This window comes from Novosphingobium sp. (assembly GCF_020852455.1).
Taxonomy (GTDB): Bacteria; Pseudomonadota; Alphaproteobacteria; order Sphingomonadales; family Sphingomonadaceae; genus Novosphingobium.
This window is the reverse complement of record NZ_JADZAT010000023.1, coordinates 1-56,081: the sequence shown is the minus strand read 5'-3', so window position 1 is coordinate 56,081 and position 56,081 is coordinate 1. Positions and strand designations below refer to the sequence as shown.

At 64.9% G+C, this 56,081-nt stretch carries 54 protein-coding genes and 2 tRNA genes (1 of these 56 running past the window's edge); 23 read left to right on the top strand and 33 right to left on the bottom strand.

Going from position 1 to position 56,081, the window contains the following annotated elements:
- The 7 genes from IT549_RS10335 to IT549_RS10305 form a co-directional block, all read right to left on the bottom strand.
- Positions 1-530, bottom strand: partial view of an aspartate aminotransferase family protein gene (locus IT549_RS10335; protein ID WP_292972824.1) — the start only. Its footprint begins 844 nt before the window's first position; the window shows 530 of its 1,374 coding nt (coding positions 1-530); its start codon is at positions 528-530; the stop codon falls past the left edge of the window.
- Between the two features lie 110 nt (positions 531-640).
- Positions 641-1,393 carry a gamma-glutamyl-gamma-aminobutyrate hydrolase family protein gene (locus IT549_RS10330; protein ID WP_292972822.1) on the bottom strand — a complete coding sequence of 251 codons (753 nt, stop codon included), beginning with the start codon at positions 1,391-1,393 and terminating at the stop codon, positions 641-643.
- A 5-nt stretch (positions 1,394-1,398) separates the two neighbouring features.
- Positions 1,399-2,829, bottom strand: a complete 1,431-nt coding sequence (locus IT549_RS10325) for a gamma-aminobutyraldehyde dehydrogenase (RefSeq protein WP_292972820.1) — start codon at positions 2,827-2,829, stop codon at positions 1,399-1,401.
- 103 nt (positions 2,830-2,932) lie between these two features.
- Positions 2,933-4,069, bottom strand: a complete 1,137-nt coding sequence (locus IT549_RS10320) for an ABC transporter ATP-binding protein (RefSeq protein ID WP_292972819.1) — start codon at positions 4,067-4,069, stop codon at positions 2,933-2,935.
- 2 nt (positions 4,070-4,071) lie between these two features.
- Positions 4,072-4,914, bottom strand: coding sequence for an ABC transporter permease (locus IT549_RS10315; RefSeq protein ID WP_292972818.1), 843 nt, complete (start codon positions 4,912-4,914; stop codon positions 4,072-4,074).
- On the bottom strand, positions 4,914-5,819 hold the full coding sequence (locus IT549_RS10310; RefSeq protein ID WP_292972816.1) for an ABC transporter permease: 906 nt from the start codon (positions 5,817-5,819) through the stop codon (positions 4,914-4,916). Before IT549_RS10310 ends, IT549_RS10315 begins: the two co-directional genes overlap by 1 nt.
- Positions 5,820-5,837: 18 nt before the next feature.
- Positions 5,838-6,953, bottom strand: coding sequence for a spermidine/putrescine ABC transporter substrate-binding protein (locus IT549_RS10305; RefSeq protein ID WP_292972814.1), 1,116 nt, complete (start codon positions 6,951-6,953; stop codon positions 5,838-5,840).
- Positions 6,954-7,097: 144 nt separating this feature from the next.
- On the opposite strand from IT549_RS10305, the gene IT549_RS10300 reads away from it, so the two are divergent.
- Entirely contained in the window at positions 7,098-7,994 is an 897-nt protein-coding gene (locus IT549_RS10300; RefSeq protein ID WP_292972812.1) for a LysR family transcriptional regulator, read from the top strand.
- Between the two features lie 28 nt (positions 7,995-8,022).
- Here the strand turns inward: IT549_RS10300 and IT549_RS10295 are convergent, their stop codons facing one another.
- The 5 genes from IT549_RS10295 to IT549_RS10275 form a co-directional block, all read right to left on the bottom strand.
- Complete coding sequence (locus IT549_RS10295; protein WP_292972810.1) at positions 8,023-9,411, bottom strand: glutamine synthetase family protein; 1,389 nt, start codon at positions 9,409-9,411, stop codon at positions 8,023-8,025.
- Positions 9,412-9,416: 5 nt separating this feature from the next.
- On the bottom strand, positions 9,417-10,763 hold the full coding sequence (locus IT549_RS10290) for an aspartate aminotransferase family protein (RefSeq protein ID WP_292972808.1): 1,347 nt from the start codon (positions 10,761-10,763) through the stop codon (positions 9,417-9,419).
- Entirely contained in the window at positions 10,760-12,031 is a 1,272-nt protein-coding gene (locus tag IT549_RS10285; protein WP_292972806.1) for an FAD-binding oxidoreductase, read from the bottom strand. Before IT549_RS10285 ends, IT549_RS10290 begins: the two co-directional genes overlap by 4 nt.
- Before the next feature lie 2 nt (positions 12,032-12,033).
- Positions 12,034-13,383, bottom strand: a complete 1,350-nt coding sequence (locus IT549_RS10280; RefSeq protein WP_292972804.1) for a glutamine synthetase family protein — start codon at positions 13,381-13,383, stop codon at positions 12,034-12,036.
- A gap of 63 nt (positions 13,384-13,446) precedes the next feature.
- A complete protein-coding gene (locus IT549_RS10275; protein ID WP_292972802.1) occupies positions 13,447-14,193 on the bottom strand; it encodes a TorF family putative porin in 747 nt (248 codons plus the stop codon).
- Positions 14,194-14,435: 242 nt separating this feature from the next.
- On the opposite strand from IT549_RS10275, the gene IT549_RS10270 reads away from it, so the two are divergent.
- On the top strand, positions 14,436-15,749 hold the full coding sequence (locus IT549_RS10270; protein ID WP_292972800.1) for an aspartate aminotransferase family protein: 1,314 nt from the start codon (positions 14,436-14,438) through the stop codon (positions 15,747-15,749).
- Positions 15,750-15,762: 13 nt separating this feature from the next.
- The gene (gene gabT / locus IT549_RS10265) at positions 15,763-17,049 is read left to right on the top strand and encodes a 4-aminobutyrate--2-oxoglutarate transaminase (RefSeq protein WP_292972798.1); all 1,287 of its coding nucleotides are present in this window, start codon (positions 15,763-15,765) and stop codon (positions 17,047-17,049) included.
- Here the strand turns inward: gabT and IT549_RS10260 are convergent.
- The 4 genes from IT549_RS10260 to IT549_RS10245 form a co-directional block, all read right to left on the bottom strand.
- Positions 17,046-20,006: a M10 family metallopeptidase C-terminal domain-containing protein gene (locus IT549_RS10260; protein WP_292972796.1), complete on the bottom strand. Its 2,961-nt coding sequence runs from the start codon at positions 20,004-20,006 to the stop codon at positions 17,046-17,048. The genes gabT and IT549_RS10260 overlap by 4 nt on opposite strands.
- Positions 20,007-20,023: 17 nt before the next feature.
- Positions 20,024-20,455 (bottom strand): hypothetical protein, encoded by a 432-nt coding sequence (locus IT549_RS10255; RefSeq protein ID WP_292972794.1) that lies wholly within the window; start codon positions 20,453-20,455, stop codon positions 20,024-20,026.
- Positions 20,456-20,587: 132 nt separating this feature from the next.
- Positions 20,588-20,661, bottom strand: a tRNA-Cys gene (locus IT549_RS10250).
- A gap of 51 nt (positions 20,662-20,712) precedes the next feature.
- Positions 20,713-22,098, bottom strand: a complete 1,386-nt coding sequence (locus IT549_RS10245) for an RNB domain-containing ribonuclease (RefSeq protein WP_292972792.1) — start codon at positions 22,096-22,098, stop codon at positions 20,713-20,715.
- A 135-nt stretch (positions 22,099-22,233) separates the two neighbouring features.
- On the opposite strand from IT549_RS10245, the gene IT549_RS10240 reads away from it, so the two are divergent.
- The 3 genes from IT549_RS10240 to fghA are packed head-to-tail and all read left to right on the top strand — an operon-like array spanning position 22,234 to position 24,570.
- Complete coding sequence (locus IT549_RS10240; RefSeq protein ID WP_292972790.1) at positions 22,234-23,346, top strand: S-(hydroxymethyl)glutathione dehydrogenase/class III alcohol dehydrogenase; 1,113 nt, start codon at positions 22,234-22,236, stop codon at positions 23,344-23,346.
- 4 nt (positions 23,347-23,350) lie between these two features.
- Positions 23,351-23,734 (top strand): VOC family protein, encoded by a 384-nt coding sequence (locus IT549_RS10235; protein ID WP_292972788.1) that lies wholly within the window; start codon positions 23,351-23,353, stop codon positions 23,732-23,734.
- Entirely contained in the window at positions 23,734-24,570 is an 837-nt protein-coding gene (gene fghA, locus IT549_RS10230) for an S-formylglutathione hydrolase (protein ID WP_292972841.1), read from the top strand. Before IT549_RS10235 ends, fghA begins: the two co-directional genes overlap by 1 nt.
- Here fghA and IT549_RS10225 read toward each other — a convergent pair.
- The 3 genes from IT549_RS10225 to IT549_RS10215 form a co-directional block, all read right to left on the bottom strand.
- Positions 24,567-25,379, bottom strand: a complete 813-nt coding sequence (locus IT549_RS10225; protein WP_292972786.1) for a crotonase/enoyl-CoA hydratase family protein — start codon at positions 25,377-25,379, stop codon at positions 24,567-24,569. The two genes, fghA and IT549_RS10225, sit on opposite strands and share 4 nt — an antisense overlap.
- 23 nt (positions 25,380-25,402) lie before the next feature.
- Positions 25,403-26,047: a winged helix-turn-helix domain-containing protein gene (locus IT549_RS10220; protein ID WP_292972784.1), complete on the bottom strand. Its 645-nt coding sequence runs from the start codon at positions 26,045-26,047 to the stop codon at positions 25,403-25,405.
- A gap of 188 nt (positions 26,048-26,235) precedes the next feature.
- A complete protein-coding gene (locus tag IT549_RS10215; protein WP_292972782.1) occupies positions 26,236-27,435 on the bottom strand; it encodes an LL-diaminopimelate aminotransferase in 1,200 nt (399 codons plus the stop codon).
- 153 nt (positions 27,436-27,588) lie between these two features.
- Here IT549_RS10215 and phaC point away from each other — a divergent pair, with 153 nt between their 5' ends.
- From phaC to clpS, 3 genes are all read left to right on the top strand, one after another.
- Positions 27,589-29,469, top strand: coding sequence for a class I poly(R)-hydroxyalkanoic acid synthase (gene phaC, locus IT549_RS10210; protein WP_292972780.1), 1,881 nt, complete (start codon positions 27,589-27,591; stop codon positions 29,467-29,469).
- Positions 29,470-29,604: 135 nt separating this feature from the next.
- Positions 29,605-30,333, top strand: a complete 729-nt coding sequence (locus IT549_RS10205; RefSeq protein WP_292972778.1) for a phasin family protein — start codon at positions 29,605-29,607, stop codon at positions 30,331-30,333.
- Between the two features lie 150 nt (positions 30,334-30,483).
- On the top strand, positions 30,484-30,852 hold the full coding sequence (gene clpS / locus IT549_RS10200) for an ATP-dependent Clp protease adapter ClpS (protein WP_292972776.1): 369 nt from the start codon (positions 30,484-30,486) through the stop codon (positions 30,850-30,852).
- A 4-nt stretch (positions 30,853-30,856) separates the two neighbouring features.
- On the opposite strand, the gene IT549_RS10195 is transcribed toward clpS, so the two are convergent.
- A complete protein-coding gene (locus IT549_RS10195; RefSeq protein WP_292972774.1) occupies positions 30,857-31,564 on the bottom strand; it encodes a VIT family protein in 708 nt (235 codons plus the stop codon).
- Positions 31,565-31,710: 146 nt separating this feature from the next.
- Here IT549_RS10195 and lptF point away from each other — a divergent pair, with 146 nt between their 5' ends.
- From lptF to IT549_RS10180, 3 genes are read left to right on the top strand one after another with little or no spacing between them, the layout of a single operon-like run.
- Entirely contained in the window at positions 31,711-32,916 is a 1,206-nt protein-coding gene (gene lptF / locus IT549_RS10190) for an LPS export ABC transporter permease LptF (RefSeq protein WP_292972772.1), read from the top strand.
- A complete protein-coding gene (gene lptG / locus IT549_RS10185) occupies positions 32,916-34,013 on the top strand; it encodes an LPS export ABC transporter permease LptG (RefSeq protein WP_292972770.1) in 1,098 nt (365 codons plus the stop codon). Before lptF ends, lptG begins: the two co-directional genes overlap by 1 nt.
- Before the next feature lie 8 nt (positions 34,014-34,021).
- Entirely contained in the window at positions 34,022-34,240 is a 219-nt protein-coding gene (locus tag IT549_RS10180; protein ID WP_292972768.1) for a hypothetical protein, read from the top strand.
- Here the strand turns inward: IT549_RS10180 and IT549_RS10175 are convergent.
- On the bottom strand, positions 34,237-35,295 hold the full coding sequence (locus IT549_RS10175) for a fatty acid desaturase (RefSeq protein ID WP_292972766.1): 1,059 nt from the start codon (positions 35,293-35,295) through the stop codon (positions 34,237-34,239). The genes IT549_RS10180 and IT549_RS10175 overlap by 4 nt on opposite strands.
- An 81-nt stretch (positions 35,296-35,376) precedes the next feature.
- Between IT549_RS10175 and IT549_RS10170 the strand changes: the two genes are divergently transcribed.
- Positions 35,377-36,534 carry a GNAT family N-acetyltransferase gene (locus tag IT549_RS10170; protein WP_292972764.1) on the top strand — a complete coding sequence of 386 codons (1,158 nt, stop codon included), beginning with the start codon at positions 35,377-35,379 and terminating at the stop codon, positions 36,532-36,534.
- Positions 36,535-36,594: 60 nt separating this feature from the next.
- On the opposite strand, the gene IT549_RS10165 is transcribed toward IT549_RS10170, so the two are convergent.
- Entirely contained in the window at positions 36,595-37,842 is a 1,248-nt protein-coding gene (locus IT549_RS10165) for a cation:dicarboxylase symporter family transporter (protein WP_292972762.1), read from the bottom strand.
- Between the two features lie 98 nt (positions 37,843-37,940).
- On the opposite strand from IT549_RS10165, the gene glmM reads away from it, so the two are divergent.
- The 3 genes from glmM to thiD are packed head-to-tail and all read left to right on the top strand — an operon-like array spanning position 37,941 to position 40,250.
- Positions 37,941-39,284 carry a phosphoglucosamine mutase gene (gene glmM, locus IT549_RS10160; RefSeq protein WP_292972760.1) on the top strand — a complete coding sequence of 448 codons (1,344 nt, stop codon included), beginning with the start codon at positions 37,941-37,943 and terminating at the stop codon, positions 39,282-39,284.
- The gene (locus tag IT549_RS10155) at positions 39,277-39,501 is read left to right on the top strand and encodes a DUF1272 domain-containing protein (RefSeq protein ID WP_292972758.1); all 225 of its coding nucleotides are present in this window, start codon (positions 39,277-39,279) and stop codon (positions 39,499-39,501) included. The genes glmM and IT549_RS10155 overlap by 8 nt, the downstream gene beginning before the upstream one ends.
- Entirely contained in the window at positions 39,498-40,250 is a 753-nt protein-coding gene (gene thiD / locus IT549_RS10150) for a bifunctional hydroxymethylpyrimidine kinase/phosphomethylpyrimidine kinase (protein WP_292972756.1), read from the top strand. Before IT549_RS10155 ends, thiD begins: the two co-directional genes overlap by 4 nt.
- Here the strand turns inward: thiD and IT549_RS10145 are convergent.
- Together IT549_RS10145 and IT549_RS10140 are read right to left on the bottom strand one after the other, a co-directional pair.
- The gene (locus IT549_RS10145) at positions 40,247-41,119 is read right to left on the bottom strand and encodes a TIGR00730 family Rossman fold protein (protein ID WP_292972754.1); all 873 of its coding nucleotides are present in this window, start codon (positions 41,117-41,119) and stop codon (positions 40,247-40,249) included. The two genes, thiD and IT549_RS10145, sit on opposite strands and share 4 nt — an antisense overlap.
- 197 nt (positions 41,120-41,316) lie before the next feature.
- Positions 41,317-41,390 (bottom strand) — tRNA-Gln (locus IT549_RS10140).
- Between the two features lie 139 nt (positions 41,391-41,529).
- On the opposite strand from IT549_RS10140, the gene IT549_RS10135 reads away from it, so the two are divergent.
- On the top strand, positions 41,530-42,753 hold the full coding sequence (locus IT549_RS10135; protein WP_292972752.1) for a Ppx/GppA phosphatase family protein: 1,224 nt from the start codon (positions 41,530-41,532) through the stop codon (positions 42,751-42,753).
- Positions 42,750-43,406 (top strand): RlmE family RNA methyltransferase, encoded by a 657-nt coding sequence (locus tag IT549_RS10130; RefSeq protein ID WP_292972750.1) that lies wholly within the window; start codon positions 42,750-42,752, stop codon positions 43,404-43,406. The genes IT549_RS10135 and IT549_RS10130 overlap by 4 nt, the downstream gene beginning before the upstream one ends.
- Positions 43,407-43,476: 70 nt before the next feature.
- Here IT549_RS10130 and IT549_RS10125 read toward each other — a convergent pair whose 3' ends face one another.
- Positions 43,477-44,331: a c-type cytochrome gene (locus IT549_RS10125; protein ID WP_292972748.1), complete on the bottom strand. Its 855-nt coding sequence runs from the start codon at positions 44,329-44,331 to the stop codon at positions 43,477-43,479.
- Positions 44,332-44,471: 140 nt separating this feature from the next.
- Here IT549_RS10125 and IT549_RS10120 point away from each other — a divergent pair, with 140 nt between their 5' ends.
- Positions 44,472-46,010 (top strand): carboxyl transferase domain-containing protein, encoded by a 1,539-nt coding sequence (locus IT549_RS10120; RefSeq protein WP_292972746.1) that lies wholly within the window; start codon positions 44,472-44,474, stop codon positions 46,008-46,010.
- Here the strand turns inward: IT549_RS10120 and IT549_RS10115 are convergent.
- Both IT549_RS10115 and IT549_RS10110 read right to left on the bottom strand, forming a co-directional pair.
- A complete protein-coding gene (locus tag IT549_RS10115) occupies positions 46,007-47,476 on the bottom strand; it encodes a glycerol-3-phosphate dehydrogenase (RefSeq protein ID WP_292972744.1) in 1,470 nt (489 codons plus the stop codon). The genes IT549_RS10120 and IT549_RS10115 overlap by 4 nt on opposite strands.
- Positions 47,473-48,726 carry a multidrug effflux MFS transporter gene (locus tag IT549_RS10110; RefSeq protein ID WP_292972742.1) on the bottom strand — a complete coding sequence of 418 codons (1,254 nt, stop codon included), beginning with the start codon at positions 48,724-48,726 and terminating at the stop codon, positions 47,473-47,475. The genes IT549_RS10115 and IT549_RS10110 overlap by 4 nt, the downstream gene beginning before the upstream one ends.
- Before the next feature lie 76 nt (positions 48,727-48,802).
- Here IT549_RS10110 and dinB point away from each other — a divergent pair, with 76 nt between their 5' ends.
- From dinB to IT549_RS10095, 3 genes are all read left to right on the top strand, one after another.
- Positions 48,803-49,933 (top strand): DNA polymerase IV, encoded by a 1,131-nt coding sequence (gene dinB / locus IT549_RS10105; RefSeq protein WP_292972740.1) that lies wholly within the window; start codon positions 48,803-48,805, stop codon positions 49,931-49,933.
- 158 nt (positions 49,934-50,091) lie between these two features.
- A complete protein-coding gene (locus IT549_RS10100; RefSeq protein WP_292972738.1) occupies positions 50,092-50,481 on the top strand; it encodes a hypothetical protein in 390 nt (129 codons plus the stop codon).
- Positions 50,482-50,518: 37 nt separating this feature from the next.
- Positions 50,519-50,917 carry a hypothetical protein gene (locus IT549_RS10095; RefSeq protein ID WP_292972736.1) on the top strand — a complete coding sequence of 133 codons (399 nt, stop codon included), beginning with the start codon at positions 50,519-50,521 and terminating at the stop codon, positions 50,915-50,917.
- A gap of 57 nt (positions 50,918-50,974) precedes the next feature.
- Here the strand turns inward: IT549_RS10095 and IT549_RS10090 are convergent, their stop codons facing one another.
- The 6 genes from IT549_RS10090 to IT549_RS10065 all read right to left on the bottom strand — a co-directional run bounded on the left by IT549_RS10090 (position 50,975) and on the right by IT549_RS10065 (position 55,228).
- Positions 50,975-51,448 (bottom strand): NUDIX domain-containing protein, encoded by a 474-nt coding sequence (locus IT549_RS10090; RefSeq protein WP_292972733.1) that lies wholly within the window; start codon positions 51,446-51,448, stop codon positions 50,975-50,977.
- A complete protein-coding gene (locus IT549_RS10085) occupies positions 51,436-52,056 on the bottom strand; it encodes a 6-phosphogluconolactonase (protein WP_292972731.1) in 621 nt (206 codons plus the stop codon). Before IT549_RS10085 ends, IT549_RS10090 begins: the two co-directional genes overlap by 13 nt.
- A 63-nt stretch (positions 52,057-52,119) precedes the next feature.
- Positions 52,120-52,578, bottom strand: coding sequence for a DNA starvation/stationary phase protection protein (locus IT549_RS10080; RefSeq protein ID WP_292972729.1), 459 nt, complete (start codon positions 52,576-52,578; stop codon positions 52,120-52,122).
- A 95-nt stretch (positions 52,579-52,673) separates the two neighbouring features.
- Positions 52,674-53,213: a hypothetical protein gene (locus tag IT549_RS10075; protein ID WP_292972726.1), complete on the bottom strand. Its 540-nt coding sequence runs from the start codon at positions 53,211-53,213 to the stop codon at positions 52,674-52,676.
- A 126-nt stretch (positions 53,214-53,339) separates the two neighbouring features.
- Complete coding sequence (locus tag IT549_RS10070) at positions 53,340-54,119, bottom strand: LytTR family DNA-binding domain-containing protein (protein ID WP_292972724.1); 780 nt, start codon at positions 54,117-54,119, stop codon at positions 53,340-53,342.
- Positions 54,119-55,228 (bottom strand): histidine kinase, encoded by a 1,110-nt coding sequence (locus IT549_RS10065; protein WP_292972722.1) that lies wholly within the window; start codon positions 55,226-55,228, stop codon positions 54,119-54,121. Before IT549_RS10065 ends, IT549_RS10070 begins: the two co-directional genes overlap by 1 nt.
- Before the next feature lie 168 nt (positions 55,229-55,396).
- Between IT549_RS10065 and IT549_RS10060 the strand changes: the two genes are divergently transcribed.
- The gene (locus IT549_RS10060; RefSeq protein ID WP_292972720.1) at positions 55,397-55,762 is read left to right on the top strand and encodes a LuxR C-terminal-related transcriptional regulator; all 366 of its coding nucleotides are present in this window, start codon (positions 55,397-55,399) and stop codon (positions 55,760-55,762) included.
- Positions 55,763-56,081: the final 319 nt, after the last annotated feature.

The following is a 56,081-nucleotide window of genomic DNA, read 5'->3' as shown; positions in this document are numbered from 1 at the left end:
GGCAGATCACCCTGTTCGTGCATGAACTTCATCCCGCCCAGGCTGACCCCGGCCACGGTCGAGCCGTGGTAAGCGTTCCAGCGGCTGATGAACACCTTGCGCTTGGGCTCACCCTTGAGCTTCCAGTAATGGCGGACCATCCGGAACACGGTGTCGTTCGCCTCGCTGCCCGAGGCATTGAAGAACACATGCTGCAGCTTGCCGCCGGTCAGGCTGGCGATCTTGGCGGCCAGCTTTACGGTGGGCGGGGTCACCGTCTTGAAGAAGGTGTTGTAGAACGGCAGCTCGAGCATCTGCTCGTAAGCGACGTCGGCCAGTTCCTTGCGGCCATAGCCGACGTTGACGCACCACAGCCCGGCCATGCCATCGAGGATGCGGTTGCCATCGCCATCGTGGATGTAGCAGCCTTCGGCGTGGGTGACGATGCGGCTGCCGCCCATGTCTTCGATCAGCTTGTAGTCCTGCTGCGCCGGCAGGTGGTGCTTGACGTCGAGGCGCTTGAGTTCGGCGATATCGTAATTGCGGGGCATCTTGGCTCTCCCAATGAATCCGGTGTTTGTGACAGGCGGAAGGGTCCGCCGGCCTCAGGGAGAAAAGCCGGTCCGGGCCAGGAAGCGATTGGTACGGGTCACGCGGGTGTTCATGCTTCGCCCCGCATAGCACGGCCCAGCAGGTGGAAGAAGGCCGCGCTGTCGGTATTGCGGTCGGCATCCCATTCGGGGTGCCACTGCACCGCGACCACCGGGGCGCCCTCGATCCGCGCCGAATAGCCTTCGACCAGCCCGTCGGGCGCCTGCGCTTCCACGGTCAGGGCATCGGCCAGCCGGCCAATCCCCTGGAAATGGACCGAATTGACCGTCAGCTCGGTCTTGCCAAAGGCCTTGGCCAGCAAACCGTCCTGCGCCAGCGTGACCGGGTGGAGATGATCGAACATCCCGGCAAAGCTGGCATCGTCAGGCGCGTGATGCGCGATCAGCTCTGCACTGGCGCTGGTATCGCGGCGCAGCGATCCGCCCAGCGCGACATTGATTTCCTGAAAACCTCTGCAGATCCCGAACACCGGGCGCTGCCGGCCGATCATCCGTTCGACCATCGCCAGCGCAATCTCGTCGCGGCCCGGATCGAACGGGCCCTCCCCCATTTCTTTGGCGCCGCCCTCGTCCTGGTAGCGATGGCTTTCCAGGTTCGACGGGCTGCCGGTCAGTAGCACGCCGTCGAGCCGCGGGGCGACTTCGGCCGCGCTCATCAGATCGGGCAGCGAGGGGATCAGCAGCGCCGCCACATCGCCGTGGTGCATCGCCGCACGAACATAGCGCTCCATCACCGCCTGCGCGGGTTCAACCCCGACAGTGCGCTGGCAGGCGATGATGCCAAGGACGGGACGGCTGCTCATCCCGGTCAATGCTTCATCATCACGTGGCGCGTGGTCATGTAATGCTCAAGGCAATAGATCGACAGGTCCGAACCATAGCCCGAGCTCTTGACCCCGCCGTGCGGCATTTCGGTGACATTGACCGAATGGGTGTTGATCCAGGTGACCCCGTATTCAAGCCGCGCGGCAAAGGCCGCAGCCTTGCCGACGTCGCGGGTCCAAACCGAACTGGCGAGGCCATATTCGCAGTCGTTGGCCCAGGCCAGCGCCTGCTCATCCTCGTCAAAGCGGGTGACCGAAACCACCGGCCCGAACACTTCCTTCTGGACGATCTCGTCGGTGTGGCGCGCGCCGGCGATCAGCGTGGGGGCATAGAAGAAGCCCGGACCTTCGGGGGCGAAGCCGCCGGTCACCACTTCGGCCGGGGTATCGGCCTGCGCGCGGGCGACGAAGCCATCGACCCGGTCGCGCTGGCGGGCAGTGATCAGCGGGCCAAGCGCCGTGCCCGGCGCCATCGGATCGCCCATCGTGATCGCCGCGATCGCTCCTTGCAGGTCGGCGACCAGCCGGTCGTGGATCGCCGCATGGGCATAGACCCGGCAGGCTGCGGTGCAATCCTGCCCGGCGTTGTAATAGCCGCCTTCGGCAATCGCTTCGACTGCGGCGGGGATATCGGCGTCGGACAGGACGATCACCGGGGCCTTGCCGCCCAGTTCAAAATGGGTCCGCTTGATCGTCGGCGCCACGGCTTCAAGGATCTTGCGCCCGGTGGCGACATCGCCGGTCAGCGAAACCATCCGCACCCGGGGGTGGGCGACCAGCCGTGCGCCAACACTGGCGCCGTTGCCGGTCACCACGTTGACCACCCCTTCGGGCAGGAATTCGGCGCAGACTTCGGCCAGTCGCAGCGCCGAAAGCGGGGTGTGTTCGCTGGGCTTGAGCACCACCGAATTGCCGGCCGCAATCACTGGGGCGATCTTCCAGCTAGCCATCATCAGCGGATAGTTCCACGGCGCGATGCCCACGCAGATGCCCAGCGGATCGCGCCGCAGCATCGAGGTGAAGCCGGGGCGGTACTCGCCTGCCGGAATGCCCGGCACGGTGCGCGCGGCACCGGCGAAGAAGCGGAACACATCGACCGTATTGCCAACATCGACCGCCTTGGCGGTACCGATCGGCTTGCCGCAATTGGTGGTCTCGATCTGCGCGAACTCGTCAGCCAGGGCCTCGATCCGGTCGGCGATCTGCAGCATCCGCAGCGAGCGTTCCTTGGGCGACATCCGCGACCAGACTGCGAAACCCGCTTCGGCCGCAGCCACCGCGCCATCGACCTGCGCGCGGCTGGCGCTGGAAATCAGCGCGATCTGCTCGCCCGTGGCCGGGTTGAAGACCGGTTCGGGAGCTTCATCGCCATCGAGGGGCCGACCGGCGATGAACTGGCCGCGGGGTTCGAACATTGTGAATTCCTGCCTTTCTGGTTGGAAGGCGAACCTAGACCCCGCCGCAAGCGGGGTGAAATACGAAAACAGAAGCGATGGCTATCGGAAGAACCGATAGGGCTCAGCTCAGCAACACCACCGGGCTATCGGCGCGCCAGTGCATCGATACGCGGTCGTCCCAGGTGAAGTCTTCCTGATCATGCCGCGACAGGTTGGGCCGTGACACGCGGATCATCGCACCCGAATCGAGCTTGATCTCGAACAGCGTGATATCGCCCAGATAGCTCATGCCCTTGATGTGGCCGCGCGCCAGGTTGTGGTCTTCCGGGGCATCCTGCGCGGCGGCGCGGATCGCCTTGCCCTCGCCCGGCACGTGCAGGTAGATCTTCTCGGGCCGCAGCGCGACCCAGACGTCCGATCCGTGCGAGCCGGTGACGCCATGGTTGAGATAGACCTTGCCCAGCCCCGGGCAATCGACCGCGGCCCGGTCGGGCTCGTCGAGCGTCAGCTTGCCTTCGAACAGGTTCACCGAACCGACGAAATCGGCGACGAAGCGGTTGGCGGGATATTCGTAGAGATCCGACGGGGTGGCCAGCTGGGCCACTTCGCCCTTGTTCATCACCGCGATCCGGCCCGCCATCGACAGCGCCTCGTCCTGGTCATGGGTGACGGTGACGAAGGTGATCCCGACTTCGTCCTGCAGGTCGCTGAGTTCGAACTGCATCTGCGCGCGCAGCTTGGCATCGAGCGCACTGAGCGGTTCGTCGAGCAGCAGCACCTTGGGCCGCATCACCAGGCTGCGGGCCAATGCGACGCGCTGGCGCTGGCCGCCCGAAAGCTGATCGGGCTTGCGCTTTTCCAGACCGTCAAGCTTGACCAGTTCCAGCGCTTCGCGCACGCGGCTGGAAATCTCGTCGCCGCCAACGCCCGCGATCCGCAGGCCATAGCCGACGTTCTGTTCGACCGACATGTGCGGGAACACCGCATAGGACTGGAACACCATGTTGACCGGCCGCTTGTTGGGCGGCACCGCGGCCATATCCTGCCCGTCGATCAGGATCGTGCCCGACGTGGGGATTTCGAACCCGGCGATCATCCTGAGCAGCGTGGTCTTGCCGCAGCCCGACGGGCCCAGCAGCACGAAGAATTCACCCGGCATGATATCCAGGCTGACATTGTCAACCGCCGCCACCGGCGCCCCTGGATAGCGTTTGGTGATGTTCTGGATCGAGATGATCGGCAGCTTGGCTTCGGTCATGGTCAATGGCTTTCGGCGATCGATTTGACGCCCTGGTATTTGAGCGCGAGGGCGGTGAGCACCACCGTCAGGATGATGAGCACGGTCGAGGCGGCATTGACCACCGGAGTGACCGAGAAGCGCACCATCGAATAGACCTTCACCGGGAAAGTGATCGTATCCGGCCCGGCGGTGAAGAAGGTGATGACAAAGTCATCAAGGCTGAGCGTGAAGGCCAGCAATGCCCCGGCGACCAGCGCCGGGCGGATATGCGGCAGCAGCACATCGCGGAATGCCTGCCATTCGCTGGCGCCCAGGTCCTTGGCCGCCTCTTCCTGTTCCTTGTTGAAACTGGCCAGGCGCGATCGGACCACCATGGTCACGAAGGGAAAACAGAAGGTGATGTGCGCAATCGTGATCGCCGACAGGTTGAACGGCCAGATCAGTCCGCTGGGCCAGTCGATCGCCGCGAAGAAGATCAGGAAGGCCACCCCCAGACAGATTTCCGGGACGATGATCGGCAGGCTCATCACCCCATCGACCGCACCCTTGAAGGGAAAGCGGAAGCGCCACAGCATGATCGCCGCGAACGTGCCCAGCACCAGGCTGAACAGCGTGGCCAGGGCGGCGATGGTCAGCGAATTGACCAGCGCTTCGACCAGCGTCGAATCGTTCCAGGCCTTGACGTAATACTTGGTCGAGAACCCGCGCCAGACGACGTTGCGCTTCGAATCATTGAAGCTGAACACCATCAGCACGATCAGCGGGGCATAGAGGAACACCATCACGGCGGTGACCCAGCCGCGCAGCCACAGCGTGCGCGAATATTCCAGCGGCGCACGCGGCGTGCGATTGAACAGCGCCATCAGTGCGTCTCCGCCGGCTTCTTGCGCAGGCCCTGCAGCGCGATCAGGATGAACATCGCATAGATCAGCATGAACGACAGCGCCGCGCCAAACGGCCAGTCGTTGGCGCGCTTGAACTGGCGTTCGATCACGTTGGCGATCATCTGGCTGTCGGTTCCGCCCATCAGATCAGGCGTCAGGTAGGCGCCCAGCGCCGGGATCAGCGTGATCATCACCCCGGCAAAGATTCCCGGCATGGCCAGCGGTACCACAATCTTCATGATCGTGCGGAAATGCCCGGCCCCCAGATCAAGGCTCGCCTCGATCAGGCTGCGATCGAGCCGGTCGAGCGCCGAATAGAGCGGCAGGACCATGAAGGGCAGGTGGACATAGACCAGCCCGAACACCACCGCGAAATTGTTGAACAGCAGTTGCACCGGTTCCCAGGTCGGCAGCGGTTCAAGCCCGATCAGCGTCTTGAGCCAGCTCGCCCCGCCCCACAGCCCGCCCAGCGCCTTGTTGGCATAGCCCTGGCTGCCCATCAGCATCATCAGCGCATAGGTGCGCACCAAGAGGTTGGTCCAGAACGGCAGCATGATTCCCAGCAAGAGCCAGGGACGCCATTTTTCCGAAGCGAAGGTGATCGCCATGGCCACCGGAAAACCCACGATCAGGCAGATCAGCGTAACCATCGCGGCCACGCCAAAGCTCTTGGCGAAGATCGAGAGATAGAGCCATTCGGTGGCGCGCTTGTAATTGTCGAGCGTGCCGACCAGGTCGATTTCGGTCAGCCCGGCATTGCGGCCAAAGCTGTAGGCCCAGACGATCCCCATCGGCACGATGAAGAACACCAGGGTCCACAGCAATGGTCCCAACGCGGACGCGAAGAAGCTGGACCGGTTCTCTTTCCAGTTCTGTTCGGCCATCGCCGCGCCGCCTTCGGCTTAGTCCGCGTTCACGCGGGTAAAGGCCTCTTCGTAAAGCGGCTGGAGCTTGGGATTGAAGGTGGCATATTCGCACTTGGCCAGGACGTCAGCCGGCGGGAAGATCACCGGGTTGTTCTTGTAGCTGTCGGGCATCAGCGCCTTGGCCGCCGCATTCGGGGTGGGATAGAGGATCGTTTCGGTGATCTTCTTGCCCACTTCGCCATCCAGCAGGTTGTTGATGAAGGCATGCGCATTCTTGGGGTGCTTGGCGCCCTTGGGGATGCACAGCGTATCCGAATTGAGCTGGCTGCCTTCCTTGGGGATCACGAAATCGATGTCCGGATCCTCGACCATCGCCTGGGCGATATCGCCATTGTATTCGAGCACCAGATCGACATCGCCCTTGAGCAGCAGGTCCTGGCCATCGTCAGTGTGGAACTTTTTGACGTGCGGCTTCTGCTTCATCATCATCGCTTCGATGGTCTTGAGGTCTTCGGGGGTCAGTGCGTTGACCGACTTGCCCAGGTACTTGCCATAGAGCCGGAACAGGTCGCCCGCCTCGCTCAACAGGGCGATGCGCTGCGAATATTCGTCGCTGTCGAACAGCACCTTCCAGCTGTCGGGCTTGGCCTTCACCTTGCTCTTGCGATAGCCGATCCCCAGCGTCAGCCAGGTGTAGGGCATCGAATACTTGCGCCCCTTGTCGAAGGCGACGTCGATAAAGGCCGGATCGACGTTCTTGAAATTCGGGATCAGCGAATGATCCAGTTCCATCAGCATCCCGGCTTCGGACATCCGCTCAACGAAATCATTCGATGGCACGATCACGTCATAGCCGGGGTTGCCGGCCTTGAACTTGGCGAACAGCACGTCGTTCGAATCGAACAGGTCCATCTTGACCGCGATCCCGCTCGACGCCTGGAAATCTTCCAGCGTGGTTTCGCCGATGTAGGTATCCCAGTTGTAGAAGTTGAGGCTCGGCTCTTCCTTGCTGCCGGGGTCGAGCTTGGCGCCGCTGTCGCTCTTCGAACAGCCCGCCAGTCCGCCGAAGCTGATCCCGATCGCAGCCACACCCAGCCCCTGCAGCAGCGAGCGGCGCCCCAGCCTGCCCTGCCCGATGATCGAATTGCTCATGCTGTCACCCCTTTTGCCCCGTGGTTGTATTCTGACCCGATGCTAACCGGGTTTGCGCGCGCTGCAAGCAGGCTGATGCAACAAATACCGCTATCGCCCGGCTGACTAGTCGATTATGCAATCCGAGAGCTATCGACAAAACCGATGAACATCACTTTCCGCCAGATCCGCTATTTCATCGCCGTGGCCGAGGCGCGCTCGGTTTCGGGCGGGTCAAGCGCGGTCGGGATCTCGCAAAGCGCGGTCACCGATGCGATCCGCACGCTTGAGCTGGAAACCGGGGTCACCCTGTTTCACCGCCATGCCAAGGGCGTGACGCTGACCCGCGAAGGGCACCAGTTCCTGCGCCACGCGCGCTCGATCATCGGCGCGATCGCCGACATGGCCGGCGGCGTCGGGCGCGATCAGGACCAGACCGAAGGCCACATCCGGATCGGCGTGACCCCGGTGGTGACCGGCTATTTCCTGTCTGACCTGCTTTCGCGCTTCCGCAAGCTGTTCCCCAAGATCGAGATCCAGCTGGTCGAGGACAAGCGCAGCTATATCGAGCATCTGCTGGTCAACGGCGAGCTCGACCTCGCGCTGTTGATCGTCTCGAACCTCGAGGAACGCAGCGCGATCGACCACGAAGTGCTGCTGCGCAGCGAGTGCCGCGCCTGGCTGGCCCCCAGCCACCCATTGTCCGACGTCGATGGGCTGGCGCTGGCCGATCTGGAAAACGAACCGGTTGTCGCGCTGCTGCTCGATGAGCTCGAAGGGCTGATCGACGGGATCTGGGGCAAATTCGACCACCCCCCACGCGTCGCCTGGCGGACCAGCAGCATGGAAGGCGTGCGCAGCCTGGTCGGCACCGGCGCGGGGATCACCCTGCTGCCCGACCTGGTCTATCGCCCGTGGAGCCTCGACGGCGACCGCATCGTCGCCAAACGCACCCGCGAAAGCCTGCCCACGGTCGATATCGGCATGGCCTGGCGGCGGTTGACCCGGCATTCCGAAGCCGCCAACCTGTTCATGGAAACCGTGCACCAGCTCAGGAAGTGAGATCCTCCCCCTTGGGGGAGGGGAGGAATTATGCGTTCCTGAGGTACCAGCTATAGTCCAGCTCGGTCACTTCGGCCATGAAGCGCGCCATTTCGACGCCCTTCACGGTCGAATAGTGCTTCACGAAGCGCTCGCCCAGATATTGCTTCATCAGTTCCGACGTCTCGAAGGCCTCGATCGCGGCGGCCCAGTGGTTGGGCAGGCGGATGTCGGCGCCTTCGGCTTCATAGCCGTTGCCGACCACTGCCGGGCCCGGATCGATCTGGTGCTTGATCCCGTGGAGCTGCGCGGCGAGCACTGCCGCCATGGCCAGATAGGGATTGGCATCGGCCCCGCAGATGCGGTGTTCGACGTGGCGTGAGGCGGGCGATCCGGCCGGAATGCGCAAGCTGACGGTGCGGTTGTTGACCCCCCAGGTCGCGGCGACCGGGGCATAGCTGTTGGCCTTGAAGCGGCGGAACGAGTTCGCATTGGGCGCGAAGATCGCCATCGATTCAGCCAGCAAGGCCTTCATGCCGCCGATCGCATGGCGCAGCAGCGGCGTGCCTTCGGGATTGTCGCTGGCGAAGGCGTTCTTGCCATCGGTGTCGTTCATCGAGATGTGCAGGTGCATGCCGCTGCCGGCGCTCTCGGCAAAAGGCTTGGCCATGAAGGTCGCTTCCAGCCCGTGGGCGACCGCGACGCCCTTGACCAGCCGCTTGTACATGATCGCATCGTCGGTGGCGCGCAGCGCATCGGCCTTGTGGCGCAGGGTGAATTCGAACTGTCCGGGGGCATATTCCGAAATTCCGCTTTCCAGCGGCAAGCCCTGTGCATCGCAGGCTTCGTAAAGATCATCGAAGAACGGCTGGAGGTCTTCCATTTCGCGCAGGCCATAGACCTGGATGTCGTTTGAGCGATGCCCGGTGACCATGCCGCGCGCCGGGACCGGCCTGCCGCCCTCAAGATCGCAGAGGTAGAATTCGAGCTCGACCGCGACCACCGGGGTCAGCCCTTCGTCCGCCAACCCATCGATCACCTTGCCCAGCACGTGGCGCGGATCGAGATCGTTGGGGGTGCCGTCCAGTTCATAAAAGCTGGTCAGGAACTGGGCATAGTGTTCCCCCAGCCAGGGCGCGCGGACCAGCGTGCCGGGGACCGGATAGACATAGCGATCGGCATCGCCATCTTCCCAGACCAGCCCGGTTTCCTCACAGTCGCGCCCGGTGATATCGACCACCAGCACCGAACCGGGCAGGAACCGCCCGCTTTCGTAAACCGCGATCACCTCGTGCTTGCGCAGCCGCTTGCCGCGCGGCACGCCGCACATGTTGGTGAAGATGATGTCGATCGCGTCGATGTCCGGGTTGGCGCGGAAGAAGTCTTCGGCCTCTTGCGCAAGCGCGCGGCGGTTCGAGCTTTGGGCAGGTGTCATCATGGCAATCATCCAATCAGCGTCTTGAGGCAGTCATCGAGCACTTCGGCCAAGCGATCAACCTGGGCCGATGTGGTCGCGGGACTGACCAGGGTCATGTTGTGGAACGGCGCGATCAGCACGCCGCGGTTGATGAGGAACAGGTGCAGGGCGTGTTCAAGCGGCCCGTGCATCTTGGCGCGGGCTTCGCTGCCGTTGCGGGCCGGAACGGGATCGCAGATGAATTCGCCGCGGCTGCCGACATGGGTGACATGCCAATTGAGCCCGCGCTGTTCGATCACGTCGCCGGTCTTGGCGGCCAGTTCCTCGGCGAGTGGCAGCATGTGGGCATAGGCGGTCGGCGTCATCACCTCGGTCAGGCAGGCGCGCATCGCGGCGAGCGCCAGGGCATTGGCCGAAAGCGTGGTGCCGATCCCGGAATGGCCCTTTTCGCCCTCCTCGCGGCAGTGCTCCATCCGCTGCGCCACTTCGGCGGTAAAGCCATAGACCGCGCAGGGCACCCCGCCGGCCACCGGTTTGCCCAGCACGAACAGATCGGGCAGCGGTCCGAAGGTGGCGGTGTGGCCGCCATAGCCGGTGGAGATCGTGTGGGTTTCGTCCCAGACCAGCAGCGTGCCGTGGCGCGTGCAAGCCGCGCGCAGCGCCTCAAGATAGCCGGGCTGCGGCATGACCATGCCAACATTGGTCATCGCCGGTTCGGCCAGCACGCAGGCGACATCGCCCCGGGCCAGCGCCGCCTCAAGCGCGGGCAGGTCGTTGAATTCGATCACCACGGTGTGTTCGCGCACATCGTAAACCTGGCCGACCAGGCTCTTGCGCAGTTCGGGCACCCCGCCGCGCAGATCGACGAACACGTCATCGACCGCGCCGTGGTAGCAGCCGTTGAAGACCAGCACCTTGTCGCGCCCGGTGATCCCCCGGCACCAGCGGATCACCGCGCGGTTGGCTTCGCTGGCCGAAGAGGTGACCTGCCAGTAGGGCAGCTTGAAGCGCCGGGCGAGTTCATCGGCGACCACCACCGCATCCTCGGTCGGCAACATGTAGGTCAGCCCCCGGCTGGCCTGGCGGGCAAGCGCCGCAGCCACCGGGGCGGGCGAATGGCCGAACATCGATCCAGTATCGCCCAGGCAGAAATCGTCATAGCAATGCCCGTCGACGTCCCACAGCCGGGCGCCTTCGGCCTTTTCGGCGAACAGCGGGAATGGCGTGCCCCAATCGAGCATCCAGTGGAACGGCACCCCGCGATGCCAATGCCGCGCGGCGTCCCTGGCCAAGGCGGCAGAGCCCGGATTGGCGGTAACGTAGCGATCCTGTTCGGCCGCGATCATCGCAGCGATGGCCTGGTCGGTAATCACAGCCGGTCCTTCAGTGCGTAATAGAGCATGCCCGCCACGTAGAGCGGATGGCGCAGCCAGCGCCCGCCCGGAAAGGCCCGGCGCGGCAGGCTGGCGAACAGGTCAAAGCGTTCGGCATGGCCGCGCATCGCCTGGGCGATCAGATCGCCCGCCAGGGTGGTCATCAGCACGCCGTGCCCCGACCAGCCGTGGGCATAGAAGCTGTTCCCGATCCGCCCGAACTGCGGCAGCCGGTTGAGCGTGACGCCCACCAGCCCGCCCCAGGCATGGTCGATCGCGACGCCTTGCAGCTGCGGGAAGACCTGTTCCAGATAAGGCCGGACGAAGCCCGCGACATCGGCTGGCGGACGCGGACTGTACTTTTCACCGCCACCGAAGATCAGCCGGTTGTCGGCGCTCAGCCGGTAGTAGTTGAGCACGAATTTGCTGTCTGCCACCGCCGCGCCCGACGGGATCAGGGACCGCGCTGCCGCATCGCCCAGCGGCGCGGTGGCGACATTGTAATTGGCGACCGGCATGGTCATCGCCGCCAGATCGGGCACCAGATCGCCCATGAAGGCATCGCAGGCCAGCACCGCATGGCTGGCGGTAACCAGCCCCTGCGCCGTGGTCACCCGCACCGGGCCGGTGTGGTCGATCGCCGTTGCGGCGCTGCCTTCGCAGATCCGCACCCCGGCCGCCTCGGCAGCTTGCGCCAGCCCCAGCGCATAGTTGAGCGGGTGGAGATGGCCGCCATTGGTATCAAGCAGTCCGCCATGGTAGATCGGGCTGGCGACCACCCGGCCAACATCGCCGGGCGCAACGATTTCCGCGCCTTCATAGGCCAGCAGATCCTGCAGCAGATCCAGTTCGCGGCGCATGGCGTCCAGATGCCCGGGCCGGGCCGCAGCCTGGAAGTGCCCGCTGCGCAAATCGCAGGCAATCCCGTGCCGCTCGATCCGCTTGCGCACCATGTACCCGGCGGTGTTGGCCAGGCCGATCAGCCGCGCGGCGCGGTCGCGGCCGAACTCGGCCACCAGATCGGGTGCGGCCCAGCGCATGCCGGCGATCATCTGCCCGCCGTTGCGCCCCGAAGCGCCCCAGCCAATCCGGTGCGCTTCGAGCAGGACCACCGAAAAGCCGGCCTCGGCCGCATGGAGCGCTGCCGACAGCCCGGTAAATCCACCGCCGATCACCACCACATCGACGTTCAGCGATCCGGCAAGCGCCGGCCGCGAAGGCCAAGGATTGGCGGTGGCCGCGTAATAGGACGGCGCGTGAGGCTCCACCTCTACACCTTGAGCAACAGGTGTTCGCGTTCCCACGACGAGATCACCGACTGGTAGGCGTAAAGCTCGGCGTCCTTGATCGCCCAGAAGATCTCGAAGAACTCTTCGCCCAGCAGGTTCTTGACCGGCTTGCACTGATAGAACCGGTCAAGCGAAGCCTCGAGCGTGCGCGGCAGGGTGCGCGCACGGTTGTAGGCGTTGCCTTCCAGCATCTTGGGCGGGATCATCCGCTCAACCATGCCGATATAGCCGCAGATCAGCGAGGCGGCGATCGCCAGGTAGGGATTGGCATCGGCCCCGGCCAGGCGGTTTTCGACCCGGCGGTCCTTGCTTTCCGAGACCGGCACGCGGAACCCGCACGAACGGTTGTCGCTGCCCCAGTGGACGTTGATCGGCGCGGCGGTATCGGGCCGCATCCGGCGGAACGAATTGACGTTGGGCGCGACCAGCGGCAGCACCTGCGGCATCAGCCGGACGAGGCCCGCGATGTGGCTGCGGAACAAAGCGGTTTCCTTGCCATTGCCCGTCGAGAAGACGTTGCGCCCGGTTTCCATGTTGAGCACCGACTGGTGGATGTGCATTGCGCTGCCGGGCTGGTCGGCCATCGGCTTGGCCATGAAAGTGGCATAGACGCCGTGTTCCAGCGCGACCTGCCGCACGATCCGCTTGAACAGCAGCACCTGGTCGGCCAGCGCCATCGGATCGCCGTGGATGAAGTTCACTTCCAGCTGTGCGGCCCCGGCCTCGTGGATCATCGTATCGATGTTCAGCTCGGCTTTTTCGCACCAGTCATAGATCTGCTCGATGATCTCTTCGTATTCGCCCAGCGCCTCCAGCCCGAAGGCCTCGCTGGCGGTTTCGGCGCGGCCCGAACGGCCCGGCGGCGGCGTGAGCGGGAAATCGGCGTCGAGGTTCTTGGACACCAGATAGAATTCGGCCTCGGGCGCGATCACCGGCTGCCAGCCCTTGGCCTCGTACAGCGACAGCACCTTCTTCAGGATCTGGCGCGGGGCGATCTCCACCGCCTTGCCCGAGGCATGATAGCCATCGCAGATCACATAAGCGGTCGGGGTCTTGAAGCCGGGAGCCTCGCGGATCGTGGTGGGATCGGGCACCAGGATCAGGTCGGGGTCGAAATCGGGCACGATGTGCTCGACGTCTTCGGGATAGCCGCCGGTCACGGTGACGATAAAGACGCTGCCGGGAATCCGCAGGGTGCGGTCCTGAAGCGATTTCAGGAACTTGCCGGCGGGCAGCACCTTGCCGCGCTGGATTCCGTTGATGTCCGGAACGATGCACTCCACCTCGGCAATGCCGCGTTCCTTGATCCAGCTGGCAATATCGGTGGTCATTGTCTGTCTCGGGTCAGGAACCGGCCAGGGCAAACCATTCGCCCCGGCCGGACCTGTATGGTGTCAGAAGCCGAACTTGAGCGAGGCGACTGCGGTCGGGCCGCCCAGGCCGGTGAAGTCATGTGCGGTATCGACATAGTCGAGCGAGGCGCTCAGCCCGCCGCCCAGATCGACGCTGGCACCCAGGATCCAGTCCTTCTTGTGCTGGGCGAAGGCGCCATGCTCATAACCGAAGGTGCCGTGGACCGAGAACGGCGACTTGCCGATCGGCATATCGCCCGAGATGTAGACGTAGGTGTTGTCCTGCCCGCCCAGGTTGTCCTGCTTGGGGGCATAGGCCACGCCCACGCGCACTTCGGCGCCGCCAACCGTGGTGCCGACCGAACCGAAGCCTTCGATGTAGTTGAAGTCGCGGTGACCAAGGTACGAATAGTAGATCGCACCAACATCGACATTGACGCTGCCGACATCCTTCGAGAAGCCGGCGGTCCAATCCATTTCCAGGTCGTCAGAGCTGCCCAGGCCCAGGCTGACGTTCGACGCCCAGACGCTGGCATAAAGGCCGGATTCGTGCTCGACCGAGATCGACGCGGTCAATTCAGGCTCACCAGCCGACAGCGACAGGCCGCGGAAGCGATAGTCGCTGAGCACCGCAACTTCGGCGGAAATATCGATCGGACCCGAAGCTTCTTCGGCTTCGCCATCCTGCGCATAGGCCACGCCCGGCATTGCGGCGAGCGGTGCCGCCATGGCCGCTGCGGCCAGAAAGCTTTTGAACTTCATGTTGTTACCCTCATGTTCTATCTGCATCTGCGACGGGGGCCTGCCCGGCAACCGAAACCGATCCTGGAAAAATCGGCAACTTGCGACCCGTAGCTGCCCCGGCAGATCCCCTTCCAGACCATCACCTTGGCCGCAATAAGACAAGAAAGCCAATGGGATTTATTGGAGCTATGGCTATCGACTTTTCCGATAGGGGAATTCCTTGCGATCCGAATGGCATCCCCGGTAGTTGATCCCTATCACCATAATCGCCGCGCAGTGGAGCCAGCATGTCCGAACCCAACGATCTTTCCGCCTTCTGGATGCCGTTCACCGACAACCGCGGTTACAAGGCCGATCCCCGGATGCTCGTGGCCTCCGAAGGGATGCATTACACTGCCCAGGCCGGGCACAAGGTGCTGGATGCTACCGGCGGGCTGTGGTGCGTCAACGCCGGGCACAACCGCCCGCGGATCGTCGAGGCAATCCGCAAATGCGCCGGCACGCTCGATTTCGCGCCGACCTTCCAGCTGGCCCACCCGCTGGTGTTCGAAGCCGCATCGCGCGTGGCGATGATCATGCCCGAAGGGCTCGACCGGATCTTCTTCACCAATTCGGGTTCGGAAAGCGTCGATACCGCGCTGAAGATCGCGCTCGCCTATCAGCGCGCGCGCGGCCAGGGCAGCCGCACCCGCCTGATCGGGCGCGAACGCGGGTATCACGGGGTTGGCTTCGGCGGAATCTCGGTGGGCGGGATCGTCAACAACCGCCGCCAGTTCGGCACCCTGCTGGCCGGGGTTGATCACATGCGCCACACCCACGACCTGGCGCGCAACGCCTTCTCGCGCGGGCTGCCGCAGCACGGCGCGGAACTGGCCGATGATCTTGAGCGGATCGTCGCGCTGCACGGGGCGGATACCATTGCCGCCGTGATCGTCGAACCGGTGGCCGGCTCAACCGGCGTGCTGATCCCGCCGCAGGGCTATCTCCAGCGGCTGCGCGAAATCTGCGACCGCCACGATATCCTGCTGATCTTCGACGAAGTGATCACCGCCTATGGCCGCGTCGGCAAGGCTACCGCCGCCGAGCGTTTCGGCGTGACGCCCGACCTGATCACCATGGCCAAGGGGCTGACCAACGCCGCGGTGCCGATGGGCGCGGTGGCGGTGCGGCGCGAGATCTATGACACCGTGGTCGGCAATGCCGGCCCGGGGATCGAACTGTTCCACGGCTATACCTATTCGGGCCACCCGCTGGCCGCCGCCGCCGCGATCGCCAGCCTGGAAACCTATGCCGAGGAAGGGCTGTTCGAAAAGGCGATCGAGCTGGAAAGCTACTGGGAAGACGCGGTCCATTCGCTGAAGGATGCCCGCCACGTGATCGATTGCCGCAATATCGGCCTGATCGGCGGGATCGAGCTGGAACCGCGCCCCGGCGCACCGACCAAGCGCGCGATGGAAGTGTTCCACCGCGCCTTCGACCAGGGCCTGCTGGTCCGCGTGACCGGCGATATCATCGCGCTGTCACCGCCGCTGATCCTTGAAAAGAACCACATCGACGAAATCTTCGGCAAGCTGGCCGAAGTGCTTGCCACCATCGAATAGGAGCATCCCCCGCATGGTCACCAACGCCGAACTCCAGGCCCGCCGCGAGGCCGCTGTCCCGCGCGGCATTTCGACCATGCACCCGCGCTTCGTGACCCGCGCGGCCAATGCCGAGCTGTGGGATGTCGAGGGCAACCGCTACATCGATTTCGCCAGCGGCATCGCCGTGCTCAACACCGGGCACAACCACCCGAAGGTGGTGGCGGCGGTGAAGCAGCAGCTTGATGCCTTCACCCACACCTCGTTCCAGGTGAATCCCTATGAAGGCTATGTCGCGCTGGCCGAACGGCTCAACGCGATCTCGCCCACCGGCCAGCCGTCGAAGACGATCTTCCTGACCACCGGGGCCGAAGCGGTTGAAAACGCGATCAAGATCGCCCGCGCCCACACCGGGCGCAAGGCGGTGGTGGCCTTCAAGGGCGGGTTCCACGGCCGGACCATGATGGGCATGGCGCTGACCGGCAAGGTCCAGCCCTACAAGGCCGGGTTCGGCCCCTTCCCCGGCGATGTCTGGCACGTCCCCTTCCCGATCGACTACCACGGGGTCTCGGTCGATCAGAGCCTCGCCGCGCTTGACAGCCTGTTCAAGGCCGATGTCGATCCCGCCGAAGTGGCAGCGATCATCATCGAGCCGGTCCAGGGTGAAGGCGGGTTCTACCAGGCCCCCACCGAACTGCTGCAACGCCTGCGCGCGATCTGCGATGCCAACGGCATCCTGCTGATCGCCGACGAAATCCAGACCGGCTTCGCCCGCACCGGGCGGATGTTCGGGATCGAGCATTCGGGCGTTCAGCCCGATCTGATGACCATTGCCAAGTCGATGGCCGGCGGCTTTGCGATTTCGGGCGTGATCGGCAAGGCCGAGATCATGGACGCGCCTGGCCCCGGCGGGCTGGGCGGCACCTATGGCGGGCCGCCGATGGCCTGCGCAGCCGGGCTGGCGGTGCTGGACGTGATTGCCGAGGAACGGCTGTGCGAACGCGCCGACGAAATCGGCCAGCTGATCAAGACCCGCCTGCTGGACCTGAAGCGCACCAATTCGCTGGCCTGCATCGGCGATGTCCGCGGGCCCGGCGCGATGGTTGCGCTCGAACTGGTCCAGCAGGGCGATGCCGACCGGCCCGACCCCGACCTGACCAAGGCACTGGTGGTCGATTGCGCCAAGGATGGCCTGATCCTGCTGGCCTGCGGGATCCGCAGCAATGTGATCCGCTTCCTGGTGCCGCTGACCGCCAGCGACGAACTGGTGGGCGAAGGGCTCGACGTGCTGGAACGCAACCTGGTGCGGCTGGCGGGTTAGCCCAGCAGCCAGCCCTGGTTTGGCGCGCTGTCCCAGTGGGCCAGACCTCCGCCAACGATCCCTTCAACGCCATAAGGCGTATCAGCCGCCAGCGGATTTGCGCTGACGAACGGCTGCGGCTCCATGGTGGGCGCAGCCTTTGCCGGTTCAGCGGTGGCGCCCAGAATGAAGTCGCTGGCTTCAAGCTGGCTCATCGTCACGTTGTGCAGCACGATCACATCGCCGTTGGTCATCTGGATCGCCCCGACATTGCCGTTCTGCACGAACAGGCCCTGCAACTGGGTGAAGGTCAGGCCATAGGATGACAGGTCAATCTTGTCCTGGCCGCGAGTGAAGTCGCCGACGATGTCGGAGCCGGTACCCTGTTCGAAGATGAAGGTGTCGCCCCCAGCTTCACCAAACAGCACGTCGTCGCCCAGCATCCCGTTGAGCGTGTCGTCGCCCAGGCCACCCAGCAGCCAGTTGGCCGAATCGCTGCCGGTCATGATGTTGTCCAAATCGTTGCCCACCCCGAACGGCGTGGTGCCCTGCAGCGTCAGCTTCTCGATGTTGGCATAGAGGTAATATCCGGCACCATCGATGTCGGCGATGACCCAGTCGATACCCTCGCCCGCCTGCTCGAAGACCAGATCTGCCGGAGTATCGACATAGTAGAGGTCATCATCCTCATTGCCGTACATCAGGTCATAGTCACCCAATCCGCTGTTTCCGTACAAGTAGTCGCTGCCGGCCCCACCAACCATGATATCGGTGTCGAAGGTGTTGCCGCCATTCAGCGTGTCACTGCCATCCTGACCATACATTTCGTCGGCACCATCACCGCCCAGAATGACGTCGTGGCCATCACCGCCAACCAGGTAATCGATTCCCGCATCGCCAGAGAGCCAATCATTTCCGGACTCGCCGAAAATCGAATCCCTGGCTCCGCCACCATAGAAGGTGTCATTGCCCAGCCCGCCGATCAGCAGGTTCTGGCCATCGTTGCCATAGATCATGTTGTCCAGATCGTTGCCGACCCCGAAAAAGTCGCCCGCACCGGTCAGCGTCAGGTTCTCGACGTTGGCATAGAGGTAGAAGCTGGAAGACGATTCAACCCTGTCGTTCCCCTCCCCGGCATTCTCGAACACCAGTTCGGTTTGCTGGTTAACGACAAAAGTATCATCGCCAGCTCCACCATACATCGAATCCACGCCGGCCCCGCCGTCGAGGCGGTTGCTGGCCGCATTGCCGATCAGCACATCGTTGCCGCTACCGCCCATGGCATTCTCGATGATCGTGCCGCGCGCGATCGACAGGTTGCCGACCCCGCCGCCGATATTCGAGAAGCTTTCCTGGTTGAGGTCGATCCGCTGGTTCGAGGCAAAGCCCGAATAGTTGAGCGTGTCGGTACCGCCGTTGTCAACGATGGTCACCGCGATCGAGGTCTGCCCGACGGCAGCCGAATAGATCTCTCGACCTGAATTGTTGTTGAAGCCATAGGTCGTATTGCCGGTACGCGTGTTGCTGGCCCCGCCGCCATACAGATTGCGCGCTGCAATGATGTCCGCCACCATCGGCGTCTGGGCATAGACCCGGCTGAAGCCCAGCCCGCCGAAATAGGTGTTCTCGGTCTGGTCGAAGTACGACATGATCGTGGTCGCCCAGGCATCGTTGAGATAGGTCGCATCCTGGCCGTAATTGGCGGTGGTATTGTAGGGGCCGCCATGCCCCAGCCCCAGTGCATGGCCGATTTCGTGGACATAAGTCTGGAACGAATAGGACCGCAGTGTGGTACCCGACTGGGTCAGCCAGGCGGTCGAGACATTGACCGTGGCCGAGGTGATGATCCCGCCCGAAGTCGAGCTGGAGGTGAAGGCCCCGTCCTGGTTGTCGTCGAACTGCATCTGCCCGCCGCTGGCAACCTCGTTGAAGGTTACGCCCAGCACGTCGCTCCACAGGTTGAGCGCCTCGCGGGCCAGGAACTGGCCATCTGCGGTCAACTGGGTCAGATTGACGGTGATCGTGCCGCCGGGCTGCACGTTGAAGTGCCGCGACGAACCGCCCCAATAGGTGTGGGTCAGCTGCGTGGCGATCTGATCGTTGGTATAGAGCGAAAGCGGCGGGGCGATCTCCGCCTGGAGCCGATAGCCCCCGCTTGCGTCATCGCCCCAGCCGCCCAGATCGATATAATAGGTGCCGCTGGTGGTGGCGGTGAAGCGGATCCGCGAATAGGTTCCGTTGCTGTCGTCGTTATAGGCCAGCAGGCTGCCGACTGCGTCGCGCAGGAACAGCGCGGTATCGATGTCACCCGCCGCCCCGGTTGCAGAGGTGGTAAACAGATAGGTCTGCCCGGCGGTCAGCGTGACGGCATACCAGTCATGGTCGCCGGTGTTTTCCAGCGTGCCGTTGACGCTGCCTCCGATAGCGACCGTCCCGGTGGTTGCGGTTGACCCGGCGACCGAATCCGCCATCGGCCGGGTGACCGAAAGATAGTAGGTGCCCGTGTCGGACTGATAGCCCGAAACGTCGAGATAGAAGTTGCCCGACGAGGTCGGCGTGTAGGTTATCTCGGACAGATAGAGGCCATTGCTGGTGTTGGCGTCGTCGTTTTGCACGATCAGCGCCCCGGTCGAGCTGCGCAGCGTCAGAATGCTGTCGCCCAGCTCCGTCGAGAACATCGTCGAAAAGGTATAGGTCTGCCCGGCAGTCAGCGTCACGACGTACCAGTCATGATCGCCGGCCGTGTCAATCGCACCTTCAACATAGCCGCCAACCGCAACTGTCGCGGTGGTGCTGGTATCGCCCGGCACAATATCGGGCGCACCCAGCACCCAGCCACCCGGCGCATGATCGCCCTCAGCAGCGGTCAGGTTGAATCGCGAACGTGCGGCAAGCTGCGGGGCCGCATACGATACCCCACCATCAAACATCCAGCTATCGCCAAAGCCAAGATCGGCATTGAGCCCGAACAGACGCATCGTAACAATTCTCCAATTCAGCCGGCGCTGTGCAGCCGTTCGGCTACTGCGCGGGAAAGCATGTCGATTTCGCGCATATCCAGCCGCTTGTCCATGACATCGATCGAGATTGGCGGATGATTTCTTACCGCCTTGCCAAGGCGCGAGGTAAACGCGGCTTCAGCCTGCGCGGGCGGTGAAAGGCGCACGGCGATGCGCACCCAGCGGCGCGCAGCCCCCTGCGGCGGACTGGCAACGCGAACCAATCTGGCCTTGATCGCAGGCTCGATCGCCGCTGCCAGCCGCGCGCAGATTGCCTCGCGGGTCAGCTGGGGTGAGCCTTTGATCTGGCCGGTTACGGTACAGTGGAAGTCGATTGCCGGCCGCGCCGCAGTGGCAGGTGCAAGGGTCCCCGCCGGGCCAAGCCCCAGCGCCACCAGTCCAGTTGCAATGATTGCGCGCGCCATCATCCGGAAAGACCCCTGCCAGCCCTGACGGACCGGTCAAGCCGCGCTAGCCCAACGGGTCTTGCCGCAAGGTGAATAAGCCCCTGCGGGGTCTGAAATGCCAAATCCGGGAATGGGCGCTGCGTCAGCGCATGGTGGAGGCCCGAGCCGGAATCGAACCGGCGTAAACGGATTTGCAGTCCGGTGCGTAGCCACTCCGCCATCGGGCCTCACTGCAAGGCCGGGCCACTAGCCGAGGCGCGGCGGGTGCGCAAGGGCCATCAGGCGATTCGGCTGAAGCCCACCAGCCGCCGTGCCGGATCGGCGGTATCGAGCCGCACGGTAATCGGATCGCCCGGGCGCACGCCGTGGGTCGATGTGCGCGCCACCACCGGCAGGTCGCACAGCTGGATGCGGGTGCCGGCCGGATCAAGATCGGTCACCACCGCGCTGAAGTGCTCGCCCTCGCGCCCGGCCAGGATCGCAGCTTCGGCCAGATCGACCACCGCACGTTCAACCTGATTGCTGCGGCCATCGGCCTTGCCCATCACCGAACCAAGCTGCTGGAACGCGGCCTCGACCTCGGCCTCGACCGGCTGACCATTGGCGACGCTCAGCGCGGCACGCAGCACATAGCGGTCGGCCAGCCGCCGCAAGGGCGCGGTCATGTGGCAATAGGTCGCGGCCATTGCGGCGTGCCACGGCTTCACCCCCGGCTGGTAGGGCACATAGCTGGCGCCGTTGCCGGCGCGGCGGATCGCCAGCATGAAGGCGGCGGCGGCAGGTTCCTGCGGATCGAGCGTCTTTTCGAACTGTGCGAGGCTTGCCTCGTGCGGCCAGTCGAGCCCGAAGGCCCGGGCGGTGTGGCGCAGCCGGGCAATCGCGCGCTCGTCGGGCCCGGCCATGACCCGGAACAGCCCAGTGCCCGCGGCATAGAGCGCATCGGCCACTGCCAGGTTGGTCGCCAGCGAGAGCGCGGCATTGCGGCGTTCGGCCATGGCCAGCGGGCGCAGCCGCAGGGTGAAATGGCCCTGCTGGTCGCGCTCAACCTCCTGTTCGGGCGGATCGACCCGCGCGGCGCCGCGCTGGTCATCGGCCGCCGCGATCCGGCGGGCCAGTTCGGCGAACTGACCGGGCAACTGGTCCGCACGCACCGTCTCATAGCCCAGCTTGGCGCGGCTGCGGATCAGGGCGCGTTCCACCCCCTGCAGCTTCACCGCGCCATCGGGCGCGACGCGGGTGGTGAACAGGATTGCCGGGCGATCCCCATCGGGCAGCAGGCTGGCCGCCGCTTCCGACAGGGCCCTGGGATAGAGCCCGGCCTTGCCATCGGGCAGATAGGTGGTCAGCCCGCGCTGCCATGCCTCCTGATCCAGCGGATCGCCCGAACGGACAAACCACGGCACGTCGGCAATCGCATAGTGCAGCAACAGGTCGCCGCCCGCCGGTTCGATTGCGAAGGCCTGGTCCAGATCGGTCGAGCTGGCCGGGTCAAGCGTGACGAAGGGCATTTGTGTGCGGTCGGTGTGACTGTCAGGTGCCTGTTGTGCCGCCTCCCGGGCAGCGCTTTCGACCGCATCGGGAAAGGTGGCGGGCACCTTGAACTGCGCCCGGATCGCGGCGAGGCCTTCGGCGAGCAGGCAATCAGGATCGTGCAAGGATTTCATAAGACTTGGCTAGCGCGGCGCATCATGCTTGCCAAGCCGATGCCTTTTGCGCATGGCGCTGGCCGAGAGATTGACGCCGGAATTGGCCGCAAGGTAAGCGCCGAACCGGACCGGAAAAGGAAGAGGATCCAGCCCATGAAGACCCGCGCCGCAGTCGCCTTTGCGCCCAAGCAGCCGCTTGAGATTGTCGAGCTTGACCTTGAAGGTCCCAAGGCGGGCGAAGTGCTGGTCGAGATCATGGCGACGGGGATCTGCCATACCGATGCCTACACGCTCGACGGGTTCGACAGCGAGGGGATCTTCCCCTCGGTGCTGGGTCACGAAGGCGCTGGAATCGTTCGCGAAGTGGGCGCGGGCGTGACCTCGGTCAAGCCGGGCGATCACGTGATCCCGCTCTACACCCCGGAATGCCGCCAGTGTAAGTCGTGCCTCTCGGGCAAGACCAACCTGTGCACCGCGATCCGCGCCACCCAGGGTCAGGGGCTGATGCCCGATGGCACCTCGCGCTTCAGCTACAAGGGCCAGACGATCTATCACTACATGGGCTGTTCGACTTTCTCGAACTTCACCGTGCTGCCCGAGATCGCGGTCGCCAAGATCCGCGAGGACGCGCCGTTCCAGACCAGTTGCTACATCGGCTGCGGGGTGACCACGGGCGTGGGCGCGGTGATCAACACCGCCAAGGTCCAGGTGGGTGACAACGTGGTGGTCTTCGGGCTTGGCGGGATCGGGCTCAACGTGATCCAGGGCGCGCGGCTGGCCGGCGCGAACAAGATCATCGGCGTCGACATCAACGAAACCCGCGAGGAATGGGGCCGCAAGTTCGGGATGACCGACTTCCTCAATTCGAAGGGCATGAGCCGCGAGGATGTGGTCGCCAAGATCGTGGCGATGACCGATGGCGGCGCAGACTATACCTTTGACGCCACCGGCAACACCGATGTGATGCGCACCGCGCTGGAAGCCTGCCACCGCGGATGGGGCACTTCGATCATCATCGGCGTGGCCGAAGCCGGCAAGGAAATCGCCACCCGCCCGTTCCAGCTGGTGACGGGCCGCAACTGGCGCGGAACCGCGTTCGGCGGGGCCAAGGGCCGCACCGACGTGCCCAAGATCGTTGACATGTACATGGCCGGCAAGATCGAGATCGACCCGATGATCACCCACGTGATGGGGCTGGAAGAAATCAACACCGCCTTCGACCTGATGCATGCCGGCAAGTCGATCCGTTCGGTCGTGGTGTTCTGATCCGATGTTCAGCCACGTCACCATCGGCGCGAACGATATCGAAGCGGCCAAGCGGTTCTACGATGCCGCCCTCGGCGCGCTGGGCGTGCCCGAAGGTGAAATCGATGTGCGCGGCCGGCTGATCTATGTCCATGCTGGCGGGCGGCTGCTGATCACCAGGCCGATCAATGGCGAGCCGACCCACGGCGGCAACGGCCATACGCTGGGGTTCCTGGCCGCCTCTCCGGCCGAGGTCAATGCCTGGCATGCCGCGGGGCTGGCGCACGGCGGCACTGCGATCGAGGATCCGCCGGGTGAACGCTGCCCACCCGATGGCCGGGTGCTCTATCTGGCCTATCTGCGCGATCCTTCGGGCAACAAGCTGTGCGGCTTTCACCGGGTGAAATGATGGAACAGCTTTCGGCCAACCGTAGCCATGGCGGCACGCAAGGGGTCTATACCCACCAGTCGAGCGCAACCGGCACGCCGATGACCTTTTCGGTCTTCGTGCCCGATCATGCCGAAGGCGCGAAGCTGCCGGTGCTGTGGTACCTGTCAGGGCTGACCTGCACCCACGCCAATGTCACCGAGAAAGGCGAATTCCGCGCTGCCTGCGCGCGGCACGGGGTGATCCTGATCGCTCCCGACACCAGTCCGCGCGGCGATGACGTGCCGGACGATGAGGGCTATGACTTCGGCAAGGGCGCGGGCTTCTATGTCGATGCCACCCAGGAACCATGGGCGGCCAATTTCCGCATGCGCAGCTACATCGAACAGGAACTGCCCGCACTGATCGCGGCGGAATTCCCCGCGGCCGACCTGGCCCGCCAGGGGATCACCGGGCATTCGATGGGCGGCCACGGCGCTTTGACCATTGCCCTGCGCAATCCCGGTCGGTTCAAGTCAGTCAGCGCCTTTGCGCCGATCGTGAGCCCGCTCAACTGCCCCTGGGGCGATAAGGCGCTGACCGGCTATATCGGCGCCGACAAGGCGGCTTGGCGCGAATACGATGCCTGCGCGCTGATCGAGGACGGCGCGCGCCTGCCCGACCTGCTGGTTGATCAGGGTGAGGCCGACAATTTCCTGCACGAACAGCTCAAGACCGGGCTCTTGGTGCTGGCCTGCCGCAAGGCCGGGATCCCGGCGACAATCCGGATGCAGCCGGGGTACGACCACTCGTACTATTTCATCTCCAGCTTCATGGCCGACCACGTGCAGTGGCATGCCGAGCGATTGAAGGCTTAGGGATCGACGAACGCGCCCTTGCGTTTTTCCATCTGGCTCATCACCGCTTCGATCTGGTTCTTGCTGCCGATCAGCGCCTGTTGTTCAACGCTTTCGGCCATCAGGATTTCAGCCTCGCTGGCGTGAAGGTAATCGCCGAACAAGCGCTTGGCCGCGCGCTGGGCGTGCGGGTTGCGGTTGGCGATTTCGGCGGCGATGGCATTGGCTCGGGCCAGCGGATTGGCATCGACCACCGTCGCAAAGCCCAGCGTCTGGGCATCGGCGCCCGAGAATTCGCGGTTGGTATAGGTCAGTTCGCGCAGCACATCGTCGCGGACCATCCCGCGCCACAGCGCATAGCCCGCCATATCGGGCACCAGCCCCCACTTCATTTCCATCACCGCCATGCGCGCGTCGGGCGCGACCACACGGATATCGGCGCCGCTGGCAATCTGCAGCCCGCCACCGAAACAGACCCCGTGCACCGCCGCGATCACCGGCACCGGCAGCTTGCGCCATTGCAGCGCCACCTGCTGGGCATGGTTGGCATTGCCATAGGTCCGCTCGGTCAGGGGCACGCGGTCATGCCGGCCGGTCTGGGCCATGCTGGTCAGGTCCAGCCCGGCGCAGAAGCTGCGCCCTTCGCCCGACAGCACCACGCAGCGCAGCCCTTTCAGGTCATAAAGCACCCGCGCCGCATCGATCAGCGCGGCAAACATGTCGGGATCGAGCGCGTTCATCTTGTCGGCGCGGATCAGCCTGACCTGGGCCACGCCATCCTGCTCGATATTGATCGCAATGCGGCCTTGCGGGTTTACGGTCAGGTCCATGGTCGCTCAGTTCCTCCAGACATTCAGGGTAAGGCCTGTTCCTTGCCCATTCGCAGCAAGCCGTCCAGCGACAATTCACTGCCAGTGGCCAACGCCGGACGCTGCATCCGGGCAACCAGGCAGTATGATCCATCGACCAGCGTTTCGACCATGCCATCGACGCCCGAAGTCCGCAGCTTGGTGCGCAGGCGGCTGACGTGGACTGCCAGGCTGTTGGTTTCTGGACGGAACGACAGCCGCCACACATCGTAGAGCAGTTCGCTGGCGCTGACCGCCTCGCCCGGGGTTTCCGCCAGCCGCCACAGCAGCGCGAATTCGCGCGGATGCAGCCCGACCGCGCGGCCCGCCACATAGGCCTCGCGCGCCAGCAGGTCGAGCTTGATCGGGCCATGGATCCGGTAACGCGGCAGCGACTGGGCCAGCTGTTCAAGCCGCAGGACGCGCGCCTCGATCTCTTCAAGCGTCGGGCCGCGCGCCAGGGCATCGCCAAAGCCCAACCGCAGCATCCGTGCACGCTCGCTCGATTCCTCGACCTCAAGCATCATCATCCACTTGCGCTGCGCCGGGTTGGCACCGGCCAGGCTCAGCCACTGGACAAGCGGCAGATCGTGCGGGCGGCCCAGCACGACATGCGCCTCAGCCGGGCCGGACGAATGCGAATCGCCCAACAGCTGCCAGCCGACCCGGCGCAAGTCATAGGCGGCAGGGATAGGCCCTGCCGAAAACCAGCGAAACAGCCGCAAGTTGCCCTCTCAAGGCCAGTGCCCGAAATCTTTCCCCGCGGCATGGCTGCACAATTCCCGCGGCCCACGCAATAGGGGAGAACCGCAGGAATTGGCCGATTTTGGGACCCTTTTCAGGCGGCCGAGGCGTTGATGCCCATCGATTGGAGGTAGCGGCGCACATTGCGCGCCGCCTGGCGCAGTCTTTGTTCGTTTTCTACCAATGCGATACGCACAAAACCTTCGCCCTCTTCGCCGTAACCGACGCCCGGGGCGACCGCGACTTCGGCATGGGTCAACAGCTGCTTGGCGAATTCAAGACTGCCCATTTCCTTTAGCGCGGGGGGCAAGGGCGCCCAGGCAAACATCGATGCCGCAGGAGCGGGAATATCCCACCCCGCGCGCCCGAAGCTTTCGATCAGCACATCGCGGCGCTTCTGGTAAAGTGCGCGGTTGGCATCGACGATATCCTGCGGGCCGTTGAGCGCGGCGACGGTTGCCGCCTGAATCGGGGTAAAGGCGCCGTAATCGAGGTAGCTCTTCACCCGCTTCAGCGCGGCAATCAGCCGCTGGTTGCCAACCGCGAAGCCAACCCGCCAGCCGGCCATCGAAAAGGTCTTCGACATCGAGGTGAATTCAACCGCGACATCCTTGGCACCCGGCACCTGCAGGATCGAAGGGGTCGGCTTGCCATCGTAATAGAGCTCGGAATAGGCCAGGTCCGACAGCACCCAGACCTTGTTCTCCTTCGCCCAGGCGACCAGCCGTTCATAAAAGGCCAGATCGACCGTTTCGGCGGTGGGGTTCGAGGGGTAGTTGACGATCAGGATCGAGGGGCGCGGCACGGTAAAGGCCATCGCCCGGTCAAGCGCGCGCCAGTAATTCTCGTCCGGCGTGGTCGGGACCGAGCGGATCGTCGCCCCGGCGATGATGAAACCGAAGGTATGGATCGGGTAGCTGGGGTTGGGTGCCAGCACCACATCGCCCGGCCCGGTGATCGCGGTGGCCAGGCTTGCCAGACCCTCTTTCGAGCCCATGGTCATCACCACTTCGCTCTCGGGATCAAGCTCCACCCCGAACCGGCGGGCATAGTAATTGGCCTGCGCCTTGCGCACCCCGGGGATGCCCGAGCTGGCCGAATAGCCGTGCGCGCTGGGCTTCTGGGCCACTTCGCACAGCTTGTCGATCACGTGCTGCGGCGGGGGCAGATCGGGATTGCCCATCCCCAGGTCGATAATGTCCTGGCCCGCGGCGCGCGCCGCTGCCCGCATGCCATTGACTTCGGCGATGACATAGGGCGGCAGTCGCTTGATGCGGTAGAATTCCTCGGACATTGGACCTTTCCGGTTGTGATCGCGCCAGGCTTGGGCGCGCGGGCCTTATCGGGGAAAGGTGCAATTTGCGCCAGTGGGTTTTGTGTGCAGGCGCACAAAGTCTCGCGAATGTCACCGCATCGGGCTATGGAGGGCTCTGAAGGAGCCTTTTCGATGAGCGATCGTTCGGCCGACGGCGAGCACCCCGACGATATCCTGGCGGCGATGATGGCGGCCCCGCAGCAGCTGTTCTCGCAGTTCATGCCGGGCGGCGAGGCCAATGGGCCGGCAGTGGGCGATCTGGCGCAATGGGGCCAGGTGGCGCAGCGGATGCAGGCGCTGTGGCAGGAATTCCAGCGCGAACAGGCTGCTGCGGCGCAGGGCAAGTTGCCGATGCTGTTCGCCGATCCGGGCAATTTTGCCGGGATCATGCAGGGCTGGCTCAAGGCGCTGCCGCTGACCCAGCCCGAAGCCCAGAAGCGGTTCTGGGAGGAAAGCCTTGAGCTGTGGCAGGGTGTGCTGGGCCAGTACGGGATCGGCCCCAAGGCGGGCGAGGCCGGCAGCGATGGCCCGAAGCTGCCGCGCAAGGACCGCCGCTTCGCCGATCCCAAATGGCGTTCGCAGCCGTTCTATGCGCTGGTCCACCAGACCTACCTGCTGCTGGCCGAACAGGTGCTGGCCATGGCCGATACGGTCGAAACCGGCGATCTCGCCCAGCGCGAACAGCTGAAGTTCGCCGCGCGCACGCTGGTCGATATGCTCAGCCCGGCCCACTTCCCGCTGACCAATCCGCTGGTGGTGGAAAAGACCCTGGCCAGCCGCGGCGAGAACCTGGTCAAGGGCATGGAGCACCTGCTGGCCGACCTCAAGGGCGGACAGCTGACCCACGTCGATCCGCAAGCCTTCAAGGTGGGCGAGAATATCGCCACCACACCCGGCAAGGTCGTGCATGAAACGCCGCTGTATCAATTGGTGCAGTACAGCCCGACCACCGAATCTGTGCTGGAAGTGCCGCTGGTGATCTTCCCGCCGTGGATCAACCGGTTCTACATCCTCGACCTTTCGCCCGAAAAAAGCTTCATCCGCTGGGCGGTGGAACAGGGGCTGACCGTCTTCGTGGTCAGCTGGAAATCGGCCGACGAAAGCATGAAGGACCTGGTCTGGGACGATTACATCCGCGCCCAGATCGACGCGATCGACCAGGTCCGCAACCGGTTGGGGGTAAAGTCAGTCCATACGATCGGCTATTGCGTGGCCGGGACCACGCTGGCCGCGACGCTGGCCGTGCTGGCGCGGCGCGGCGAGGCCGACAAGGTCAAGAGCGCGACCTTCTTCACCGCGCAGGTCGATTTCAGCGAAGCGGGCGAGCTCAAGGTGTTCATCGACGACCAGCAGCTCGATGCGCTGGAAAAGCTCTCGGCCCAGACCGGCTATCTCGACGGGCGCTACATGGCCTTCACGTTCAACCTGCTGCGCGGGAACGACCTGATCTGGAACTATGTGGTCAAGAACTACCTGCTGGGTGAAGACTATCCGGCCTTCGACCTGCTGCACTGGAACGGCGATGTCACCAACCTGCCGGCGCGCTGGCACATGGACTACCTCAAGGACCTGTACCGCGACAACAAGCTGGTCACGCCCGATGCGCTGAGCGCCGATGGCACGCCGATCGACCTGACCCGAATCAAGACCCCGGCCTATATCCAGGCCGGGCGCGAGGACCACATCGCCCCGGTCAGCAGCGTGTGGAAGATCATGGAGCACCTTGGCGGTGACAAGACCTTCCTGCTGGCGGGATCGGGCCACATCGCCGGGGTGGTCAATCCGCCCAGCGCGAAGAAGTACCAGTACTGGACCAACCCCGAAGCGGCGGGAAGCCTGGCCGAGTTCATCGCCGGAGCAAGCGAAACCCCCGGCAGCTGGTGGCCGCACTGGATCGGGTGGATCCGCGCCCGCGACCAGGCCGAAGTGCCGGCCAAGGGCAAGCGCGTACCCGGCGGCAGCGGCGATCCGGTGATCGAGGATGCCCCTGGGCGCTATGTGAAATCGCGGTAAATCACTGAAATATAGCCAGAAGTGCAGTTTATGCTGCACTGCACAAAAATCCCTTGACTTCGCAAGTGTAATAACTATTTTGTGCACTGCAACATGAGCCGGACTGTGCCGGTTCTGTCAGAAGGATTTGTGACAATGGCTAGTGCACCCGAAGCCAAGATCGATGCCGCTGCCGAAAAGGCCTATGCCGAAGCAGCCGCCAAGGTTGAAGTGAAGGCCGCGCCCAAGGCCGAAGCCAAGCCGGTCGCCAAGAAGGCGCCGGCCAAGCAGGCTGCTGCCAAGGTTGTGGCGAAGAAGGCTCCCGTGGCCAAGAAGGCCGCCGCGCCGAAGAAGACCGTCAAGAAGGCTGCCACCAAGGCGCCTGCCAAGCCGACCGCCATCAAGCCGACCACCGTCGCCCAGTTCAAGGACACCATCATGAGCAAGACCCAGACCGCCGCCGAAGATTTCACCGCCAAGGTCAAGGAAGCCGCCGCCGACGCACAGGCGCGCGCCAAGGACGCCTTCGAAAAGGGCCAGACCTATGCCGCCGAATACGGCGAATTCGCCAAGGGCAACGTCGAAGCGCTGGTCGAATCGGGCAAGGTCCTGGCCGCTGGCCTGCAGGACATGGGCAAGGACTACCTCGCCGAAGGCAAGACCGCGCTCGAAACCCTGACCGCCGACGTCAAGGAACTGGCCCAGGTCAAGTCGCCGGCCGACTTCTTCAAGCTGCAGGGTGAAATCCTGCGCCGCAACTTCGACGCCGCCGTCGCTTCGGGTTCGAAGCACTCGGAAAAGGCCGTGAAGCTGGCGAACGACGCTTTCGCGCCGATCTCGACCCGCGTCAGCCTGGCCGTCGAAAAGGTCAAGCAGGCCGCCTAAGGGCTGCCGTTCCTCGCGGGTCGGCGCTCCCTCTCCCCGCCGCTACCCGCGAGCCCAATCCGGGCCGGACAGCTCCCCGCTGTCCGGCCCGTTCGGTTTTTGGGACAAGGGCACTTGTTCTTTACCCTTGCGATGCGATATTTTGATCCGATGCACGAACCTTTCGCCCTGACCGACCTGCCAATCCGCGCTGCCGAAGACGGCGAGGGCGATTCCGGTGGACAGGGGCAGGTCGGCGTCGCCACCAAGACCCGCGCCAAGCCCAAGAAGCCAAGCCAGTTCAAGGTGCTGATGCTGAACGACGATTACACCCCGATGGAATTCGTGGTGATCGTACTCAAGCGGTTCTTCCAGATGGACATGGAACAGGCGACCCGGGTGATGCTCCACGTCCACCAGCGCGGCGTCGGCGTCTGCGGGATCTTCCCTTATGAAATCGCCGAAACCAAGGTGAACCAGGTGATGGACTTCGCCCGCCAGAACCAGCACCCGCTGCAGTGCACGCTGGAGAAGGCGTGAGCCGCTAGGCCACGCTCGTCCCGAACAGGCTCCCGATCGCGTAGGTCGCGGCCATCGCGATGGCGCCCCAGAAGGTTACCCGCAGCACACCCTTGCCGATCGGGGCGCCGCCAGCCTGCGCGCCGACCGCGCCAAGCAGCATCAGGAACAGCAGCGCGGCGAGCGACACACCCACCGCCAGCGACCCCAACGGCAGTAGCAGCGCTATGACCAGCGGCAGCGCGGCACCGACTGCGAAGGTCGCAGCCGAAGCGAGCGCGGCCTGCATAGGGCGGGCGCGGTGCATTTCGGCGAGGCCCAGCTCATCCCGGGCGTGGGTCGAGAGCGCATCGTGCGCGGTCAGCGCCGCAGCCACCTGCCTGGCCAGGTCTTCGTCCAGCCCGCGCTGGCGGTAGATATTGGTCAGTTCCTGCAGTTCGAATTCGGGCTGTTCGGCCAGTTCCTTGCGCTCACGCGCCAGATCGGCCGCCTCGGTATCGGCCTGGCTGGAGACCGAGACATATTCCCCCGCGGCCATCGACAGCGCACCGGCCACCAGTCCCGCCACCCCGGCCACCAGCACTTCCTGCTTGCCCGCAGCCGCAGCCGCCACGCCGACGATCAGGCTGGCGGTCGAAACGATCCCGTCGTTGGCGCCCAGCACCGCGGCGCGCAGCCAGCCGATCCGCTCAACCGCATGGGTTTCGGCGGGCTTTCCGGGGATTGGCGGCATCGGCATGCTCCTGTTCTGGCGACTTTTCCGACAAGAGCACAAATCGGCGCGGTGCACCATGACACAGCGCAAGGCCATTAGCGCTTTCGCCGTGGCGCGCGGGCGGTTAAGGGAACAGTTTCAGGATCCCGAGCGCAAAGCCCCACGTGAAATTCATCCCCGCCATCGATCGTTACATTTTCCGGCTGGTGCTGATGCCGATGCTGGCGGTGTTCATCATCGCCGCCTCGCTGCTGGTGCTCGACAAGATGCTCAAGCTGTTCGAGTTTGTCGGCAACGAAGGCGGGCCGATTTCGGTGGTGTTCCGGATGCTGGCCAACCTGCTGCCCGAATATGCCAGCCTGGCGATTCCGCTGGGGCTGATGCTGGGTATCCTGTTCGCCTTCCGCAAGCTTTCGACCACCAGCGAGCTCGACGTGATGCGCGCAGTGGGGCTCAGCTACACCCGTTTGCTGCGCGTGCCCTATGCGATCACGCTGGTGCTGGCGGCGGTCAATTTCGGGATTGTCGGCTATCTCCAGCCCTATGCACGCTACTGGTACGAACAGCTCGATTTCGAACTGCGTTCGGGCGCATTGGGGGCTTCGATCAAGGTCGGTGAATTCACCACGCTCGAAGACAAGATGGCGCTTCGGATCGACAAGAGCGAGGACAACGGCCGTCACCTGATCGGGATCTTCGCGCGCTTCACCTCGCCCAGCGGGCAGGTGGCAACGATCTCGGCCCGGGAAGGCACCTTCCTGGCACTGAAGGACAGCCCCGACACGATCGTGCTGCGCCTGACGCAGGGCCAGATCGTGCAGGACGAACCCGGCCACGCCCCCCGCGTGCTCAGCTTTTCGCGCCACGACCTGCCGATTGACCTGCCGGCGATCGAGAAGTTCCGCCAGCGCGGCGGCAAGGAACGTGAATACATCCTGCCCGAACTGCTGCGGATCGGCTGGAACGAGCAGGTTTCACAGGCCACCCGCAACCAGACCCGGGCCAGTTTCAACTACCGGATGGTCGAAGTGGTGATGATGCTGTTGCTGCCTCTGCTGGCGGTATCGCTGGCGGTGCCGCCCAAGCGCTCAACCTCGTCACTGGGGATGTTCCTGTCGATCGTGATGGTGGTGGCCTATCACAAGGTCAACGAATACGGCCAGGCGGCGGCGGCGCAGGGGCGGTTCGATCCGATGCTGATCCTGTGGGGACCGTTCGTGCTGTTCGCGCTGCTGATCGTCTGGATGTTCTGGCGGATCGCCTTTGTCCCCGGCGGCCAGCCGATCGGCGCGCTTGAGAAGTTCGTCGGCAACCTGGGCAAACGGGTGATGAAGCTGTTCAATCGCGGCAAGAAGGCGGAGGCGGCCTGATGCTGGGCGATCTGTTCCCTTCGCGCACCATCACGCTCTATCTGGCGCGGCTGTTCATATCCCGGATCCTGGGGATCCTGGTGATGCTGGTGCTGGTGCTGCAGATGCTCGACCTGCTCAGCGAAAGCGGCGATATCCTGGCGGTGCCCGGCAATGGCGAGGCGCAGCTGTGGTACTATGTCTCGTTGCGCACGCCGCAACTGATCGCGCGGTTCCTGCCCTATTCGGTGCTGCTGGCCACGCTGTTCACCTTCTGGCCGCTCAACCAGAACAGCGAGGTGATCGCGATGCGCGCCGCCGGGCTGTCCGCGCACCAGATCCTGGCGCCCTTGCTGCTGACCGCGGGGGTGATCTCGCTGGTCAGCTTCACTTTCAACGAAACCGTTGTGGTGGAACGCGGCGGCACGCTGAAGGCCTGGAACAAGGCCCGCTACAAGCCGCTGCCCAAGGACACCGGAATCAGGACCAACGTCTATGTTCCCGACGGCGCCAATGTGCTGACCGCGCAGACCGTCAGCGGCGAAGGCCAGGCGACCCGGCTGGAAGGCGTAACCTGGTACCGCCGCGACGCCGCCGGGATGGTGACCGAGCAATGGCGCAGCCCGCGCGCCAGCTTCGCCAATCCGGGCTGGCGGATCGAAAGTCCGATGAAGTTCGAAGTCGCTTCGACCCAGCAGACCGCGATGCCCAGCCAGGTGATCGCCACCGGCGTTACCCCGGCGCAGCTGGCGATCGGACGGGTCGATCCCGATGGGCAGAACTTCGTCGCGCTCAGCCGCTCGATCAAGGCGCTCAAGGCCTCGGGCCGCCGGGTGACCGAGCTTGAGGGCAAGTGGTGGCACAAGTTTTCCGGGCCGCTATCGGCGCTGCTTATGCCCCTGCTGGGATCGGTCGCGGCCTTTGGCCTGGCGCGTTCGGGCAACCTGTGGATCCGCGCGGTGATCGGCATGGCGCTGGGCTTTGCCTATTTCGTGGTCGATAACGCGGCGCTGGCGATGGGCAATTTCGGCGGCTACCCGCCGCTGATCGCGGCCTGGGCGCCGTTCATGTTGTTCCTGCTGGTGGGTGAGACGGTACTGGTCAAGACCGAGGAGTGAGCGTTCCGATGGCCTACAAACCCAGCGAGCAGGAACTGAACCGGGCCTACCAGAAGGGCTACGAAGACGCGCGAAGCGGTCGCTTCAACCCGCCCAAGGGTGATGCTCTGGTCGATACGATCTTTGCCCCTCTTGACCGGCTGGCGGGCAGTCCTTCAACCCGCGAACGCGCCGATGCGCTGGCAGCGGCCTATCGCGCCGGGCACGCGGCCTGGGGCCGGCGCTAACGCCTTACCATCGTGCTGCGGGCGATCCGGCCGACCAGCGGCAGCAGACCCGGATAGCTGGCCTTTTCATAAGTCGATTGCGCCCCCAGGTGCTGGCTCAGGCGCCGGTGCGCTTCACCCAGCGAGTGATAGGGCATGCTTGGCAGCAGGTGGTGCAGCGCGTGATAGCGCAGGCCGACCGGCGCCCACAGCGGGGCAAACAGTTCGGGCGGCGGCACGTTGACTGAATCAAGGTACTGCGCGGTGACCGTCATCGCCTCGCCATCGTTCTGCCACAGGTGCGCCACCAGCGTGCGAATCTGGTTGAACACCGCAGTCGCCGAAACCACCGCCAGCGCAATCAGCAGCGGCCGCCAGCCCAGCCACAGCGTGCTGGCCAGCAGACACCAGGCCCACACTGCCGCGCCCAGTTCCTGCCAGAACACCATCCGTGCAAAATCGCCTTCGGGCGGACGGCGGCGGAAATCGGGGTTGATCGACAGCGCCGAAGCGCGTTCCCAGACCAGCTTGCGCAGCGGCGGGATCAGCGCGCCCAGCGGCACCAGCACCGCACAGCGGATCAGCAGGCCGATGGGCAGCAGCACCGCGATCAGGATGAAGGCCGGCAGCGACCACGGCTTCATCAAGGCCAGCGGCAGGTATTCGGGATCCTCGATCGTGCCGTATTTGGTCCGGGCATGATGCAGTGTATGCACCCCTTCGTACATGAACGAGGGCGTCAGCATCGGGATCCCCACCAGCACGTTCCAGACGAACCGGAACCCGGGCAAGGCATTGCGATGGATATGGGTCAGCTCGTGAATGAACAGCAGCGCGCGATAGAGGAAGAACACTGCCAGCACTGCGCTGGCCCAGGCCTGCCAGCCCGGCAGCAGGATCGCCCCGGCGATCCCGGCATAGCCGATCGCGGCCGAAACCAGCATATCGGGCCAATAGATTTCGGGCCGCGCGGCCGCGATATCGCGGGTCAGTTCCACCGCCGCGCGCAGCATTTCCATATCATCGGGAATCTGCGAATTGGGCACAGGCGGATCGATCTTTTCCTGAAGCGTCATCAAGTCATTCCATTGCGGCGCGGCTTGGCGTAGTGCCGCCACCAGAGGCGGGTCTCATTGACCTTGAACAAAGGCAGCATCGTGGCAAATGCAGAAATAACCGTCACCCCGGTGACCGACAAGGCCGGGCTCAACGCATTTATCGATCTGGGTTATCGGTTGAACCGATCGGATCCCAACTGGGTCCCGCCGCTGCGCAGCGAAGTGGTGGAAATGCTGACCCCGGGCAAGAACCCCTTTCATGACCATGCCAGGATGCAGCTGTTCCTGGCCCATCGCGGCGGCGAAGTGGTGGGGCGGATTTCGGCCCATATCGACGAACTCGCGCTGACCCAGCCGGCCGAACAGGGGATGGGTCCGGGCACTGGCAACTGGGGCCTGTTCGAAGCCAGCGACGAAGCGGTTGGCCGCGCGCTGATCGATGCGGCCGAGCAATGGCTGCGCGGCCAGGGCATGACGCGGGTGCTTGCCCCGCTCAGCCTGTCGGTCTGGGAAGAACCGGGGCTCCTGACCAAGGGCCATGATCATCCGCCAACCGTGATGATGGGTCACGATAATCCCGCCTATCAGGGCTGGATCGAAGGCGACGGCTATACCCCGGCCAAGAAGCTCGCGACCTATGCGCTGGACATCACGCAGGAATTCCCGCCGCTGATCAAGCGGATCGTCCAGTCGGGCGAACGCAACGAACGGATCCGGATCCGCCAGGTCGAAGTGAAGCATTTCGACCGCGAGGCGCGGATCATCTGCGAAATCCTCAACGATGCCTGGTCAGACAATTGGGGCTTCGTCCCCTTTACCGAGGCCGAGATCGCCCACACCGGCAAGAAGCTGAAGCCGCTGGTGCGTGAAGACCTGATCATGATCGCCGAATACGATGGCCGCCCGGTGGCTTTCATGATGACCCTTCCCAACCTCAACGAGCCGCTGAAGGCGATCGGCGGCAAGCTGTTCCCGTTCGGCTGGGCACGGCTGCTGTGGTGGCTGCGCAAGCCCAAGGGCGAGACTATGCGGGTGCCGCTGATGGGCGTGCTCAAGGAATACCAGTCATCGCGGCTGGCCAGCCAGCTGGCCTTCATGATGATCGAATACATCCGCCGCAATGCCAATGCGCACTATGGCTCAACGCGCGGCGAGATCGGCTGGATCCTGGATGACAATCAGGGGATGGTCGCGATCGCCGATGCGATCGAGAGCACGATCAACAAGGAATACACGATCTACGAGAAGGGGCTTTAGGCTTTCGGCTGACGCCGCTGCGGACAGGCATCCGCCTGTCCTTGCACCACCGGCCCGCTCCTACTCGCGCCCCTCATCCACAGCGGCGGTCACCGCCACGTCCATCGTCACATTGCCCAGCGTGCGCATCAGGTCAGGCAGGATTTCGACCGCGACCAGCAGCGCCAGCGGCGCGATCGGCACGCCCATCGCATTGGCGATCGGGCCGACCGAAATCACGAAGCTGAGCGTACCGGGCAGCGAGACCGAGCTGAGCGAAACCAGGAAGGCAACCAGCACCCCCACCGCCAGCACGAAGGGCGAAAGCGGCGTTCCGGTGAGATAGGCGGCATAGATCGCCACCCCCATGTTCATCGCCGGGCTGGTGCCGCGAAAGATCGCCACCGCCAGCGGCAGCACGAAATCGGCGGTCGCCTCGCGCACGCCCAGCTTGCGGGTGGCGCCCAGCATGGCGGGCAGGCAGGCCAGCGAGCTCTGGGTCGATAGCGCCACCGCCTGGACCGGCAGCATCGCCCGGGCAAACTGGCCCAGCCCCTTGCGCGCCAGAACCAGCGCAATGCCATAGCCGGCCAGCATCACCACCAGGCCTGCGGCGCTGACCACCAGGATATAGTGCGCCAGCGCACCGATCGCGTCGGTCCCGCTGTTGGCCGCTACCGCCAGCGACAGGCCGAACACGCCGATCGGGGCAATCGCCAGGACCCAGCCGATCACCACCATCATCGCCGCCGCCAGCCCTTCGAACAGCGTGGCCAGGTGACGGCGCGGCGCATCGGCGATCCGGGTCGCGGCCACGGCCAGCACCGATACGAACAGCACGATCGGCAGCATTGCCCCCGCTGCCGCAGCGGCGAAGATGTTTTCGGGCATCATCGCCAGCAGGATTTCGGAGAAGCCCGGCACCTTGCCCGCTTCGGCCGCCCCGCCGCTGAGCGCGGCAATCGCCCGTTCGGGGATCGGGAACAGTTCGAGCAGCGCAGGGATCAGCAAGGCCGACATGGTTCCGGCCGCCAGCAGGCAGATGAAGAACAGCCCGACCGCGCGCCGCGCCAGCCGCCCGCCGCCCGCTGCGGCCAGGGTCTGCGAGATTCCGGTATAGACCAGCCCGACCACCAGCGGCAGGATCGTCAGTTGCAGCGCGCGCAGCCACAGCTTGCCGGCCGGTTCGGCAAATTCCATCAGCGCCGCCAGTGCCGGGGTGCCTTGCAGCAGCACACCCAGCGCAAATCCCAGCACCAGTCCGGCAAAGGTCAGCCCGGCAGGCACCTTGATTTCAGGGAATTTGGCGGCCTCGACCGGTGCTGACATCAAACTGGCTCCCCTGGGTTCTCGATCTTGTGCGCGTGACTTTAGCGGCGCGCTGCGACATAGCAATTCCTGAACACTTTTCGGGCTATGGGCAGCTTATGGGACGCAACTATTTTGGCACCGACGGGATCCGCGGCAAGACCAACGCCGGGGTGATGACTGCCGCCACCGCGATGAAGGTGGGCCAGGCGGCCGGCACGCATTTCCTGCGCGGATCGCACAAGCACCGGGTGGTAATCGGCAAGGACACCCGCCTGTCGGGCTACATGCTGGAAAACGCGCTGGTTGCGGGCTTTACCAGCGTGGGGATGGACGTGGTGCTGACCGGCCCGCTGCCCACCCCGGCAATCGCGATGCTGACCCGCGAACTGCGCGCCGATGTTGGCGTGATGATCTCGGCCAGCCACAACCCTTATGAGGACAACGGCATCAAGCTGTTCGGCCCCGACGGGTTCAAGCTGTCGGACGAGGACGAGCTGGCGATCGAGGCGAAGCTGGCGCAGGATCTGCCGCTGGCCCCGTCGGACCATATCGGCCGGGCCCGCCGGATCGAAGACTCGCGCGGGCGCTATATCCACGCGGTCAAGGGCGCGCTGCCCGACGATGTGCGGCTCGACGGGCTGAAGATCGTAGTCGATTGCGCCAATGGCGCGGCCTATCAGGTAGCGCCCAGCGCGATCTGGGAACTGGGTGCGGAAGTGATTGCGGTTGGGGTCAATCCCAACGGCACCAACATCAACGAGCGCTGCGGTTCTACCCATCTGGCGCTGGTCAAGGAAACCGTTGTGGCCAGCGGCGCCGATATCGGGATTGCGCTTGATGGCGATGCCGACCGGCTGATCGTGGTCGATGAACATGGCCAGACCGTCGATGGTGACCAGATCATGGCGCTGATCGGCTCCCAGCTGGCCGCGCGCGGCGAGCTGCGCGGCGGCGGCGTGGTGGCGACAGTCATGTCCAACCTGGGGCTTGAACGCTACCTCCAGGGGCAGGGGCTGACGCTGGAACGCACCAAGGTGGGTGACCGCCATGTGCTCGAGAAGATGAAGGCGGCGGGCTACAACGTGGGCGGTGAGCAGAGCGGGCACATGATCCTGCTCGATCACGCCACCACCGGCGATGGCACGGTCGCCGCGCTGCAGGTGCTGGCCGCGCTGGTCCAGTCGGGCAAGCGGGCGAGCGAGCTGCTGCACCTGTTCGATCCGGTTCCGCAGCTGCTCAAGAACGTGCGCTTCGCGGGCGGCAAGCCGCTGGAGGAGGCGCGCGTCAAGGCGGTGATTGCCGAAGCCGAAGCCCAGCTGGCCGGCAAGGGCCGCCTGGTGATCCGCGCCTCGGGCACCGAACCGGTGATCCGGGTGATGGCCGAAGGCGACGATGCCGGGCAGGTCGAAAGCGTGGTCGATGCGATCTGCGCTGCCGTGAAGGAGGCCGCCGATGCTTGAAATGCGCCCCAATTGCGAAAAGTGCGGGACTGACCTGCCGGCCGAACTGCCCGGCGCCTTCATCTGCAGCTTCGAATGCACCTTTTGCACCCAGTGCGCCGACGCGCTGGACGAGCGCTGCCCCAATTGCGGGGGTGAGCTGATGGACCGGCCGACGCGGGCACAGCAACATCACGCCAAGCACCCGCCCAGCACGGTGCGCAAGTTCAAGGGATGACCGCCCCGCCCCGCATCCTGACCATTGCCGGCTCCGATTCTTCGGGCGGCGCGGGGATCCAGGCCGATCTCAAGACGATCACCGTGCTGGGCGGCTATGCGATGAGCGCGATCACGGCGATCACCGCGCAGAACACGCTGGGGGTGACCATGGTCGAGGCGCTTTCGCCCGCGATGGTCGCGGCGCAGATCGACGCCTGCACCAGCGATATCGGCGTGGACGCGGTCAAGATCGGCATGCTCGGCTCGCCCGAGATCGCCGCCGTGGTGGCCGACCGGCTTGCAGCGCTGGCCGTCCCGGTGGTGTTCGATCCGGTGATGATCGCCACCAGCGGCGCAGCTTTGGCCGACGCGGCAACAATCGCCGGGTTCGAACGGCTGATGCAGCTCGCCACATTGACCACGCCCAATGTGCCCGAGCTGGAAGCCCTGGGCGGCCACGAAGCGATGCAGGCGCGCGGGGTGGCCTACCTTGCCAAGGGCGGCGATGCCGAGGGTGAGCGGGTGGAAGACGTGCTGGTCCTGCCCGGCGAGGAACCGCACGTGATGGCCGCAACCCGCATCCACACCCGCCACACCCACGGCACCGGCTGCACGCTGTCCAGCGCGATCGCAACCTACCTGGGCAAGGGCATGGCCCTGCCCGAAGCGGTTGACCGCGCGCGGCTGTTCGTCCGCTCCGCCCTGCGCGCCGCGCCCGGTTTCGGCCAGGGCAGCGGACCGCTGGGCCACGCCGAGGCGCGCGGTTAGCTCAGGTCGTAAAACTCCACCACCTTGGCCCAGGCGTCCTCGGCGGTTTCGACCCAGTGGAACAGGTTAAGATCCTCGAAGTTGATCACCCCTTCCTCGGCCAGCGCCTCGAAGTTGATCACCCGGTTCCAGAACTCCTTGCCGAACAGCAGGATCGGGATCGGGCGCATCTTGCCGGTCTGGATCAGGGTCAGCAGCTCCATGAATTCGTCGAGCGTGCCAAAGCCGCCCGGGAACACCGCCACCGCCTTGGCGCGCAGCAGGAAGTGCATCTTGCGAAGCGCGAAGTAGTGGAACTGGAACGCCAGATGCGGGGTAACATACTGGTTGGGCGCCTGTTCGTGCGGCAGCACGATGTTGAGCCCGATCGTTTCGGCCCCGGCCTCAACCGCGCCGCGATTGGCCGCTTCCATGATCGAGGGCCCACCGCCTGAGCAGACTACGAACTGGCGCATGCCCTTTTCGACGATCCCGCAGCTTGAGGCAATGTGCGCCAGCTTGCGGGCTTCCTCGTAATACTTCGCCTTGGCGACCAGCCGCTCGATCACCGCCTTCTTTTCAGGCGTGGTGGCCGCCGCCAGCGCTTCCTCGGCCATTTCGGGCGCGGGAATCCGGGCCGAGCCATAGCAGACCAGCGTTGAACCGATCTTCGCTTCGTCCAGCAGCATTTCGCACTTCAGCAGTTCCAGCTGGAAGCGCACCGGGCGCAATTCCTCGCGCAGCAGGAAATCGGTGTCGCGGAAGGCCAGTCGATAGGCCGGATCGCGGGTCTGCGGCGTGGAGGTTACGTGCGATTCGACAAAACCGGCTTCCTGCTCGGCCTTGTAGAAACGCCTGCGGTGCAGGCGCTTTTCTTCTTCTTCAGTCATTAGCGCCTTGTCGCCTGCTTAGGCACTTTTGTCGAGTGCGCTGATCGCCTCCGCGATCAGCTTGCAACGCCGGCCCGCTCCCCCTCCCGGCCACCCATACCATAGGGATACCCTAATGGGTGGCCGGGAGGGGGAGCGGGCCGGCGTTGCAAAGGGCAGGCCGGATGGCCTGTCCGCACTCAACAAAGGAAGGGGAATGGATGCCCGACAAGGATTCGAACCTTGATTGACGGAGTCAGAGTCCGCTCTCTTACCATTAGAGGATCGGGCAATCAGGGGCGCCCCTCTAGGGCGGCGGCGCTCGCTCGTCAAGCCACACCGCGACAGAGCTTGCTCCGGCTGCGGCATGGGGCTACCAAGGCATCAGGTACCCGTCACGCTGGCGGGAAAACGATAAGAGTGTACTTGCAATGGCGGACGATCTTCCGCCGGCCATGCGCGACAAGGAGGTGGCAGGAAGCGAAGGACAAGACCGGCCGGGCCAGGGGGCCGCAGCCAGTCCGCTTCCATGCGACACCACGCGCCGGCCCGGTGGCCGTAACCAGGAATCCGCACCGTCCGACCCGGCGGAGCGCTGGCATGCGAGCGTCCACCGCCAATCCCCCTTTCACCGCCAGGCCTTTGCCGCGATCGATCTGGGCACCAACAACTGCCGCCTGCTGATCGCGCGCCCGGATGGCGAGCACTTCACCGTGATCGATGCCTTCAGCCGGGTGGTGCGGCTGGGCGAAGGGCTGGCCCAGACCGGCCGGCTGAGCGATGCGGCGATGGACCGCGCGCTGGGCGCGCTGCACGTCTGCGCCGACAAGCTGCGCCGGCGCAGCGTCCACCTGGCGCGCTCGGTGGCGACCGAGGCCTGCCGCCGGGCCGAAAACGGCGCCGAATTCATCGACCGGGTCGGCCAGGAAACCGGGATCCTGCTGGATATCATCAGCGCCCAGGAAGAGGCCCGACTGGCGGTAATGGGCTGCCACCTGCTGCTTGAGGCCGGCGAAGGCCCGGCGATGATCTTCGATATCGGCGGCGGATCGACCGAACTGGTGCTGGTCGAAAGCCACCCCGGCCAGCCCCCCCGGATCCATGACTGGCAATCGGTGCCCTGGGGCGTGGTCAGCCTGACCGAAAGCTGCATGGCCGAACCGGCGGACGCGGTTGGCCGGGCACTGCGCTATGACGAGATGCGGCGCATGGTGCGCGAGAGTCTGGCCCCCTTTGCCGAACGGATCGGCGGCGCAATCGCCGCTGCCCCGGGCGGCCATGCACTGCGGCTGCTGGGCACCAGCGGCACGGTGACCACGCTGGCCAGTCTGCATCTGGAACTGCCGCAATACGATCGCCGCGCGGTCGATGGACTGGTGGTATCGGCGCAGGACATGGCCCTGCTGTGCGAACGGCTGGCGCTGATGTCACCCGAACAGCGCCGCGCCCAGCCCTGCATCGGGCGCGAACGGGCCGATCTGGTGGTGGCCGGCTGCGCGATCCTGCAAACGATTTTCGAACTGTGGCCAGCCAACCGGCTGGGCGTGGCCGATCGCGGAATCCGCGAAGGCATCCTGCGCAGCCTGATGGCTTCGAGCAGTGCGGCAGAGCTGAGCCGCCAGGCCGTGCGGCAGGCGCGAAGGAACCGGGGATGAGGGGTAAGGGCAAGGAGCCGGAGCGGCTCAAGACCGCGCGCAAGCGCACCGCCAGCTCGGCGCGGTGGTTGCAGCGGCAGCTGGCCGATCCCTATGTCCAGAAGGCCAAGGCCGAAGGCTGGCGCAGCCGGGCCGCGTTCAAGCTGATCGAACTTGACGAGAAGTACGACCTGCTCAAGGGCTCGCGCCGCGTGGTTGATCTGGGTATTGCCCCGGGCGGCTGGGCGCAGGTGGTCCGCAAGCGTAGCCCCAAGGCGGCGGTGGTGGGGATCGACCTGTTGCCGACCGACCCGATCGAAGGCGTAACGATCTTCCAGATGGACTTCATGGCCGACGAGGCACCCGCGGCGCTGACCGAGGCGCTGGACGGGCCGCCCGACCTGGTCATTTCCGACATGGCCGCCAACACAGTCGGCCACAAACAGACCGATCACCTGCGGACCATGGGCCTGGTCGAAACCGCCGCGCATTTCGCGATCGAGAATCTGACGCCGGGCGGGGCTTTCGTGGCCAAGGTGCTGGCCGGCGGCACCGACACCGATCTGCTGGCGCTGCTCAAGCAGCATTTCACCGCAGTCAAACACGCCAAGCCGCCCGCCAGCCGCAAGGATTCGTCGGAATGGTATGTGATCGCGCAGGGGTTCAAGGGTTAGCCGCTTGCGAGGATAGCAAAAGGGCGGAGCCTTGCGGCCCCACCCCTTGCTTGCCTTCAGGCGGCGAAGCTTACTTCGCTTCCTTGAGGTAGGCGATCACGTTGGCGCGTTCCTGCGCATCGGGCAGGCCGGCAAAGCTCATCTTGGTGCCAGAAGCATAGGCGCTCGGGCTGGTCAGCCAGGCATCGAGGCTGGCTTCATCCCAATTGCCACCCTTGGCCTTGAGACCATCCGAATAGGCAAAGCTGCCACCCGCAACCTTGGCGCCGAACACGCCGGCCAGGTTCGGACCCAGGCCAGCCGGAGCACCCGGGGTGACCGTGTGGCACGAAGCGCACTTGGCAAAGCTCTTCTGACCCTTGGCGGCATCGCCAACCACGGCAGCAGCTTCGGGAGCGGCGCCTTCCTTGACTTCGGGAACCGGCGGCAGCGGCAGGTTCGAACCCTTGGAATTGAGGAAGACCATCAGATTGGCGCGTTCCTGCGGATCGGTGATCCCGGCGAAGCTCATCTTGGTGCCGGTCACGAACGCGCTGGGGCTGGTCAGCCACTGGTTCATGCTGGCCCAGTCCCACTTGCCGCCCTTGGCCTTGAGGCCATCGGAATAGGCAAAGCCGCCACGACCGCTGGCCATCGCGCTGCCCAGGATGCCGTAAAGGTTCGGTCCCAGACCGTTGGCACCGCCCTGATCAACCGTGTGGCAGCTGGTGCATTTCTTGAAGGTGGCTTCACCCTTCGCCGCATCGGCCGAGGCGAGATAGGCTTCGAACGGCTTTTCGTCCTTCGCGCCTTCGCCGCCGGCTTCTTCCTTGGCGTGCTCTACCTTGCCCGCCTGAAAGTAGTGCGCGCTGATGCTCGAAAGACCGAGCGCGACAACGCCCGAAAACAGCGTCCAGCCTGCGATGGTATTGAAACGGTCTGCCATCCTGTTTGCCCCGTGGGAAAAAGCGCCTTGGTTTGGCAGGCGCTCTAGTGGTGCAGCGGGCCAAGTGCAAGGGGCATTGCGGTGTTGGGCAATGCACTCTAGCCCTTGGCGCGAATTATCCACGCCGAAGGGATGCCGCGTTGAGCTGGGAGAAGGAAATCGACGAGCTGCGCCAGCGCGAAAGGCTGGCCGAAGCGATGGGCGGAGCAGAAAAAGTCGCCCGCCAGCACAGCCGCGGCAAGCTGGATGCGCGGGCCCGGATCGCCGGGCTGGTCGATGCCGGATCGTTCCGCGAAGTGGGCAAGATCGCCGGCAAGGGCAGCTATGACGCCGATGGCGAGCTGACCGGGCTGGCTCCCAGCAACCTGATCTTCGGCAAGGCCACGATCGAGGGCCGCCCGGTGGTGGCCAGTGCAGACGATTTCACCGTGCGCGGCGGCGCGGCCGATGCAGCGATCCGGCGCAAGTTCGAACAGTGCGAGGCGATGGCCCACACGCTGAAAATCCCGCTGATCCGGATGATCGACGGGACCGGCGGAGGCGGATCGGTCAAGACGCTGGAGATGATCGGGGCAACCTATGTGCCGGCCGTGCCGGGCTGGAGCGACGTGATCGCCAACCTGGAAACCGTGCCGGTGGTGGCGCTTTCGCTGGGGCCTACGGCCGGCCTGGGTGCGGCGCGGGTGGTGGCCAGCCATTATTCGGTGATGGTCAAGGGTCTGTCGCAGCTGTTCGCGGCGGGGCCCGCCGTGGTCGAGGCGATCGGCGAGAAGCTCGACAAGGAGGGTGGCGACAAGGAAAGCCTGGGCGGTTCGGTGATCCACACCCGCAACGGCGTGGTCGATGAGGAAGTGGGCAGCGAATACGAAGCCTTTGCCCGCGCGCGCCGGTTCCTGTCCTATCTGCCGTCCTGCGTCGGCCAGTTCGCCGCGCGCACGCCGTGCAGCGACCCGGCCGACCGGCGCGAGGAAGCGCTGATCAGCACCGTGCCGCGCGATTCGCGCCAGGCCTATTCGATGCGCAAGGTGCTCGACGCGGTGTTCGACCAGGGTTCGGTGTTCGAAATGGGCCGGATGTGGGGCCGCGCGGTGATCACTGCCTTTGCCCGGCTGGATGGCTGGCCGGTGGCGGTGCTGGCCAGCGATCCCAGTTTCCTGGGCGGATCGTGGGAAGCCCGGACCAGCGAAAAGGCCGAACGGTTCATCAAGCTGGCCGACCAGTTCCGCCTGCCGGTGGTCCACTTGGTCGACAACCCCGGCTTCATGATCGGCAGCGCCGCCGAAGCCGCGGGCACGATCCGCTATGGCGTCCAGGCGATGAACGCGATCTACAAGGCCACGGTGCCGCTCTGTTCGGTGGTGGTGCGCAAGGCCTATGGCATTGCCGGATCGGCGATGAGCAATGCCGACAAGTTCCAGTACCGCTTTGCCTGGCCTTCGGGCGATTGGGGCAGCCTGCCGATCGAAGGCGGGATCGAAGTGGCCTACAAGGCCGAGATCGAGGCCGCGGAAGACCCGGCCGCGCACCTGGCGGCGATCCGCGAACGGCTCAACAAGGTCCGCAGCCCGTTCCGCACCGCCGAGATCTTCGGGATCGAGGACATCATCGACCCGCGCGATACCCGGCCGCTGCTGTGCGAATTCGCCGGGCTGGCCTGGAAGGGCCTGGGGGTGAGCTAACCGCCCAGGTACTGCGCCAGCGCCGCCTGTTCGTCCGCGCCCAGCAGCAGCCCCAGTTTGGTGCGCCGCCACAGCACGTCTTCGGCGCTGACCGCCCATTCCTGCTCGCGCAGGTAATCAACCTCGGCCTGGGTCAGCCCGGCCCCGAACAGCCTGCCCAGCGCCTGCCAGCCCTGGGCCTGGCCCAGCCACAGCCGCGCGCGGGTGCCATAGGCGCGGGTGATCCGGTCGATATCCGCTGCGCCCAGGAAGGAATAGTCGCGGGCCAGCCCGGCCTTGAGATCGTCCAGCCCCTCGACCGGAAAATCGCCGCCGGGCAGCGGCGCGCGGGTGGTCCACGGCCGGCCGCTCAGCGCGGGCAGCCGCGTCGCCAGCTTGTCCACCGCCTCTTCGGACAGGTGGCGATAGGTGGTGATCTTGCCGCCATAGACGCTGAGCAGGGGCGCGCCCTCGCCCGGCTCCGACAGCTCCAGCCGGTAGCCGCGCGTCGCCGCCTCGGGCTTGCCCGAGCCATCGTCGATCAGCGGGCGGACCCCGGAATAGGTCCAGACCACCTGGTCAGGTGTGATCTGCTTCGCGAAATAGCGGCTGGCGCCTTCACACAGATAGGCGATCTCTTCATCGCTGGCCTTGACCGGATCGCCGGGCGCCTGATCCCGGTCAGTGGTGCCGATCAGCGTGAACTGGCGCTGATAGGGAATCGCAAAGAAAATCCGCCCGTCGGGCAGCTGGAAGAAATAGGCATAGGGATGATCGAACAGGCTGGGCACCACGATATGGCTGCCGCGCACCAGCCGCATCGCATAGTCGGGCGCCTCGCCCAGCGAGCCTTCGACCGCCAGCACATTGGGCCCGGCGGCGTTGACCAGCGCGCGGGCGTGGTAGGTGCCTTCGGTGGTCTCGATCCGCCAGCCTTCGGGTACCCTGGTGGCACCCTTGACCCGGGTGCGGGTGCGCACCGTGGCACCGTGACCGGCCGCGTCCAGCGCGTTGAGCACCACCAGCCGCGCATCATCAACCCAGCCGTCCGAATATTCAAAAGCCGTGCCGAACCCGCCCTTGAGCGGTGCACCCGCGGCATGGCGGCGCAGGTCAACCGTGCGGGTGGCCGGCAGTTTCTTGCGCCCGCCGATATGATCGTAAAGGAACAGCCCCAGCCGCAACAGCCAGCGCGGGCGCAGTCCCTCGACATAGGGCAGCACAAAGCGCAGCGGGTGAATGATGTGCGGGGCGATCGCCCACAGCGCCTCGCGCTCTTTCAGCGATTCGCGCACCAGGGCGAACTCGTAGTGTTCCAGATAGCGCAGCCCGCCGTGGATCAGCTTGGTCGAGGCCGAGCTGGTCCCCTGCGCCAGATCGCCCGCCTCCAGCAGCAGCACCCTGGCCCCGCGCCCGGCCGCATCGCGCGCAATCCCCGCGCCGTTGACGCCGCCGCCGATCACCGCAAGGTCGAAAATATCGTTCATGGAACCGGCCTGTAGGGTGGATTGGGCCGCCGGAAAAGCTGTCCGCGCTCGCTGTAGAGCACCAGCATCAGCGCCCCCACGCCCCCCAGCAACAGCGCCAGCGCGATCGGCCGGGCGGTCCCGTCGAAGGCCTGACCAATCGCAATTCCCAGCAGCGAAGACAGGGACGAGCGCACGAACATCTGCGCCGATGCCGCTGCCCCTGCAGTCCGGGCGAAAGGCTGCAGCGCGATCGAGGTGAAATTGGCGCCCATGAAGGCGATCAGACACATCTGCGCGCCCATCAGCCCAACGAATTCCCAAAGCGTTTCGCCCCCGGCAAACGCCCGCCAAACCTGCAGCATGGCAACGACAATGAAGGCGAACAGCGCCGCGTGGGAAACCCGCCGCGCCCCGAAACGCATCACGATTGTTGCATTGGTGAGATTGGCCACGGCCATGCCGCCCGCCATCAGCGCAAAAATCAGCGCAAAGCTCTCGCCGGCGCCGAAATGTTCGGCGACCAGCTGCTGCGAGGAATTGAGATAGCCAAACAGCCCTGACCAGACGATCCCGCCGCCAAGCACATATCCGTTCGCCGACCGTTCGCTCAGGCCGCCCACCATGTTCCGGGCGATGGTCGCCAGGTGGATATCCTGACGGTTTGCCGGCTCCAGCGTTTCGGGCAGACGCAGCCAGACCCACGTTCCCACCACCAGCGCCATGATCGTTGTCCCGCCGAAGATCCAACGCCAGTCCGCAAACAGCAGGACCAGCTGGCCAAACGACGGTGCAATCATCGGGACGGCCATGAAGACCAGCGTGATGGTGGACAGGACCCGCGCCATCCGATCACCGGAGAACCGATCGCGCACGATCGCACTGGGCAGGACCGAGAGTCCCGCGCTGCTCAGCGCCTGAAGCCCGCGCGCGGCCAGCAGCATTTCGAACGAGGTGGACAACGCGCAGACCAGCGCCAGTCCTCCATAGCAGGCCAGCGCCCCGAACAGCACCGGCCGGCGACCATAGCGATCCGCCAACGCCCCCGGCAGCAAGGCGCCAAGCGCGGCCCCGACCAGATAGACGCCAACCACCAGCTGCCGCCGATTGGGATCGCCGGCCTGCAGCGCCTGGGCAATCTCGTCCAGCGCGGGCAGCATCGAATCGATCGAAAGCGCCACGAGCGCCATCAACGACGCCATCATGATCACGAATTCGCGTTCACCGATAACGCGAATAGGGAGATGATCTTCGGGCGTGGCGGCGGACATGGGCCGCCAATGGCCGGATTGTGCCGCCGTGGCCAGTGACTTTTCGTTTCGCCCGCATGCGCGCTATCAATAGGCGATGAGCGATCCCGTGAGCGAATCCGACGATACGCATGAAGAGGCACAGGGCCTGCGCAAGGTGATCCATGTCGATATGGATGCCTTCTATGCCAGCGTCGAACAGCGCGATGATCCATCGCTGCGCGGGCTGCCGGTGGCGGTCGGCGGTGATGGGCCGCGCGGGGTGCTGACCACCTGTTCCTATGAAGCACGCAAGTTCGGCTGCCGCAGCGCGATGCCGTCGATCACTGCCAAGCGGCTCTGCCCGCAGCTGATCTTCCGGCCCCCGCGCTTCGCCGTGTACAACGAGGTCTCGCGCCAGGTCCGCGACATCTTTCTGGATTACACTCCGCACGTCGAGCCGCTGAGCCTGGACGAGGCGTTCCTTGATGTGACCGAGGACCTCAAGGGGATCGGATCGGCCATCCGCATCGCCGAACTGATCCGCGCCAGGATCAAGGCCGAAACCGGCCTCACCGCCAGCGCCGGGGTGTCCTACAACAAGTTCCTGGCCAAGTTGGCGAGCGACCAGAACAAGCCCGACGGCCTGTGCGTGATCCGCCCGGGCGAAGGCGCGGAATTCGTCGCCAAACTGCCGGTGCGGCGGTTTTTCGGGATCGGCCCCAAGGGCGCGGAGAAGATGGCCGCGCTGGGGATCGAGACCGGGGCCGATCTGGCGCTGTGCGACATCGCGTTCCTGCGCCGCCATTTCGGCAGTCAGGCGGATTATCTCTATCGCGCCGCGCGCGGGATTGACCTCAGGCGGGTGAAGGCCAACCGGCCGCGCAAGTCGGTCGGGGCCGAACGCACGCTCGACAAGGACATATCCTCGGGCTCGGCGCTGCGCGAGGTGCTGGAACGGATCATCGCGATCACCTGGAAGCGGATCGAAAGTTCGAAAAGCGAAGGACGCACGGTCACGCTCAAGCTCAAACATGCCGATTTCAGCCAGCTGACGCGCGCCCGGTCGCTGGCCCGGCCAGTGGCCAGCGAGGCCGAGTTCGCGGCAATTGGCCACGCCCTGCTGGATGAAGTGCTGCCGCTGGCCCAGCCGGTCCGGCTGGTCGGGCTGACGCTCTCCGCGCTGGAGGACGATGCCCCCGCGCTGCCCCCGGTCGGCGGGCCCAGCCAGGGCCAGCTGCCGTTCTGAGCGTCCTTGTGACTTTTTTGTCGCTGTCGCATGTTAACAAGTCGAAGCCGCAGCGATCGACTACCTAGTTCATCACAAGTATGTCATCTGCTGACCGACGTTCAGGGCCAGTGCCGCAGCGCATGCACCTTGACCAATCGGAAAATTTTGGGGGTACCATGTCGAAGAAACTGCTTATTGCTGCCGCGATCGGGCTGGTCGCACTTCCGGGCCAGGCCACTGCGGCTGGCGAGCTCAGCTATGAAGAAGTGGCCAATTGCGCCGCGTTCAATATCCTGACCATGCGGATCTTTTCGCAAGGTGGCGAGCCCGAGAAGAACAAGGACAAGGTCGAGAAGTACAAGAGCCAGGCGGTTGCGCTGTCGGTTGTCGCGGTCGCGATCGCCAAGAAGGACAGCAAGGTGGTGATGGACGATATCACCACCCGCAACCAGGCAATGTACGCCAAGATCGACGATCAGGCCTATATGTCGAAGCTGATCGAAACCAATGCCAAGACTTGCAACGAATTGGGCGAAGCTGCTGTCCAGGCGCTGAAGGACAAGTAAGCGGCTGCGGCTCGCCATACCAAAAGGAACACACACCATGAAGAAACTGCTTGTTACCGCCGCTGGCGCCCTGGCGCTGTTCGTTGCACCGGGCCTGGCCATGGCCGAAGACGCGCTGACCTATGAAGAAGTGGCCCACTGCGCCGCCTTCAACCTGTTCGCTTCGGATATCTATGCGGGCGGCACCGAACCCGAGAAGACCAAGGACAAGTCGGAAAAGTTCAAGAACCAGGCCGTCGCGCTGATGGTTGCCGGGGTGGCACTCAGCAAGAAGGAAGCCGAAGTCGTGGTCAACGACGTCAAGGCCCGCAAGCAGGTAATGTGGGACATGATCAACGACACCAACAAGGTGAACAAGCTGATCGAGGACAACACCAAGAACTGCAACATGCTGGGTGAAGTGGCGGCCGAGGCGCTGGCCAAGAACACCAAGTAAACCCGATCGCACCGACAGAAGGGCCCGGCAGCGGAAACGCTGTCCGGGCCTTTTCCGTTACTGCCGTGCCGCCGCCAGCCAGGCCGTGAAGTGCGCGGCCAAGGCGGGCGAGAGATCGGGCGGCAGGGCATCGGACGCAAAGAAGTGCGCCTCGATCACTTCGCGGCCATCGATCGCCAGTGCGCCCGCCGCCTGCCCGGCAACCAGGTGGACCCGGTTGGTGGTGCCATAAAGCGGCTCATCCACTGTCAGGAAGGCCCGCGCATCATCCAGCGCCAGCCCGGTTTCCTCGGCCAGTTCGCGCAGCGCCGCCGCCAGCGGATCCTCGCGCCGGCCCAGCCCGCCGCCGGGCAGCATCCAGTTGCCGCTGCCATAGGAATGGCGGATCAGCAGCACCCGCCCCTCGGCATCAAAGGCTAAGACCCGGCAGCCCTGCAGCCGGACCTGTGCCAGCCGCCACCAGCGCCGCCGCACGGCATGCGCCAGGCGCAGGCCCAGGCGGTGGAGCGGTGCGGGAATCAGGTGAAGCATGCCACCGGTTGATGCGCCGCGCCCAGCAGTCGTGCAACCGGCAAGTCGTTGGCGCCGCGCAGCGCCGCTTCGAACAGCGCGCGCTTGCTGGCGCCGCGGATCACGAACACCAGGGCGTCGCTGTCCAGCAGGGCCGGGATCGTCAGGCTGAGCCGGTCGAATGGGGCTTCGGGTGGCAGTGGATCGGGGGTCAGCCGGCGGATCGGCAGCGGATCATCCACCCGGGGATCGGTGTTGGGAAACAATGAGGCCAGGTGTCCGTCCTCGCCCATGCCCAGCCAGGTGAGGGCAAAATGCGGCGGTCGGGCGTCTTCGGTCAGTGCCACCACCCGCGCGCCAAGCGGCGCAAGCGCCCGGCGGATCCGCCCGACATTGCTGGCCGGGTGATCCTCCGCCACGATCCGGTCATCGCCGGGCCAGACCGTGATCCGCGACCAGTCGAGCCCGCCTTCGCCCAGCAAGGCCAGGATCGGGAACGGGGTGGAGCCGCCCGGAATGGTGATCGCGATCCCGTGCGGGTGCGCGGACAGCGCGCGGTTCAACCGGCGTTCGAGCCACTCGGCAATCTGGCGATCGGTGGCGTCCGGGTGGATGGTGGCCTTGCTCATGATCCGGGCGATAGCACCGCAGCCGCGCGCCGTGAACGCGGCTGCAATGCTATGCGTGGCCGATCAGCCAAGCAGCGAGGTCAGGAACCAGATCCGCTGCTGCGCCTGGTCGGTCCAGTCATCAGCCGCGCCTTCGGTGGCATTGTCGCCAGCGGCCCCGGCTGCGGCCTTGGCCTCGCGGATCGCGGCGAGCAAGGTGCGGTTGTCCGCCGCCAGTTCGGCCACCATCGCGGCCGCGTCAAGATCGGCGGCGTCCTGGTCGGCGATCCGGCTGCGCGCGGCGATCGCCCCGATCGAGGTCAGCGTCGCGGCGCCGTTCTTGCGCACGCGTTCGGCGACCAGATCGGTCAGCGCGAAGATCTCGGCCGCCTGCTCGTCAAACAGCAGGTGCAGGTCGCGGAACTGCGGCCCGCGCACGTGCCAGTGGAAGTTCTTGGTCTTGAGGTAGAGCGCGAACAGATCGGCCAGCAGCGCGTTGAGGCTTTCGGTCAGCGCGGTTTGGGCATTGTCGGTATTGGTCATGTCGATCCCCTTTGCAGAAGCAATGGGGAAGCGTTAGGCCACGGCTATTAATCGGTCCAACCGCTTAAAATGCAGACTATGATCGTTTACGGCGATCAAAAAGCCAGATAGAGCGCGATTGCCGCCAGCAGCAGGCCGATGCCCCGCCGCACCGCCAGCAAGGGCCAGCTTTCCAGCTCTTCCCCCGCGCTCCAGGCCGCCAGCAACATCGCCGCGCTGCCCAGCGCCCCGCCCAGTGCTGCACCCCATGGCAGCACCGATGCGGCGGCCAGCGCAAAGACCACGAACCGGGTCGCATCGGTCAGCTGCTGGGCCAGCAGCACCGCCGCGAAGGCGAACAGCGAATGGGTCGGCTCGGCCGGCTTGCGCAAGGGCCGCACCACCAGCAATTCGAGCGCGGCGAGGCCCAGCACCATCGCCACCAGCATGGCCCGCGCGCGCGGCGCCAGCAACGGCGCGGCCTGCGCCCCGGCCCAGCCGGCTGCCGCAGCGCTCAGCACCGCGCAGAGCACCGCAATCGCCAGCACCGCGCCTCTTGCGCCCTGCCGCGCGCTGAGGCTGGCCACAATCGCCTGATCGCGTGCGCCCAGGCTGACGACCATGCTGGCAAGCAGTGCAAAGAGGAACCCGGCCATGGGCTGGTGCTGCCGCCAAGCGCGCTGCGCCGTCAAGCACAAGCTGCAACAATTTTGCAAAGCGGCCCGAAGTCTGGCTGGCCAGGCAGAAGGAAATCCCGCGCGAACCCGCCAGATGTCCGCGCGCTATTGGCGCGCCATCAACTGGTTGCGGATGCCCGCGGTATAGGTCCGTCCCACGCGCAGCTCGACACCGTTCGCAAGCACCAGCGCCAGCGACGAGAAGCTGCCGGCCTTGACCCGTTCCACCGCATCGATGCGCACGATCGTGCTGCGGTGGATGCGCAGGAACTGTTCGGGTGCAAGCATCCTTTCCAGGGTGCCGAGGTTCTCGTGATAGAGATATTCGTGCCCGTCGGCGTGGATCCGCACATAATCCCGCTCAGCCTGGGCGTGGGTGATCGCAGAGGGCAGGATGCGAACATAGTCGCCCTGCGAACGGACCCACAATTCAGGCTTGCCGCGTGCCGCCGAGAAATCGCGCTGGCGCAGCGCGGCAACCACTTCTTCAAGTTCGCTGATCCGGTCCATGCTCGAACTGAGCATCGCCGCGTGGCGCGCCCGTTCCAGCGCCATGCGCAGCCGCCCGGGCTCGATCGGCTTGGTCACATAGTCGATGGCATTGGCATCAAAGGCCTTCAGCGCCTGATCATCGAAGGCAGTGACGAAAATGACCGCCAGGCTTGGATTGTTGAGCCTTCGAACCAGATCAAAGCCGGTCCCGTCCGGCATCTGGATGTCCACCAGCAGGATATCCGGCGTCACCTCAGGAATGGCGGCGAGCGCATCTTCGACATTGCCGGCCTCATGGACCTCGGCGATCCAGGCAATTGTCCGCAATTGCCGCGCCAGGCGCCGGCGGGCCAGCGGTTCATCATCGACGATCAGGACCTGCAATCCGCTCATCAAGTCCTCCAGGGCAGATCGAGCTCCACCCGGTAGGTCACCCCATCGACAATGCCGGCGCGAAAGCTGCCGTTCTGGCCGAAGCGCGAGGCAATCCGTTCGGAAACATTGCGCAGGCCAATGCCAAAGCCCGGCAGCGGCGGACTTTGCTGGCCCAGGTCGTTCTCGACCGCGATCCACAGCCGGTCGCTCGTCCTGCGGGCCAGAATCCGGATGCAGACCGGCAAGGCCGAACGGCCGACGCCATGCTTGATCGCATTTTCAACCAGCGGCTGCAGGATCAGGCTGGGGACCAGCGCCTGGCGTACCGCTGGATCGGCCTCGATCGAATAGCCCATCCGATCGCAAAAACGCTCACGCTCGATCTCGAGGTAGTCCTGCTGCAGCGCCAGCTCATCACCCAGCGGCACATCCTGGTGCGGATCGAGCTCAAGCGTGGTGCGCAGGAAGGTGGATAGCGACAGCACCATGCGTTCGGCGCGGCTGTTGGCGCCTTCCTCGACCAGTCCGGCAATCGAATTCAGCGTGTTGAACAGGAAGTGCGGGTTGATCTGGTAATGCAGCGCGCGCACTTGCGCGCCGATCGCCTCTTCGCGGGCAGCGGCCAGCTTGCGCTCGCGGTCCCGCACATCGAAACTGTAGGCCAGCGCCACGTAAAGGCAGCACCAGCCAAAGAACATGGCCGTGGAGGAAACCATGGTAACGCCGAACGCGCCGAGATCGAATGCAGGCACCCTGGGCCAGACGCACCAGCGATAGATCGCGAGATCGAACAGGCCATAGATCGGTGCCGCAATTGCCGAAAGCACGAACGCCAGCACTGTCTTGGCCAGCACGCTGACATGGTGAAAGCGGTACAGGATTGCTGTCTGCACGACCGACAGCAGCACGCCGAAGCTGTTCAGGATCACTTTGCCAACGAAGGAATCGGCAGGATCGACCCCGGCAATGCCCCACATGACGCTATCGACGATCAGGACCAGACCCCAGAACAGGGCCCCAAGCCTGAGCGTTGTCTCGCCCAGACCATCCTTGAAATCTTTGCCGAGCAGTGGCGCCCAGGGCCGGGAAACCGGCGAAACGGTGTCGGCATGTGCTGCGTTCGTCATGACATTCCAGCCATTCGTAGAATTCCAGTGCCGCCGATCGGGCCAACCGAGCCGTCCGCCTGCGCATGATGGATTTTCCAGCGCAGCACCCTAGCCTTGCCCGTCATGAAAGGCCGACCTTCTTCAGCAGCGTCTTTGGCGTGCAAATCATCCAAATGCACGCCGATCTTGCTGGACCAGGAGATTTTCGGCCAGGGTGATGCAGGCCGACCGGTCTTTCTGGCCTTGATGAATTGCGATGATCAGGCCGCGATTGCCCGGCTGCGCGAGATCCTGCCCGAGACTGTCTTTTTCGAAGCGGACGACCTTGCCATCCGCAGAATTCGATCCGCGGGCGCGCCGGACCACACCGGCACACCGCAGCCGCAGCTGACGGGTCGGCAACGCCAGATTCTGCCGTTCCTGCACCAGGGCCTGTCCAACAAGGAAATTGGCCGGAGGCTTGGCCTGTCCCACTTCACCGTGCGCAATCACGTCTCGAAGCTACTCCAATTGACCGGCGCGCGCTCCCGCAAGGATCTGGAAGCGCAGTAGCGGGTCCGCGCAGCCACCTGACGTCCGCATTTGCCGGGCAGCGACGATTGCGCCGCAGCGGTTTCGAATCTGCACGAATCCAATGGGCAGGTTGCCGCACCAGGCAAGACTTTTGGTGTACCGGTTCCACATGGCCCATCCCGGCCCTGCCCGGGCGATGATACCGGGTTCGCTTAGCCAACTGCGATCCGGCCTTGCAGGCCGTAGCTGACATTGCGGGCAGTCGTTCGCAAATTGTCGACATCGGTGATGATGCGACGGGCCTGCTCAATGAAAGGGCGACCGTTCTCGGTAATCTCTGCGCCGCGCGTTGAGCGTT

Bases quoted from the DNA above. Each gene is read 5' to 3' on its own strand.
- IT549_RS10330 (WP_292972822.1), bottom strand. From the start codon at position 1,393: ATGAGCAGCCGTCCCGTCCTTGGCATCATCGCCTGCCAGCGCACTGTC.
- IT549_RS10325 (WP_292972820.1), bottom strand. From the start codon at position 2,829: ATGTTCGAACCCCGCGGCCAGTTCATCGCCGGTCGGCCCCTCGATGGC.
- IT549_RS10320 (WP_292972819.1), bottom strand. From the start codon at position 4,069: ATGACCGAAGCCAAGCTGCCGATCATCTCGATCCAGAACATCACCAAA.
- IT549_RS10315 (WP_292972818.1), bottom strand. From the start codon at position 4,914: ATGGCGCTGTTCAATCGCACGCCGCGTGCGCCGCTGGAATATTCGCGC.
- IT549_RS10310 (WP_292972816.1), bottom strand. From the start codon at position 5,819: ATGGCCGAACAGAACTGGAAAGAGAACCGGTCCAGCTTCTTCGCGTCC.
- IT549_RS10305 (WP_292972814.1), bottom strand. From the start codon at position 6,953: ATGAGCAATTCGATCATCGGGCAGGGCAGGCTGGGGCGCCGCTCGCTG.
- IT549_RS10300 (WP_292972812.1), top strand. From the start codon at position 7,098: ATGAACATCACTTTCCGCCAGATCCGCTATTTCATCGCCGTGGCCGAG.
- IT549_RS10295 (WP_292972810.1), bottom strand. From the start codon at position 9,411: ATGATGACACCTGCCCAAAGCTCGAACCGCCGCGCGCTTGCGCAAGAG.
- IT549_RS10280 (WP_292972804.1), bottom strand. From the start codon at position 13,383: ATGACCACCGATATTGCCAGCTGGATCAAGGAACGCGGCATTGCCGAG.
- IT549_RS10275 (WP_292972802.1), bottom strand. From the start codon at position 14,193: ATGCAGATAGAACATGAGGGTAACAACATGAAGTTCAAAAGCTTTCTG.
- IT549_RS10270 (WP_292972800.1), top strand. From the start codon at position 14,436: ATGTCCGAACCCAACGATCTTTCCGCCTTCTGGATGCCGTTCACCGAC.
- gabT (WP_292972798.1), top strand. From the start codon at position 15,763: ATGGTCACCAACGCCGAACTCCAGGCCCGCCGCGAGGCCGCTGTCCCG.
- IT549_RS10260 (WP_292972796.1), bottom strand. From the start codon at position 20,006: ATGCGTCTGTTCGGGCTCAATGCCGATCTTGGCTTTGGCGATAGCTGG.
- IT549_RS10255 (WP_292972794.1), bottom strand. From the start codon at position 20,455: ATGATGGCGCGCGCAATCATTGCAACTGGACTGGTGGCGCTGGGGCTT.
- IT549_RS10245 (WP_292972792.1), bottom strand. From the start codon at position 22,098: ATGAAATCCTTGCACGATCCTGATTGCCTGCTCGCCGAAGGCCTCGCC.
- IT549_RS10240 (WP_292972790.1), top strand. From the start codon at position 22,234: ATGAAGACCCGCGCCGCAGTCGCCTTTGCGCCCAAGCAGCCGCTTGAG.
- IT549_RS10235 (WP_292972788.1), top strand. From the start codon at position 23,351: ATGTTCAGCCACGTCACCATCGGCGCGAACGATATCGAAGCGGCCAAG.
- fghA (WP_292972841.1), top strand. From the start codon at position 23,734: ATGGAACAGCTTTCGGCCAACCGTAGCCATGGCGGCACGCAAGGGGTC.
- IT549_RS10225 (WP_292972786.1), bottom strand. From the start codon at position 25,379: ATGGACCTGACCGTAAACCCGCAAGGCCGCATTGCGATCAATATCGAG.
- IT549_RS10215 (WP_292972782.1), bottom strand. From the start codon at position 27,435: ATGTCCGAGGAATTCTACCGCATCAAGCGACTGCCGCCCTATGTCATC.
- phaC (WP_292972780.1), top strand. From the start codon at position 27,589: ATGAGCGATCGTTCGGCCGACGGCGAGCACCCCGACGATATCCTGGCG.
- IT549_RS10205 (WP_292972778.1), top strand. From the start codon at position 29,605: ATGGCTAGTGCACCCGAAGCCAAGATCGATGCCGCTGCCGAAAAGGCC.
- clpS (WP_292972776.1), top strand. From the start codon at position 30,484: ATGCACGAACCTTTCGCCCTGACCGACCTGCCAATCCGCGCTGCCGAA.
- IT549_RS10195 (WP_292972774.1), bottom strand. From the start codon at position 31,564: ATGCCGCCAATCCCCGGAAAGCCCGCCGAAACCCATGCGGTTGAGCGG.
- lptG (WP_292972770.1), top strand. From the start codon at position 32,916: ATGCTGGGCGATCTGTTCCCTTCGCGCACCATCACGCTCTATCTGGCG.
- IT549_RS10180 (WP_292972768.1), top strand. From the start codon at position 34,022: ATGGCCTACAAACCCAGCGAGCAGGAACTGAACCGGGCCTACCAGAAG.
- IT549_RS10175 (WP_292972766.1), bottom strand. From the start codon at position 35,295: ATGACGCTTCAGGAAAAGATCGATCCGCCTGTGCCCAATTCGCAGATT.
- IT549_RS10165 (WP_292972762.1), bottom strand. From the start codon at position 37,842: ATGTCAGCACCGGTCGAGGCCGCCAAATTCCCTGAAATCAAGGTGCCT.
- glmM (WP_292972760.1), top strand. From the start codon at position 37,941: ATGGGACGCAACTATTTTGGCACCGACGGGATCCGCGGCAAGACCAAC.
- IT549_RS10155 (WP_292972758.1), top strand. From the start codon at position 39,277: ATGCTTGAAATGCGCCCCAATTGCGAAAAGTGCGGGACTGACCTGCCG.
- thiD (WP_292972756.1), top strand. From the start codon at position 39,498: ATGACCGCCCCGCCCCGCATCCTGACCATTGCCGGCTCCGATTCTTCG.
- IT549_RS10145 (WP_292972754.1), bottom strand. From the start codon at position 41,119: ATGACTGAAGAAGAAGAAAAGCGCCTGCACCGCAGGCGTTTCTACAAG.
- IT549_RS10135 (WP_292972752.1), top strand. From the start codon at position 41,530: ATGGCGGACGATCTTCCGCCGGCCATGCGCGACAAGGAGGTGGCAGGA.
- IT549_RS10130 (WP_292972750.1), top strand. From the start codon at position 42,750: ATGAGGGGTAAGGGCAAGGAGCCGGAGCGGCTCAAGACCGCGCGCAAG.
- IT549_RS10125 (WP_292972748.1), bottom strand. From the start codon at position 44,331: ATGGCAGACCGTTTCAATACCATCGCAGGCTGGACGCTGTTTTCGGGC.
- IT549_RS10115 (WP_292972744.1), bottom strand. From the start codon at position 47,476: ATGAACGATATTTTCGACCTTGCGGTGATCGGCGGCGGCGTCAACGGC.
- IT549_RS10110 (WP_292972742.1), bottom strand. From the start codon at position 48,726: ATGTCCGCCGCCACGCCCGAAGATCATCTCCCTATTCGCGTTATCGGT.
- dinB (WP_292972740.1), top strand. From the start codon at position 48,803: ATGAGCGATCCCGTGAGCGAATCCGACGATACGCATGAAGAGGCACAG.
- IT549_RS10100 (WP_292972738.1), top strand. From the start codon at position 50,092: ATGTCGAAGAAACTGCTTATTGCTGCCGCGATCGGGCTGGTCGCACTT.
- IT549_RS10095 (WP_292972736.1), top strand. From the start codon at position 50,519: ATGAAGAAACTGCTTGTTACCGCCGCTGGCGCCCTGGCGCTGTTCGTT.
- IT549_RS10090 (WP_292972733.1), bottom strand. From the start codon at position 51,448: ATGCTTCACCTGATTCCCGCACCGCTCCACCGCCTGGGCCTGCGCCTG.
- IT549_RS10085 (WP_292972731.1), bottom strand. From the start codon at position 52,056: ATGAGCAAGGCCACCATCCACCCGGACGCCACCGATCGCCAGATTGCC.
- IT549_RS10080 (WP_292972729.1), bottom strand. From the start codon at position 52,578: ATGACCAATACCGACAATGCCCAAACCGCGCTGACCGAAAGCCTCAAC.
- IT549_RS10075 (WP_292972726.1), bottom strand. From the start codon at position 53,213: ATGGCCGGGTTCCTCTTTGCACTGCTTGCCAGCATGGTCGTCAGCCTG.
- IT549_RS10070 (WP_292972724.1), bottom strand. From the start codon at position 54,119: ATGAGCGGATTGCAGGTCCTGATCGTCGATGATGAACCGCTGGCCCGC.
- IT549_RS10065 (WP_292972722.1), bottom strand. From the start codon at position 55,228: ATGACGAACGCAGCACATGCCGACACCGTTTCGCCGGTTTCCCGGCCC.